This window comes from Amycolatopsis heterodermiae (assembly GCF_034929455.1).
GTDB classification, from domain to species: domain Bacteria; phylum Actinomycetota; class Actinomycetes; order Mycobacteriales; family Pseudonocardiaceae; genus Amycolatopsis; species Amycolatopsis heterodermiae.
Map to the genome: position 1 here is coordinate 170034 of NZ_JAYFSI010000011.1, position 57261 is coordinate 227294.

The 57261-nt window shown below is 72.1% G+C and carries 52 protein-coding genes and 1 riboswitch (2 of these 53 running past the window's edge); of the genes, 26 read left to right on the top strand and 26 right to left on the bottom strand.

Translation table 11 applies throughout. The features are described from left to right. The 3 genes in view from VA596_RS36615 to VA596_RS36625 are tightly spaced (at most 56 nt apart) and all read right to left on the bottom strand, a layout consistent with a single transcriptional unit that may run on beyond the window. Window positions 1-215, bottom strand: the start of a protein-coding gene (locus VA596_RS36615; RefSeq protein ID WP_323333370.1) for a (2Fe-2S)-binding protein. Its footprint begins 256 nt before the window's first position; the window shows 215 of its 471 coding nt (coding positions 1-215); it begins with the start codon at window positions 213-215; its stop codon lies off the left edge, out of view. Next, window positions 212-2539: a xanthine dehydrogenase family protein molybdopterin-binding subunit gene (locus tag VA596_RS36620; RefSeq protein ID WP_323333372.1), complete on the bottom strand. Its 2328-nt coding sequence runs from the start codon at window positions 2537-2539 to the stop codon at window positions 212-214. Before VA596_RS36620 ends, VA596_RS36615 begins: the two co-directional genes overlap by 4 nt. A gap of 56 nt (window positions 2540-2595) precedes the next feature. Next, window positions 2596-3360 (bottom strand): sulfite exporter TauE/SafE family protein, encoded by a 765-nt coding sequence (locus VA596_RS36625; RefSeq protein WP_323333373.1) that lies wholly within the window; start codon window positions 3358-3360, stop codon window positions 2596-2598. A gap of 264 nt (window positions 3361-3624) precedes the next feature. Between VA596_RS36625 and VA596_RS36630 the strand changes: the two genes are divergently transcribed. Next, a complete protein-coding gene (locus VA596_RS36630; RefSeq protein WP_323333375.1) occupies window positions 3625-6732 on the top strand; it encodes a discoidin domain-containing protein in 3108 nt (1035 codons plus the stop codon). A 74-nt stretch (window positions 6733-6806) separates the two neighbouring features. Then, entirely contained in the window at window positions 6807-7805 is a 999-nt protein-coding gene (locus VA596_RS36635; protein WP_323333377.1) for a LacI family DNA-binding transcriptional regulator, read from the top strand. A 3-nt stretch (window positions 7806-7808) separates the two neighbouring features. Here VA596_RS36635 and VA596_RS36640 read toward each other — a convergent pair whose 3' ends face one another. Both VA596_RS36640 and VA596_RS36645 read right to left on the bottom strand, forming a co-directional pair. Beyond that, window positions 7809-10739 (bottom strand): glycoside hydrolase family 3 C-terminal domain-containing protein, encoded by a 2931-nt coding sequence (locus VA596_RS36640; protein ID WP_323333378.1) that lies wholly within the window; start codon window positions 10737-10739, stop codon window positions 7809-7811. Then, entirely contained in the window at window positions 10736-12445 is a 1710-nt protein-coding gene (locus VA596_RS36645; protein ID WP_323333380.1) for a discoidin domain-containing protein, read from the bottom strand. The genes VA596_RS36640 and VA596_RS36645 overlap by 4 nt, the downstream gene beginning before the upstream one ends. A 495-nt stretch (window positions 12446-12940) precedes the next feature. Here VA596_RS36645 and VA596_RS36650 point away from each other — a divergent pair, with 495 nt between their 5' ends. Continuing rightward, window positions 12941-15154 carry a discoidin domain-containing protein gene (locus tag VA596_RS36650; protein ID WP_323333382.1) on the top strand — a complete coding sequence of 738 codons (2214 nt, stop codon included), beginning with the start codon at window positions 12941-12943 and terminating at the stop codon, window positions 15152-15154. Between the two features lie 48 nt (window positions 15155-15202). Here the strand turns inward: VA596_RS36650 and VA596_RS36655 are convergent, their stop codons facing one another. Together VA596_RS36655 and VA596_RS36660 are read right to left on the bottom strand one after the other, a co-directional pair. Continuing rightward, window positions 15203-16693, bottom strand: coding sequence for an FAD-dependent monooxygenase (locus VA596_RS36655; protein WP_323333385.1), 1491 nt, complete (start codon window positions 16691-16693; stop codon window positions 15203-15205). A gap of 2 nt (window positions 16694-16695) precedes the next feature. Next, window positions 16696-17658, bottom strand: coding sequence for an MBL fold metallo-hydrolase (locus tag VA596_RS36660; protein ID WP_323333387.1), 963 nt, complete (start codon window positions 17656-17658; stop codon window positions 16696-16698). Window positions 17659-17755: 97 nt separating this feature from the next. On the opposite strand from VA596_RS36660, the gene VA596_RS36665 reads away from it, so the two are divergent. Then, complete coding sequence (locus tag VA596_RS36665; protein WP_323333389.1) at window positions 17756-18286, top strand: MarR family winged helix-turn-helix transcriptional regulator; 531 nt, start codon at window positions 17756-17758, stop codon at window positions 18284-18286. On the opposite strand, the gene VA596_RS36670 is transcribed toward VA596_RS36665, so the two are convergent. Further along, window positions 18283-18894: a GTP cyclohydrolase II gene (locus tag VA596_RS36670; protein WP_323333390.1), complete on the bottom strand. Its 612-nt coding sequence runs from the start codon at window positions 18892-18894 to the stop codon at window positions 18283-18285. The two genes, VA596_RS36665 and VA596_RS36670, sit on opposite strands and share 4 nt — an antisense overlap. Before the next feature lie 77 nt (window positions 18895-18971). Here VA596_RS36670 and VA596_RS36675 point away from each other — a divergent pair, with 77 nt between their 5' ends. Further along, complete coding sequence (locus VA596_RS36675; protein ID WP_323333391.1) at window positions 18972-19448, top strand: MarR family winged helix-turn-helix transcriptional regulator; 477 nt, start codon at window positions 18972-18974, stop codon at window positions 19446-19448. Window positions 19449-19481: 33 nt separating this feature from the next. Continuing rightward, window positions 19482-20114: a LysE family translocator gene (locus tag VA596_RS36680; protein WP_323333393.1), complete on the top strand. Its 633-nt coding sequence runs from the start codon at window positions 19482-19484 to the stop codon at window positions 20112-20114. Between the two features lie 39 nt (window positions 20115-20153). On the opposite strand, the gene VA596_RS36685 is transcribed toward VA596_RS36680, so the two are convergent. Next, a complete protein-coding gene (locus VA596_RS36685) occupies window positions 20154-21215 on the bottom strand; it encodes a cobalamin-independent methionine synthase II family protein (RefSeq protein WP_323333395.1) in 1062 nt (353 codons plus the stop codon). Between the two features lie 288 nt (window positions 21216-21503). On the opposite strand from VA596_RS36685, the gene VA596_RS36690 reads away from it, so the two are divergent. Both VA596_RS36690 and VA596_RS36695 read left to right on the top strand, forming a co-directional pair. Continuing rightward, window positions 21504-21767: a DUF3040 domain-containing protein gene (locus tag VA596_RS36690; protein ID WP_323333397.1), complete on the top strand. Its 264-nt coding sequence runs from the start codon at window positions 21504-21506 to the stop codon at window positions 21765-21767. A 14-nt stretch (window positions 21768-21781) separates the two neighbouring features. Further along, a complete protein-coding gene (locus VA596_RS36695) occupies window positions 21782-22807 on the top strand; it encodes a DNA polymerase IV (protein ID WP_323333399.1) in 1026 nt (341 codons plus the stop codon). Here VA596_RS36695 and VA596_RS36700 read toward each other — a convergent pair. Continuing rightward, window positions 22804-23466, bottom strand: coding sequence for a TetR/AcrR family transcriptional regulator (locus tag VA596_RS36700; protein ID WP_323333401.1), 663 nt, complete (start codon window positions 23464-23466; stop codon window positions 22804-22806). The two genes, VA596_RS36695 and VA596_RS36700, sit on opposite strands and share 4 nt — an antisense overlap. Window positions 23467-23553: 87 nt before the next feature. Here VA596_RS36700 and VA596_RS36705 point away from each other — a divergent pair, with 87 nt between their 5' ends. The 5 genes from VA596_RS36705 (at window position 23554) to VA596_RS36725 (ending at window position 27923) form a co-directional block, all read left to right on the top strand. Further along, on the top strand, window positions 23554-24444 hold the full coding sequence (locus VA596_RS36705) for an AurF N-oxygenase family protein (protein ID WP_323333403.1): 891 nt from the start codon (window positions 23554-23556) through the stop codon (window positions 24442-24444). A gap of 57 nt (window positions 24445-24501) precedes the next feature. Then, window positions 24502-25404 carry a hypothetical protein gene (locus VA596_RS36710; RefSeq protein ID WP_323333405.1) on the top strand — a complete coding sequence of 301 codons (903 nt, stop codon included), beginning with the start codon at window positions 24502-24504 and terminating at the stop codon, window positions 25402-25404. Beyond that, window positions 25401-25883 (top strand): GNAT family N-acetyltransferase, encoded by a 483-nt coding sequence (locus tag VA596_RS36715; protein ID WP_323333407.1) that lies wholly within the window; start codon window positions 25401-25403, stop codon window positions 25881-25883. Before VA596_RS36710 ends, VA596_RS36715 begins: the two co-directional genes overlap by 4 nt. Window positions 25884-25949: 66 nt before the next feature. Beyond that, window positions 25950-26028, top strand: a riboswitch (S-adenosyl-L-homocysteine riboswitch). Window positions 26029-26180: 152 nt separating this feature from the next. After that, the gene (ahcY, locus tag VA596_RS36720) at window positions 26181-27641 is read left to right on the top strand and encodes an adenosylhomocysteinase (protein WP_323333409.1); all 1461 of its coding nucleotides are present in this window, start codon (window positions 26181-26183) and stop codon (window positions 27639-27641) included. A 126-nt stretch (window positions 27642-27767) separates the two neighbouring features. Beyond that, window positions 27768-27923: a hypothetical protein gene (locus tag VA596_RS36725; RefSeq protein WP_247052228.1), complete on the top strand. Its 156-nt coding sequence runs from the start codon at window positions 27768-27770 to the stop codon at window positions 27921-27923. Window positions 27924-27955: 32 nt separating this feature from the next. Here VA596_RS36725 and VA596_RS36730 read toward each other — a convergent pair whose 3' ends face one another. From VA596_RS36730 to VA596_RS36770, 9 genes are all read right to left on the bottom strand, one after another. Next, window positions 27956-28591, bottom strand: coding sequence for a cation transporter (locus VA596_RS36730; RefSeq protein WP_323333411.1), 636 nt, complete (start codon window positions 28589-28591; stop codon window positions 27956-27958). Window positions 28592-28611: 20 nt separating this feature from the next. Continuing rightward, on the bottom strand, window positions 28612-28950 hold the full coding sequence (gene cmtR / locus VA596_RS36735) for a Cd(II)/Pb(II)-sensing metalloregulatory transcriptional regulator CmtR (protein ID WP_323333413.1): 339 nt from the start codon (window positions 28948-28950) through the stop codon (window positions 28612-28614). 247 nt (window positions 28951-29197) lie between these two features. After that, window positions 29198-29407 carry a hypothetical protein gene (locus VA596_RS36740; RefSeq protein WP_323333415.1) on the bottom strand — a complete coding sequence of 70 codons (210 nt, stop codon included), beginning with the start codon at window positions 29405-29407 and terminating at the stop codon, window positions 29198-29200. A 121-nt stretch (window positions 29408-29528) separates the two neighbouring features. Continuing rightward, entirely contained in the window at window positions 29529-30422 is an 894-nt protein-coding gene (ku, locus tag VA596_RS36745; protein ID WP_323333417.1) for a non-homologous end joining protein Ku, read from the bottom strand. A gap of 83 nt (window positions 30423-30505) precedes the next feature. After that, window positions 30506-31732: a styrene monooxygenase/indole monooxygenase family protein gene (locus tag VA596_RS36750; protein ID WP_323333419.1), complete on the bottom strand. Its 1227-nt coding sequence runs from the start codon at window positions 31730-31732 to the stop codon at window positions 30506-30508. A gap of 27 nt (window positions 31733-31759) precedes the next feature. Further along, complete coding sequence (locus VA596_RS36755) at window positions 31760-32380, bottom strand: GTP-binding protein (protein WP_323333421.1); 621 nt, start codon at window positions 32378-32380, stop codon at window positions 31760-31762. Beyond that, a complete protein-coding gene (locus VA596_RS36760; protein ID WP_323333423.1) occupies window positions 32355-32741 on the bottom strand; it encodes a DUF742 domain-containing protein in 387 nt (128 codons plus the stop codon). Before VA596_RS36760 ends, VA596_RS36755 begins: the two co-directional genes overlap by 26 nt. A gap of 23 nt (window positions 32742-32764) precedes the next feature. Next, window positions 32765-33202, bottom strand: a complete 438-nt coding sequence (locus VA596_RS36765; RefSeq protein WP_323333425.1) for a roadblock/LC7 domain-containing protein — start codon at window positions 33200-33202, stop codon at window positions 32765-32767. Further along, window positions 33199-34470 (bottom strand): sensor histidine kinase, encoded by a 1272-nt coding sequence (locus tag VA596_RS36770; RefSeq protein WP_323333427.1) that lies wholly within the window; start codon window positions 34468-34470, stop codon window positions 33199-33201. The genes VA596_RS36765 and VA596_RS36770 overlap by 4 nt, the downstream gene beginning before the upstream one ends. Window positions 34471-34959: 489 nt before the next feature. Between VA596_RS36770 and VA596_RS36775 the strand changes: the two genes are divergently transcribed. The 4 genes from VA596_RS36775 (at window position 34960) to VA596_RS36790 (ending at window position 40543) form a co-directional block, all read left to right on the top strand. Then, on the top strand, window positions 34960-35622 hold the full coding sequence (locus VA596_RS36775) for a TetR/AcrR family transcriptional regulator (RefSeq protein ID WP_323333429.1): 663 nt from the start codon (window positions 34960-34962) through the stop codon (window positions 35620-35622). Continuing rightward, window positions 35616-37349 (top strand): ABC transporter ATP-binding protein, encoded by a 1734-nt coding sequence (locus tag VA596_RS36780; protein WP_323333431.1) that lies wholly within the window; start codon window positions 35616-35618, stop codon window positions 37347-37349. Before VA596_RS36775 ends, VA596_RS36780 begins: the two co-directional genes overlap by 7 nt. Next, window positions 37346-39349 (top strand): ABC transporter ATP-binding protein, encoded by a 2004-nt coding sequence (locus VA596_RS36785; protein ID WP_323333433.1) that lies wholly within the window; start codon window positions 37346-37348, stop codon window positions 39347-39349. The genes VA596_RS36780 and VA596_RS36785 overlap by 4 nt, the downstream gene beginning before the upstream one ends. Before the next feature lie 117 nt (window positions 39350-39466). Next, window positions 39467-40543: a DNA polymerase ligase N-terminal domain-containing protein gene (locus VA596_RS36790; protein WP_323333435.1), complete on the top strand. Its 1077-nt coding sequence runs from the start codon at window positions 39467-39469 to the stop codon at window positions 40541-40543. A gap of 10 nt (window positions 40544-40553) precedes the next feature. Here VA596_RS36790 and ligD read toward each other — a convergent pair whose 3' ends face one another. The 5 genes from ligD to VA596_RS36815 form a co-directional block, all read right to left on the bottom strand. Further along, window positions 40554-41438 (bottom strand): non-homologous end-joining DNA ligase, encoded by an 885-nt coding sequence (gene ligD / locus VA596_RS36795; RefSeq protein WP_323333437.1) that lies wholly within the window; start codon window positions 41436-41438, stop codon window positions 40554-40556. Between the two features lie 127 nt (window positions 41439-41565). Next, entirely contained in the window at window positions 41566-41925 is a 360-nt protein-coding gene (locus VA596_RS36800) for an SPW repeat domain-containing protein (protein WP_323333438.1), read from the bottom strand. Between the two features lie 100 nt (window positions 41926-42025). After that, on the bottom strand, window positions 42026-42532 hold the full coding sequence (locus VA596_RS36805) for a hypothetical protein (protein ID WP_323333439.1): 507 nt from the start codon (window positions 42530-42532) through the stop codon (window positions 42026-42028). Window positions 42533-42630: 98 nt separating this feature from the next. Further along, window positions 42631-45576, bottom strand: coding sequence for an AfsR/SARP family transcriptional regulator (locus tag VA596_RS36810; protein ID WP_323333440.1), 2946 nt, complete (start codon window positions 45574-45576; stop codon window positions 42631-42633). Window positions 45577-45680: 104 nt separating this feature from the next. Then, window positions 45681-46385 carry a DJ-1/PfpI family protein gene (locus VA596_RS36815; RefSeq protein ID WP_323333442.1) on the bottom strand — a complete coding sequence of 235 codons (705 nt, stop codon included), beginning with the start codon at window positions 46383-46385 and terminating at the stop codon, window positions 45681-45683. Window positions 46386-46483: 98 nt separating this feature from the next. Here VA596_RS36815 and VA596_RS36820 point away from each other — a divergent pair, with 98 nt between their 5' ends. The 3 genes from VA596_RS36820 to VA596_RS36830 all read left to right on the top strand — a co-directional run bounded on the left by VA596_RS36820 (window position 46484) and on the right by VA596_RS36830 (window position 49911). Further along, on the top strand, window positions 46484-47461 hold the full coding sequence (locus tag VA596_RS36820; protein ID WP_323333444.1) for a GlxA family transcriptional regulator: 978 nt from the start codon (window positions 46484-46486) through the stop codon (window positions 47459-47461). 523 nt (window positions 47462-47984) lie between these two features. Then, window positions 47985-49592, top strand: coding sequence for a YibE/F family protein (locus VA596_RS36825; RefSeq protein ID WP_410171959.1), 1608 nt, complete (start codon window positions 47985-47987; stop codon window positions 49590-49592). Between the two features lie 73 nt (window positions 49593-49665). After that, window positions 49666-49911 carry a hypothetical protein gene (locus tag VA596_RS36830; RefSeq protein ID WP_323333446.1) on the top strand — a complete coding sequence of 82 codons (246 nt, stop codon included), beginning with the start codon at window positions 49666-49668 and terminating at the stop codon, window positions 49909-49911. Here the strand turns inward: VA596_RS36830 and VA596_RS36835 are convergent. Together VA596_RS36835 and VA596_RS36840 are read right to left on the bottom strand one after the other, a co-directional pair. Next, a complete protein-coding gene (locus tag VA596_RS36835; RefSeq protein ID WP_323333704.1) occupies window positions 49883-50524 on the bottom strand; it encodes a hypothetical protein in 642 nt (213 codons plus the stop codon). The two genes, VA596_RS36830 and VA596_RS36835, sit on opposite strands and share 29 nt — an antisense overlap. Before the next feature lie 2 nt (window positions 50525-50526). Beyond that, window positions 50527-51090 carry an MBL fold metallo-hydrolase gene (locus VA596_RS36840; protein WP_323333705.1) on the bottom strand — a complete coding sequence of 188 codons (564 nt, stop codon included), beginning with the start codon at window positions 51088-51090 and terminating at the stop codon, window positions 50527-50529. Between the two features lie 148 nt (window positions 51091-51238). Between VA596_RS36840 and VA596_RS36845 the strand changes: the two genes are divergently transcribed. From VA596_RS36845 to VA596_RS36870, 6 genes are all read left to right on the top strand, one after another. After that, window positions 51239-52114 carry a peptidylprolyl isomerase gene (locus tag VA596_RS36845; RefSeq protein WP_323333448.1) on the top strand — a complete coding sequence of 292 codons (876 nt, stop codon included), beginning with the start codon at window positions 51239-51241 and terminating at the stop codon, window positions 52112-52114. Beyond that, entirely contained in the window at window positions 52114-52893 is a 780-nt protein-coding gene (locus tag VA596_RS36850) for an aminotransferase class IV family protein (RefSeq protein ID WP_323333450.1), read from the top strand. The genes VA596_RS36845 and VA596_RS36850 overlap by 1 nt, the downstream gene beginning before the upstream one ends. Window positions 52894-52967: 74 nt before the next feature. Further along, window positions 52968-53837: a LysM peptidoglycan-binding domain-containing protein gene (locus VA596_RS36855; protein WP_323333452.1), complete on the top strand. Its 870-nt coding sequence runs from the start codon at window positions 52968-52970 to the stop codon at window positions 53835-53837. Window positions 53838-53932: 95 nt separating this feature from the next. Next, entirely contained in the window at window positions 53933-54496 is a 564-nt protein-coding gene (locus VA596_RS36860; protein ID WP_323333454.1) for a hypothetical protein, read from the top strand. A 153-nt stretch (window positions 54497-54649) separates the two neighbouring features. After that, entirely contained in the window at window positions 54650-55753 is a 1104-nt protein-coding gene (locus VA596_RS36865; protein WP_323333458.1) for a glycoside hydrolase family 88/105 protein, read from the top strand. After that, a protein-coding gene (locus VA596_RS36870) for a glycoside hydrolase family 97 catalytic domain-containing protein (RefSeq protein WP_323333460.1) crosses the window boundary here: on the top strand, window positions 55750-57261 show its 5' portion. 1107 nt of this gene lie beyond the right edge of the window; only the first 1512 of its 2619 coding nucleotides appear in the window; the start codon lies at window positions 55750-55752; the stop codon falls past the right edge of the window. Before VA596_RS36865 ends, VA596_RS36870 begins: the two co-directional genes overlap by 4 nt.

The window sequence follows — 57261 nt, forward strand, 5'->3', positions numbered from 1 at the left end:
GTGACGGCGTGGCCGTCGGCCTGCGCGGCCAGCACCGTGCACGACTTGACCGACTCGCCGTCCAGCAGCACCGTGCAGGCGCCGCACGACGTCGTGTCGCAGCCGACGTTCGTGCCGGTGAACCCGGCCGTGTCACGCAGGAAGTGCACGAGCAGCGTGCGGTCCGGCACCTCCTCGGCCACCGGCCGCCCGTTGACCTCGATCGAGACCTTCACCGCTGGTTCTCCTTGTTCGCTGTGACAACCGTGGCTTCGCCCCGGGCCGGGGGCTCCGCCACCCGGAACCCCCGAAACGCCGCTTCTTCGAGTGCCGCCCAGACCCGGATCGGGGTGGTGGGCATGTCCAGGTGCACCACACCGCGGGCGGCCAGCGCGTCGACCACGGCGTTGTGCACCGCCGGGGTCGAGCCGATGGTCGCCGCCTCGCCGATCCCCTTGACCCCCAGCAGGTTCCGGTCGGTCGGGGTGGCCATGTCGACCAGCTCGAAGTCCGGCAGCTCGACGGCCGTGATGAACGAGTAGTCCGCCAGCGTCGCGGTGGTCGGGTTGGCGTCGTCGTCGTAGGTGACGACCTCCATCAGCGCCTGCGCGGCGCCCTGGCCGAGGCCGCCGTGCCGCTGGCCGCGGAAGGTCAGCGGGTTGACGATCGGGCCGGCGTCGTCGACGGCGATGATCCGCCGCAGCACCACCTTGCCGGTCTCGGTGTCGACCTCGACGACCGCGAGGTGCGCGCCGAACGGGAACGTCGGCTTGCCGCCGCCGAACCAGACGTCCGCGGTGAGCTTGCCGTCACCGGCGGTTTCGGCGACCTGGGCCCAGCTGAGCGTGGTGCTCGACGGCGCGCCGCGGACCTGCCAGACGCCGCTCTCCAGGTCCAGCTCGAGGTCGTCCGGCGACGCCTCCAGCAGCTCGGCCGCCAGCTCACGCGCCTGCGCGATCACCTCCTCGGCCGCCTGGCGGATCGCCGAGCCGCCCAGCTGCAGCGACCGCGAGCCGAACGTTCCGACGGCCTTCGGGACCTCGTCGGTGTCGCCGTGGCGGACGGTGATCTTCTCCAGCGGCACCCCGAGCTGGTCCGAAAGCAGCATCGCCAGGGACGTCCCGAGGCCCTGCCCGTGGGGCGAGCTGCCGGTCCAGGCGACGACCGTGCCGTCCGGGTGGATGTCGACGCGGCCGCTCTCGCCGCCGGCGTCACCGCCGGTGATCTCGACGTACGCGGCGAGCCCGAGGCCCAGCTCGATCGGATCGCCGGCCTCGCGCCGCCGTCGCTGTTCGGCGCGCAGTTCGGCGTAACCACCGGTTTCGAGGACCTTGTCCAGCGCCGCGGCGTACTCCCCCGTGTCGTAGGACGCGCCGGTCGGCGTCTGGTACGGGAACTCCTCGGGCCGGATGAAGTTGACCCGGCGGACCTCGGCCGGGTCGGCCCCGATTTCCGTGGCGAACACGTCCATGGCCCGCTCGAGCGCGGCCGTCGCCTCCGGGCGGCCCGCGCCGCGGTAGGCCGCGATCGGCGTGGTGTTGGTGACGACGGCGCGGCTGCGCGTCTCGACCACCGGGAACCGGTAGACGCCGACGGCCATCAGCTCGGTGAGCGTCGGCAGGAACAGCGTCCGCGGGTAGGCACCGGCGTCCTGGACGACGTCGAGGCGGTACGCGAGGACCGTGCCGTCCCGCTTCCCGCCGATGGTCACGGTGTTCTGCTGCGCGCGCCCGTGCGTCATCGACGTCAGGTTCTCGCTGCGCGTCTCGATCCAGCGCACCGCCCGGCCCAGCCGCTTGGCCGCCCAGCCGAGCACGGTCGCTTCCGGGTCCGCGCCGATCTTCGCGCCGAAACCGCCGCCGACGTCCGGGGCGATGACGCGCACCGACTCCTCGCCGACGCCGAGGGTGGCGGCCAGTTGCGTCCGGGCGATCTGGGCGTTCTGCGTGGACAGCCACGCGGTGAGCCTGCCGTCCTCGCCCCACGCGCACGACGCGCCGCGGACCTCCAGCGGCGCGGGCGCGACCCGCTGGTTGACGATCGTCTGCGAGACGACCACGTCGCAGCCCTCGAAGATCGAGTCGTCGAACTCCTCGGCCCCGTGGACCTGCATGACGTTGCTGCCCGTTTCCGGGTACAGCAGCGTTTCGCCGGCCAGCGCGGTGTCGATGCTCGCGACCGCGTCCAGCGGGTCGTAGTCGATGTCGACCAGCTCGGCGGCGTCGGCCAGCTGGTAACGCTCCTCGGTGAGGACGAGCGCGACGGGTTCGCCGACGTACCGGACGATTCCGTCGGCCAGCCACGGTTCCTTCACCGGCCCGGCCGCGCGCGCGTCGAGCCCGAGGTCCGCGGCGGTGTACACGCCGAGCACCCCCGGGGCTTCGAGCGCGCCGCTGACGTCGATGCCCTCGATCCGCGCGTGCGCGATGGGACTGCGCACGAACACCGCGTGTGCGGCTCCGGAAAGCGCTTCCTCCCGCAGATCGTCGACGTAGGTCCCGCCCGCGGTGATCAGGTTCTGATCCTCCTGGCGGACCACCCTGGTCCCGACAATGCTCATCTGGTCTCCCGCTCAGCCGATACCCGCCCGATCATGCCCTCTCCGGCGGCCCGGCGTCACGCCGAGAAGGCCTGCCAACCCAGGACGACCGCCAGCACGAGCCCCGCGACGCCGATGCCGATCCGCAGCGGCGTCGCGGGCAGGTGCCGCACGAGGGTCGCGCCGAGCCACGCCCCGGCCAGGGAGCCGAGGCAGACGGCCAGCGCCGCCGTCCAGACGACCTTGCCGGTCACCGAGAACACGATCGCCGCCAGGAGGTTCGACGAGCCGGTGACCAGGTTCTTCGCCGCGTTCGTCCGGGCGAGGGGCTGGCTCCACACCGAGACCAGCAGCGCGAGCATGAGCACGCCCGCCGCGGCGCCGAAGTACCCGCCGTAGACGCCGACGAGGAAGGCGAGCACGCCGGTGACCGGGCTCAGGCCGTGGTGCTCGGCGCCTTCGGCCAGCCGGCGCAGCCGCGGGCCCGCCATCAGCACCACCGACGCCCCGCCGATCAGCCACGGCACGATGACGGTGAACGCTCCCGCCGGCGTCACCAGCAGCACCACCCCGCCGACCGCGCCACCGACGGTGGTGATGACGCAGAGCGGGACGATCCGGGCGCGCTGCCCGGCGAGCTCCGGCCGGGCCCCGGCGGCGCCGCCGGCGGTGGTGCCGAGCATCGCGACGGTGTTGGTCACGTTCGCGACGACGGGCGGCAGCCCGGCGGCGAGCAGCGCGGGGTAGGACACGAGCGACGCAAGCCCGGCCGTCGCCCCGGTCAGCCCGGCACCGACCCCGGCGAGCACGAGCAGGAGCAGCACACCGGGGTCCGTGATCACGTTGTCATCCCAGCACGGCCGGGCCCGCCCCCGGCGGTGAGCTTGCTCCCACCGGTCAAGTCCGTGAAGGCCACATTCCGGGACTCTGAGTCCCTCGAGGTGGCCTTCACGGACTTTCCAGGTCGGCGGCGGGTATAGGTTGTTATACGAATTAGCCGGGTGTTGTCCGAAACCGGACGAGTTCGGCCGCCGGGGTTGCCGACGCCGCCGCAGTCGTCCCAGAATCGCCGCGATGACAAGGTTGTCAGCGAGTGGAGGCCGGACATGGGCGAGCTGAACCGGCGACGGGCACTGGGCCTGCTGGGTGCGGGCGGTGCGGCGGCGATGCTGGCGTCCGGGCTGCTGCCGGGCGTCGCCGCGGCGGCCGGGGCGCCGAAGAGCGGGCCGCCGGACGCCGTCGCCGCGACCTACCTGCGGGTCCTGCTCCGGCACACCCGCTGGGCCGAGTCGCAGTTCGACAAGACGGCCGGGATCTACCCGGCCAAGGACTTCACCTTCGCCGTCGTCCTCGGCAACGCCCTGCTGCTGACCCGCGACGGTTACGACGCCACCGTCGCCGGGGTCGACCAGGCCACCCTGAAGACCCACACACTGGCCACGATCAAGCACTTCGCGGCGTCGAACCTGCTCACCGGCGGCACCGAGTGGGGCCGGAAGCTGTTCTTCGACACCACCTTCCAGTCGTACTTCCTGCTCGCCGCCCGTCTGCTGTGGACGGACCTGGACGCGGCCACGCAGGCGAACGTCGAGCGCATCGCCACCGAACAGGCCGCCTACACCACGGCGCTGGGCACGAAGGACGACCCGGCGTCCGGCGACTGGACGCCCAACGGCCTGCTCGGCGGCCACGTCGGCGACACGAAGCTCGAAGAGATGGGTGTCTACGCCCAGTCGCTCGCCCCCGCCCTCGCCTGGGCGCCCGGCGATCCCCGCGCCGCCGCGTGGCGGGACGCCTTCGGGACGTGGAGCCGCAACGAGGGCGGGCTGCCCGCCGCCGACCTCGCGAACCCGCGGCTCGTCGACGGCCGGCCGATCAGCGCCAACACCGCGACCAACCTGTACGACACGTTCCTCGTCGAGAACCACGGCTCCTTCGGCCCGCACTACCAGGAAGAACTCTGGCGCACGTCCGGCCGCAACTCGATGCACTTCCTGCTCGCCGGGAAGCCGCTGCCCGAGGTGCTCACCGCGCAGCCGAACGGTGAGCTGCTCTGGCGCACCATGCTGCTGATGACCAGTGACGCCGGCGAGCCGCTGATGCCGATGGTCGCCGACCGCGAGCACCTCTACGGCCGCGACGTCATCCCGCTGGCCTTCCGCGCGCAGGTCCTCGGCGACCGCTACGCCGCCCGCGCCGAGGCCGACCTGGCCGCCCGGCTCGAGCCGTACCAGGCCTACGCGCCCGCCGACCGGATCACGAAGTTCTCCGGCGAGCCCAAGTACGAGCCGGAGGCGCGGGCCGAGGTCGCCATCAGCTACCTGCTGCACGAGTGGCGGGCCGCGCACGGCGGCGCGGTCGTCCCGGTGAGCGGCCAGGAGTTCGACGCGCACGCCGCCGGGGTCGCCGACTTCGGCGCCGGGCCGGGGCTGCTCGCCCACCGCTCCCCCGCCGCCTGGGCCGCGACGGTCAGCAAGGCCGGCTTCGTGAAGTTCGCCTGGCAGCCCCACCACGACGACTGGCTGTTCGCGCTCGGCGGCGCGACCCCGATGCTGCTGCCCGCGTCGAACCTCGCCGTCCGCGAACGCCACGCCCAGGTCTACACCCGCGTCCGCGACGGCTTCGACGGCACGTTCGGCGTGCTGCGGTTCGACACCGGGTACGCCGCCCTCGCCACCCTGCCCACCGGTACCGCGGTGTACGCGAGCACCGGCGTGGCCGCCGGCGAAGGCGCGTTCACCGTCTACAACCTCGTCATGCCCGGTGTTCCCGGGCTCGACGGCGACCGCACCTACACGGCCGCCGAGGGCAAGGTGACGGTCTCCGCGCAGGACGCGCCGACCGGCGCCCGCACCGACGACCTGACCTTCACCCCGGTCACCACCCGCTTCGTCCGCATGCTCGGCGTCCGCCCGGATCCGGCGTACGGCTATTCGCTGTTCGCGTTCGAGGTCCACAACGGCACCGGTCCGGACCTTGCCCTCACCGGGACGGCGTCGGCGTCTTCGGCCACCGCGGGCAAGGAGGCGAAGTACGCCAACGACGGCAACGCGACCACGCGCTGGGCGGTGTCCACATCGGACCGGCCGCGCGTGGACAGCTGGCTCGCGGTCGACCTCGGCGCGGCGAAGACGTTCGACCGCGTCCACCTGAGCTGGGAGGCGGCCGCCGGGCGCGCGTACCGGATCGAGACGTCTCCCGACGGCGCCGCCTGGACACCGGTGGCGAGCTACCCCATGCCCGCGCTGAGCAGCACTCACGGCTGGCTCGACGTCGACGGCCGGGCCGGGCTGGTCGTGTCCGGGACGAACCCGATCACCGTCGTCGGCAACAGCGTCACGCTTTCCGACGGCCCGGCCGCACCGCTGCTGGCCGAGCTGTACGCCGGCACCGAGGGCCTGGCGAAGCTGGCCGGACGCGCTCGTGCGACCACCACCGCGACCGCGGTGCGCGCGAGCGTCACCGACGGATTCCTCGTGCTGGCCAACCTTTCCGCGGCCGCGGCGTCCGGGACGGCGAACCTCCCGCAGGACCGGTCCGCGCTCGAGCTGTACCGCGGCGAGCAGGCCGTCACCGCGACGGGCAGCGCTTACCGGTTCACCCTCGCCGCCGCCGAGGGCCGGATCGAACCGCCGCGGTTCACCCTGCGCGGCACGTTCGGCCGGGCGGTTCCGACGGGACTGAAGGCGGTCGTGCGCGACGCCGGGCGCGTCGACCTCACCGCGGCGCCCGGCCTCCCGGTCATGATCACGGTCGAACCGGACGGCGGCCACGCCCGGCCCGTGCTGCTGATCCCGGGCCTGACCGTGCCCGTCCTCGTCCCGGAGGTCCGGCCCTACCCGCTGGCAGACCTCGCGCTCGGCGCCGTCACGTTCCCGGCGGAACCCCTGCCGCCGGGCATGTCCAGCCCGGCGGCCGCGGTCGACGACGACCCGGCGACGGCGTGGCGGCCGGGGCCGGGCGGGCGCCTGGTCGTCGATCTCGGTGCGGTACGGCCGGTTTCCGCGGCCGAACTCGGCTGGACGTCCGGCCGGGTCCCGGCCTGCGCCGTCGAAACCAGCACCGACGGCGTCACCTACACGACCGCCGCCAGGCCGGCCCGGAACCGCACGGCGAGCGTCGCCGTCACCGGTCAGGTTCGGTACCTCGCGGTACGCACTCTCGACTGGCGAAGCGGCGACGCGAGCCTCACGCGGCTGTCCGTCCGGACTTGATCGATTTCGCGTGGCCCACAAGGCCGCCGGGGCGAGTACCTTGGCACCACACGAGGCACCCGCCGGGAGGTCGCATGCGCGTCACGATCGCCGAGGTCGCCCGCCGCGCGCGGGTGAGCAAGACGACCGTGTCGAGAGTGCTCAACAACAAGGCCGATGTGGACGCCGCGACCGCGATCCGGGTGCGCGAGGTGATCGCGGCGACCGGCTACATCCCCAGCGCCGGCGCGGTCGGGCTGGCGCGCGGGGTGACCCGCACGGTCGGGATGCTGGTGCCGGGGCTGACCTGGCCGTGGATGGGCGAGGTGCTGCAGGGCGTCGCCGACGTCGTGGAGTCGAAGGGGTACGGCCTGCTGCTGTCCACGGCGAACCGCGGCGCCGACTCGCTCGAGGAGTTCTCGCGGCAGGTGTCGGCGAAGGCGTTCGACGGGCTGCTGCTCGTCGAACCGCCGGACGCCGTGCGCCACCTGCGGGTGCTGCACGACTCCGGGCTGCCGGTCGTGGTGATCGACGACCGCGGCCGCCGTCCCTCGTTCCCGTCGGTGGGCACCAGCAACCGGCAGGGCGGCGCGGACGCGGCCCGCCACCTCCTCGAAACCGGCCGCACCCGGTTCGCCACGGTGACCGGGCCCCGCGACTTCGGCTGCACGAGCGACCGGCTCAACGGCTTCCGCGACGCCATCCTCGAAGCCGGTTCCACCCTCGACCCGCGGCTGATCATCGAAGGCGACTTCACGAGCGAAAGCGGCGAGGCCGCGATCCTGCAGCTGCTCGAGACCGGGCCGGAGTTCGACGCGGTGTTCGCGCACAACGACCTCACGGCCGCCGGCGTGCTGTCCGGGCTGCGCAAGGCCGGGAAGACGGTCCCGGCCGACGTCGCGGTGATCGGGTTCGACGACATCCCGCTCGCCGCGCACACCCAGCCCCCGCTGACGACGGTCCGCCAGCCGTTGCGGCAGATGGGCGAGACGGCGGCCCGGCAGCTGCTCGCGCAGCTCGCCGGGGCGCCGTCTCCGAGTGCCCCGCTGGTGGTGCCGACGACCCTGGTGATCCGGGAGTCGACGGCCCGGTAGTCCCTACGACACGTTCACCACCCCGGACAGCGGGACGTTGCGCGAGGAGTCCCCGACGGACACGCGGTACTGGCCCGCGTTGGTCGTCCAGGAGCCGGTCCAGTGCGCGAGGTCCCGCGGGGTGAGCGGGAACGACACGGTCTGGCTCTGCCCGGCGTTGAGCTGCACCTTCTTGAATCCCTTCAGTTGCTTGGGCGGTTCGCCGTTGCCGGACGGCTGCCCGACGTAGAGCTGGACGACGTCGGCGCCCGCGCGGGTGCCGGTGTTGGTGACCGTGGCCGTCACGGTCGCCGTGCCGTTCGTGCCCTGCGGCGTGACGACCAGGTTCGAGAACCCGAACGTCGTGTACGACAGGCCGAAACCGAACGGGAACAGTGGTTCGATGTTCCGGCTGTCGTACCAGCGGTACCCGACGTTGAGGCCTTCCGAATACTCGATCCGGTCGTTGGCGCCGGGGAACTGCTGGACGTTCGCCGTCGGCAGGTCGGCGATCTGCTTCGGGAAGCTGACCGGCAGCTTGCCCGACGGGTTGACGTCGCCGTAGAGCAGCGACGCGATCGCGTTGCCGTTCTCCTGCCCCGGGTACCAGCCCTCGATGACCGCGGCGGCCTTCGACAGCCACGGCATCGTCACCGCCGACCCCGTGTTCAGCACGACGATCGTGCGCGGGTTCGCCGAGGCGACCGCGTCGATCAGGTCGTTCTGCTGGTTCTGCAGGTCGATCGTGTCGAGGTCCTGCGTCTCGGACTCGCCGTAGCTGGCGAACACGACGGCGACGTCCGCGGCCTTCGCGGCCGTGACCGCGCCCGGGATGTTCGGCGTCTGCACGTGCTCACCCGCGCCGTCCACATAGGACACGGTGACGCCGGAGCCGGCCCGTGCCTTGATCCCGTTGATCGGGTTCACCGACGCCGGGGACGGGTTGACCTTGGCGCTGCCGCCGCCGATGTTCTGCGGGTCGATCCCGTCGCCGCCGGACAGCGCGATCGACTTCGTCGAAGCGGTCAACGGCAGGACGCCGTTGTTCTTCAGCAGCACCGACCCGGCCGCCGCGACGTCCCGGGCGGTCGTCACGTTCGCCGCGTTCGTCACGACCGACTGCGGCGTGCCGCGCCGGGCCCGGTCGAACAGGCCGAACTTGAACATCTGGGTCAGCACCCGCCGGACCATGTCGTCGACCCGGGCCTGCGTGACCTCGCCGCGCGAGACGGCGTCGATCAGGCCCTGGCCGAAGAACGCCCCGCCGGGCATCTCCATGTCCATCCCGCCGTTGGCCAGCTGCCGTGCGCCGCCGGTCGCCGAACCCCAGTCGGAGCCGACGAACCCGCCCCAGTTCGCGTCCTGCTTGAACGCGGTCGTGAGCACCCCGCTGCTCTGGCACGCCGGGACGCCGTTGATCTGGTTGTAGGCGCACATCATCGACGCGACCTGGCCCTGGCTCGCCACCTGCTGGAACGCCGGCAGGTACAGCTCGTGCAGGGTCCGGTCGTCGATGATCACGTTGTCCGACGGCGTCCCGCGCGACGCCCCGGCCTCGACGTTGTAGGCCGCCGCGTGCTTGGCCTGCGCCATCACGCCCTGGCTCTGGATGCCCTGGATCGTCGCGGTCCCGGCCGCCCCGGCGAGGTACGGGTCCTCGGCGTAGGTCTCGAAGTTGCGGCCCCAGCGGGGGTCGCGGACCAGGTTGATCGTCGGGCCGAGCGCGATGTCGACGCCCTTCCCGGCGAACTCGGCACCCATCGCGGAGCCGTATCGGTTCATCAGGCCGGTGTCCCAGGTCGCGGCGGCCGTCACCGGCGCCGGGAACTGGGTGACGCCGTCGAGGCCGTCGCCGACCCCGGCCGGGCCGTCCTGCAGCCCGAGTGCCGGGATGCACAGCTCGGGCACGGCGTCGGTGTTGCCGATGTACGGCCCGGTCGCGCCGTTGCCGTGCAGCACCTTGACCTTCTGCTGTGCCGTCATGGCCGCCATGAGCTGGGTGACGCGGTCGGCGACCGGCGCCGTCGAGCCCACCCACGGGCAGCCACCGGGGTTGGTCGGCGTGGTCGTCGGCGGTGCGCTGTCGCTGGTGTGCACCGCGAACTCCCACAGCGAGACCCCCCACTGGGTGGCTCGCGCGGTCGCGTTCATCCGGACATAACGAGCCGTGCCGTTCACCGCCGGGTGCTCGGTGCCGCCGGCGCCGGTCACGGTCGCCGCCGTCGTCCACGACGTCCCGTTCGTGGACAGCTGGATCGTGTACGCGCTCGCGTACGCGGCCTCCCACGTCAGGTCGACGCCGCAGACCGGGCGCGAGCTGCCGAGGTCGACCTGGATCCACTGCGGGTCCGCGGCCAGGCTCGACCAGCGCGTCCCGGCGTCGCCGTCGAAAGCCGCGCTGACCGGGAAGGCGTCGGACTGCACGCTGGACGCCGTCGCCGGTTGCCGCAGCGCCGCGTTCGCGCTGCCGCACGCCTGGGCCGAGCCGTCGCCGAACACCTGGAACTCCCACAGCGACACGCCCCACTGGGTCGCGCGCTGGGTGGTGGTCAGCCGGACGTACCGGCCGCTGCCCGACACCGGCAGCGTCTGGGTGCCGCCGGTGCCCGTCGTCGTCGAATAGAGCGTGGCCCACTGGCTGCCGTCGGCGGACGCCTGGATGGTGAACGCCTTGGCGTAGGCCGCCTCCCACTGGACGACGACCTGGTTGAGCGTGTGCGAGCCGCCGAGGTCGACCTGCAGGGTCTGCGGGTCGGCGGCCAGGCTGGACCAGCGGGTGCCGGGGTCGCCGTCGACCGCCGCACTCGCGGGGAAGGCGGCGTTCTCGGTGGAGGACGCGGTCACCGCGTGCCCCTGCGAGAGCAGGGTCGGTGCCGCCTGAGCGGTGAACAGGGGCGCGGTCAGCAGGCCCGCCGCGACCACCGCGCCCGTGACGAGCGCGAGCCGTCGCCTCATTGGTAGACCCGCACGTAGTCGATGACCATGTCCTGCGGGAGCACGGTCCCGGCTCCCGGCGGGCCGGGGAAGTCCCCGCCGATGGCGTTGTTGAGGATCAGGAAGAACGGGTGGTCGTAGACCCACGGCCCGCGCGTGCTCTCGACGGTGTCGCGGTTGATCGTCTCGAACGCGTTGCCGTCGACGTAGAAGGTCATGTGGTTCGCGTCCCAGTCGAGGCCGAACTTGTGGAACCCGGCGGAGACGTCCTGGCCGACGTCGAAGGGCGCGCCGATGCCGCCGCCGCCGTTGTAGGCCGGGGCGTGGATGGTCGAGTAGGCCAGGTTCGGCGACTTCCCGACGTGCTCCATGATGTCGATCTCACCGCAGTTGGGCCACGGCGTGCCGCTGAAGAAGTTCGCGCCCAGCAACCAGAACGCGGGCCACAGGCCCTGCGTGCCGGAGACCTTGATGTTCGCCTCGACGTGGCCGTAGGTGAAGCTGAACTTGCCCGCGGTGTTGATCCGGCCCGAGGTGTACTGGCAGGTGCCGCTGCCGCTGATCGGGTCGACCGGGCAAGCGCTTCCCGGGGTGGCTTCGCGGCGGAGCTGGATGACGAGGTCGCCGCGGCCGTCCTGCTTGGCGTTGTTGTTGTTCGTGTAGTACTCGAGCTCGTTGTTGACGCCCGGGCCGGTCTCGGCGGTCCACTTGCTCGCGTCAGGGGCGGCACCCGCGGCGCCGTTGAACTCGTCGCTCCAGACCAGCGTGCCCGGGAAGTGCGGGGCCGGCGGCGCGGGCGGCGGGGTGGTCGGGTTGCCGCCGGTGCCGAAGACGTCGAAGCCCCACAGCGAGTAGCCGTAGCCGTTGGACCGCGCGGTGCCGTACATCCGGACGTACCGGCCGCTGCCGTTGACGGTCAGGGTCTCCTTGAAGCCCTTGCCGGTGGTCGTCGAATAGAGCGACGTCCAGTTCGCGTTGTCGTTCGACACCTGGATCTGGTACGCGACGGCGTAGGCCGGGTCCCACTGCAGGACCACCTGGTGCACGTTCGCGGTCGCGCCGAGGTCGACGGTGATCCAGCCCGGGTCGACCCAGCCGGTGGTCGCGCTGGTCGCCCAGCGGGTGGCCGGGTCGTGGTCGAAGGCCTTCGCCGGGAGGCAGCCCGGGCAGGCGCCGTCGTCCTGGTAGGACGAGGCCGAGCCGGACTTCCCGTACGACAGCAGGACGTCGCCGTTGGGCGGGGTGGTGCCGCCCCCGCCGAAGACCTGGAACTCCCACAGCGAGTAGCCGTACTGCGTGGCGCGCTGGGTGCCGGTGAGCCGGACGTACCGGCCGCTGCCGGTGACGTTCAGCGTCTGGTTCCCGCCGGTGGCCGTGGTCGTCGAATACAGCGAAGTCCAGGTGGCGCCGTCGGCGGACGCCTGGATCGTGAACGCCTTGGCGTAAGCGGTTTCCCAGTTCAGCACCACCTGCGACAGCTGCTGGGTGGAGCCGAGGTCGACCTGCAGCCACTGCGGGTCGCTGAAGGCGCTCGACCAGCGGGTGCCGCCGTCGCCGTCGACCGCGGCCGAAGCCGGGGTGCCGACGTTCTCGGTGGACGACGCCGTCACGGGACGGCCTTGGGAGAGCAGGACGGGCGCAGCCTGGGCGGCGGGCGCGGTGAGCAGCGCGGCCACGGCCAGGGTGAGAACGGCGAGCACGCTCAGGCGGGCTCGGGGTCGCTTCATGCGGCGGTGCATGGGAACCTCCACGGGGACCGGCGCCGGGACGTCCTTGCCCCGGCGCGGATCGGCTCACGTGGCCTCGGCTCGGGTGTGGGGCCCGCGCTTCGGAACGCTCTTAGTTCAAGATATAAATAAAGAGCGTGAAAATGTCAACGACGCTGCGCCGGGCGGTCCCCGGACGGCCCGGACACTGGGCCGGGAGAAGGAATCCCGGCCGGGACCTTGACGCTCGCCCGGCGCGCGATGTTAACTGCTCCTCGCTTCGACGGAACCGGTTCCGTGGCCGCCACCTGGATCGATTCCACCCCTTCGGGCTGACTGGTTCGCCGTCGCGCCGCCCGCTTCGCCCTGCTCCCCGGCTCACGGGGCCCGGCGGACGCCCCGGCCGCGGACCCGTCGCACCACCCGGACGCCGGCGCGGGCAGTGGGGCCCGCCCGGCACGCCGCCGTGCCCCGCGCGCGGCCCGCCGGAGTTTCTCCGACCGATCAGGCAGGCAGATGAGATCAACGACGTTCTCCCGGGGACGGCGGTTCCTCGCCGTCTCCACCACCCTCCTCACCGCGTTCGCCACGGCGACCGTCCTCGGTTCCCCACCGGCGCAGGCCGCCGCGTGCGGGACCACGAACCTCGCCCAGGGCCGCACCGCGACCGCGTCGTCCACCGAAAACGGCGGCACCCCGGCGTCGAACGCCGTCGACGGGAACACCGGCACCCGCTGGTCGAGCGCGTTCAGCGACCCGCAGTGGCTCCAGGTCGACCTGGGTTCGGCCCAGCAGCTCTGTGACGTCGTGCTGACGTGGGAAGCCGCGTACGCCAAGGCGTTCACCGTGCAGCTCTCGAGCAACGGCACGAGCTGGACCGACGCGTACTCGACCACCACCGGCACCGGCGGCACGCAGACCGTGCCCGTCACCGGCACGGCCCGGTACCTGCGGATCAACGGCACCCAGCGGGCCACCGGCTACGGCTACTCCCTGTGGGAGGTCGCGGCGCACGGCACCGGCGGCGGCACCACGATCCCGCCGACCGACCCGCGCAACCCGGACCTCGGGCCGAACGTGTCGGTGTTCGACCCGTCGACCCCGGCGGGCACGATCCAGGACCGGCTGACGCAGATCGCGAACCAGCAGCACACCAACCAGTTCGGCGACCAGCGTTACGCCGTGCTGTTCAAGCCGGGCAACTACAACGCCGACGTCAACCTCGGGTTCTACGAGCAGGTCGCGGGCCTGGGCCTGTCGCCCGACGACGTCAACCTCAACGGCCACGTCCGCGTCGAGGCGGACTGGCTGCAGCAGGGTGACAACCCGGCCAACAAGGGCAACGCGACGCAGAACTTCTGGCGCTCCGCGGAGAACCTGTCGGTGACGCTGCCGGCCGGGCAGGTCGAGCGGTGGGCGGTCGCGCAGGCCGCGCCGTACCGCCGGATGCACCTGAAGGGCAGCCAGATCCAGCTGTGGAACGGCGGTGACGGCTGGGCCAGTGGCGGCCTGATCGCCGACAGCAAGATCGACGGGCAGGCCGTTTCCGGTTCACAGCAGCAGTTCCTGACCCGCAACAGCGAGCTCGGCAGCTGGGCGGGCGGCGTGTGGAACATGGTGTTCGTGGGCTCGACCGGCACGCCGGCGGCGTCGTTCCCGAACCCGCCGGAGACCGTCGTCGGCCAGACGCCGGTGATCCGCGAGAAGCCGTTCCTCTACGTCGACGGCTCGGGCAGCTACAACGTGTTCGTGCCCGCGCTGCGGCAGAACTCCGCCGGCACCAGCTGGGGCCACGGCGCTCCCGCCGGGCAGTCGATCTCGCTCAGCGAGTTCTACGTGGCCAAGCCGTCCGACTCGGCCGCGACGATCAACGCGGCGCTGGCGGCGGGCAAGAACCTGCTGGTCACGCCGGGCGTGTACCACCTCGACCAGGCGCTGAACGTCACGCGCCCGGACACCGTGGTGCTCGGCCTCGGCCTGGCGACGCTGCAGCCGACCAACGGCACCGCGGCCATCACGACGTCCGATGTGGACGGTGTGAAGATCGCCGGGTTGCTGATCGACGCCGGGGCGGTCAACTCGCCGGTGCTGATGCAGATCGGGCAGCCGGGCTCGGCCGCGAACCACGCGGCCGACCCGACGTCGCTGCACGACGTGTTCTTCCGGATCGGCGGCGCCGCCGTCGGCCGGGCGACGCAGACGCTGGTGGTCAACTCGAACAACGTGATCGGCGACCACATGTGGCTGTGGCGCGGCGACCACTCGAACGGCGTCGGCTGGAACGTCAACACCGCGGCGAACGGCCTGGTGGTCAACGGCGCGAACGTGACGATGTACGGCCTGTTCGTCGAGCACTACCAGCAGTACGAGGTGCTCTGGAACGGCAACGGCGGGCGCACGTACTTCTTCCAGAACGAGATGCCGTACGACCCGCCGGACCAGGCGTCCTGGTCCAGCGGCGGCGGACGGCAGGGCTGGGCGGCGTACAAGGTGGCCGACTCGGTGACCAGCCACGAGGCGTGGGGGCTGGGCAGCTACTGCTTCTTCCAGACCAACCCGTCCATCGTGGCCAGTCACTCGTTCGAAGTGCCGAACAACAGCGGGGTCCGGTTCCACAACCTGGTCTCGGTGTCGCTCGGCGGCGTGGGCACGATCGCGCACGTCATCAACGACACGGGTGACCCGGCGAACACGGCCCACCAGGTGAGCCCGCTGAACAACTACCCGTGACCCGGTCCGGCACTTTCACGTGAAAGTGCCGCCCCCAGGTGGTCGCTTTCACGTGAAAGTGCCACCTGAGCCGCGCCGGAGGGCAATGGCGACCTCCGGCGCGGTCGGGTCGGGTAGTACCGCGGCGACGTACGCGTCCGGGCGGACCAGCCAGGCCTCGCCCGGGCGCGCGCCCAGCGCGCCGCCCACCGGGATCTCCGCCGACCGCATCCCCGCGGCGTCCACGCCGGGGGTCGTCAGCAGCAGGAACCCTTGCCGCGCCAGGTCTCTGATGCGGCCGGCCGGGACCGTGATGTCCGGCAGGAGAACCCCCGGCCCGGGTGGCGGCAGCGTGCCGCGTGGCGGACGTCCGGCGAACGGGCGTCGCGGATCCGGCGTGGTCAGCGGGGATTCGGTGTACCAGAACGGCTCGGCGAGCCGTCCCGAGTCGACCTCGGCGTGGACGCCCCCGGCCAGCGCCTTGGCGCGGTGTTCGCGCCGGGCTTCGTCCTGGGGCACCAGGAAGTCCATGGTCGCCGTCGTCACCTCGGCGTTCTCCACCGCGGCCGCGTGCCGCTCGGTGTGGTAGCTCTCCAGCAGCTCCTCCCCCGCGTGCCCGCGCAGGACCCAGGCCAGCTTCCACGCGGCGTTCTCCGCGTCGGCGACCCCGGAGTTGAGCCCGCGGGCGCCGAACGGCGCGACCAGGTGCGCGCAGTCCCCCGCCAGCAGGACGCGCCCGACGCGCATCCGCTCGACCAGGCGCGTGTGGAACCGGTACACCGAGCGCCAGACGACCTCGTACGGCCGGTCGCCGAGGATCGCCCGGATCCGCTCGTCCAGTGCCCCGCCGGTTTCCTCGGCGGCGAGGTCGTAGTCCTCCGGGACCTGCCAGTCGATGCGGAACCGCGAGCCGGGGCACGGGTGGATCAGCACCTGGCGGCCGGGGTTCCACGGCGGGTCGAAGTAGAACCGCCGCTCGGCCGCCCAGCCCGGCAGGTCGGCCCGGATGTCGCAGATCAGGAACAGGTCCCGGAAGGACACTCCTTCGAGGCGCTGCCCGAGGGCCCGCCGTACTGCGTCCCCGCGGGCGCCGGTGCACGCGATCGCGTAGTCGGCCTCGATCCGGCGCGGCCCGTCCGCCGTCTCGCACTGGATCTCGACGGAAATTCCCTGTTCCAGGCCGGTGACGCGGTAGCCGCGGCGGACGTCGATCAGCGGCTGCCGCGCGATCAGCTCGTCCAGAACCTCTTCGACGCGGGCCTGCGAGAGGTTGACGAAGGGCGGCAGCGCGGAGCCGCCGTCCGGCAGCTTCAAGGAGAACAGCTCGGCGTCGCGGTGGAACGTCCGGGCGGTCGTCCAGGTCAGGCCCTCCTCGGCCAGGCAGCCGGCGCCGAGGGACGCCCAGACGTCCAAAGTGTCCCGTTGCTGGCAGATCGCCTTGGAGCCGGCGGGATCGCGCACCGGGTGCTCGTCGACGAGCACCACCGGCACACCCCAGCGCGCGAGCAGCAGCGCGGCCGTCTGCCCGACCGGGCCGCTGCCGAGGACGGCGACGGTCATCGTCAGTCCTGCAGCTGGTCCCAGACTTCGCGGTCGCGTTCGGCGGTCCACACCACCGGCCGCTCGATCCCGCCCAGCTCGTCCCACAGCCGGGAGACGTCGAAGGGCAGGCAGTGCTCGAAGATCGGCCAGTGGCCGTACTGGTCCACCAGCGCCGCGTGAGTGCGTTCGAAGGCCTGCTTGAGCGTGCCGCCGGCGTCGCGGACCGCGCCGACCTCGCGCAGCATCGTCGTCAGGAAGTGCCGGGTCTGCGCGATCGCGGCGTCGACGGCTTCGGCGCCGCGGCTCACCCCGCCGCGGCCCCCGATCAGCGTCTCGGCACCGAAGGCGGCGACCCGGTCCAAAGTGGACGACGACCACTCGCGGTGGAAGGCGTCACCGGTGTAGAGCGCGGCTTCGGCCTCGACCAGGTCACCGGCGTAGAGGATCTTCTGCCGCGGCAGCCAGGCCACGAGGTCGCCTTCGGTGTGCCCGCGTCCGCAGTACTGCAGCACGAGGTCACCGCGGTCGCCGCCGAGGTCGATGGTCAGGCGGTCGGAGAAGGTGAGCGTCGGCCAGGTCAGGCCCGGGACGGACTCCGCGCTCTTCGCCAGCCGCGGCATCCGGCCGAACTCGCTCTCCCAGTCCTCTTTGCCGCGTTCGGCGACCAGCGCGCGGGTGTTCTCGTGCGCGACGATCACCTCGGCGTCGAACGCCGACGCGCCCAGCACGCGCACCGCGTGGTAGTGGCTCAAGACCAGGTACCGCACGGGTTTGTCGGTGTGCTCACGCAGTTTCGCGAGCCATTCGCGCGCCGCGACGGGCGTCGCCAGCGCCTCGAAGCAGACGAGGAAGTCCTCCCCTTCGACGGCGCCGATGTTCGGGTCGCCCTCGGCGGTCAGCGCGTAGACGCCGTCCGCGAGGACCTCCAGGGTCTGGGCTTTCTCCGTCAGGTCCGCCGAGGAGGCGAAGGCCTTCTTCGTCACGACGACCACTCCTTTGATCAAAGGTTTGACTATCGTTCCGGTCAGGCTAGCCCGGCGGGGCGCCCGAGGGAACCCCTCGTCGCCTAACCTGGGCCGCATGAGCGACCAGCCGGCCGACCTCGACTACCTCTCGTTCGTCGACTACGCGATCGGGAAGACGCAGGCCGAGCTGCCCTCGACCGACCCGGTCGCGATGCGCCTCGGCCTGACCCTGCACCGCCTCACCGGCGCGCTGGTCTACGACTGGGAGTCGACGGTCCACCGCCCGCGCGGGCTGAGCTGGGCCGGCTTCCGCGTGCTGTTCGTGCTCTGGCTGGCGGGCCCGCTCGAGTCACGCCACGTCGCCCGGCTCGCCGGGATGAGCCGCGCGGCGGTGTCGGCACTGGTCAAGACCCTGGAGGGCAACGGCCTGGTGACGCGCACCCAGGTCCCCCGCGACCGCCGCGCGGTCAGCCTGGCCATCACGCCGACGGGGCACGCCGCCGTCACCGACGCCTACCAGGCACACAATCAACGCGAGCAGGCCTGGGCTTCCTCCCTGACCCCCGAGGAACGCACCGTCCTCATCGGACTGCTGGAGAAGCTGACCACGGGCCCCGCCGCGGCCGCCGCCCAGCGCCTGACCTAGCTGGCGATGCCGGGCAGGCTGAGCGTGTGGCCGGTCTGCTCGGCCTTGGCCCGCAGGTACCGGACGTTGTTCTCCGTCGCGTACACACCCGTCGCGACCTGGTCGCGGACCGCGATGCCGGCGGCGCGCAGCTGGGCCGCCTTGTCCGGGTTGTTCGACAGCAGGTCCACCCGGTCTGCACCCAGCGCGCCGAGCATCTGGGCGGCGACGGTGTAGTCGCGGGCGTCCTCGGGCAGGCCCAGCGCGGCGTTCGCGGCGTAGGTGTCGAGGCCGCCGTCCTGCAGGGCGTACGCGTCGAGCTTGTTGTAGAGGCCGATCCCCCGGCCCTCCTGGCGCAGGTACAGCAGGTACCCGCCGGCCTCGGAGATCCGCGCGACGGCCTCGGCCAGCTGCGGCCCGCAGTCGCAGCGCGCCGAGCCGAAGACGTCGCCGGTCAGGCACTCCGAATGCGGCCGCACCAGCGGGACCTCGCCCGGCGTGCCCAGGACGAACGCGAGGTGCTCGCCGTCGTCGGCCAGGCCGCGGAAGGTGACGGCCTCGGCGTCGACCGCGAGCCCGCCGTCGAGCCGCAGCGGGATCCGGACCCGCGTCCGCACCTCAGCCGTCATGCTGTCTCCCCTGGAGTCGCCCACAAGATCGACCCTACACGAAGTTCAAATTCGAACAATCTTGATACCATGGACGCATGGGCGATCCCCGGTGGCTGACCGAGCGCGAGCTGAAGACGTGGCAGGGGTTCCTGATGGCGGGCACGCTGCTGACCCGCAAGGTCGAGCAGCAGCTGCGCGACGACGCCGGGCTGTCCCACCCCCAGTACGAGGTCCTCGCCCGCCTGTCGGCCGCGGACGGCGAGCTGCGGATGACGGAGCTGGCCGGCGCCGCGCTGACGTCGAAGAGCGGCCTGAGCTACCAGGTGGCCCAGCTGGAGAAGGCGGGCCTGGTGGGCCGCCGCTCGTGCCCCTCGGACGACCGCGGCGTCATCGCCTACCTCACCGACGAGGGCCAGGCCCGCCTGCGCGCAGCCGCGGCCGGCCACGCGGAACTGGTCCGGACCTTGTTCGTCGACGGCCTGAACCCGGAACAGTTCACGGCACTCGCCGACGGCGTCGACGCCCTCTGCGGCCACCTCTGCACCGGCGAACCCTGCGTCGAAGCCGGCTGAAAACCGCTGGCGCCCGACCCTATCCTCGGGTTCATGATCCCCGGTGCCACCGCCGCTTCGTTCCTGCTCGTCGTGATCCTCGGCGCGATGTCGCCCGGGCCCGACTTCGTCGTCGTGACGCGCTCGGCGCTCACCGGCGGGCGGCGGGCCGGGATCGCCGCAGGGGCGGGCATCGCGCTCGGGGTGTTCGCCTGGGTGGTCGCCATCGCGTTCGGGGTCGCGGCCGTGCTCACCGCCTCCGCCGTGGCCTTCACCGTCGTCAAGCTCGTCGGTGCCGGTTATCTGGTCGTGCTCGGCGTCCGGGCGTGGCTGGCCGTCCGGCGCGGGGAGTACCGCGACCTCGGCGAGACGCAAGCCCCGAAGCCGAAGGGCGCCGGGGCCGCGTTCCGGCAGGGGCTGCTCACCAACCTGCTCAACCCGAAGGTCGCGGTGTACTTCCTGGCGCTGCTCCCCCAGTTCCTGCCCGCCGACGGCTCCACCCCGCAGACCCTCGAGCTGGCCGCCATCGCCACCGCCGGCACCGTGCTGTGGTTCGTCACCCTGGCCGTCGTGGTCGGCGCGCTGCGGCGGTTCTTCGCCTCCGGGCGGGTGCGCCGCGGGCTGGACGCCGTGATGGGCACCCTGCTCGTCACCCTCGGCGTCCGGGTGGCCGTCGAAGCCGCGTGACGCCGGGGGCCGCCACGGCGACAGCCCCCGGCCCCGCGGTCAGCCCAGCTTCTCGGCGGCCAGCTTCGTGCCTTCGACGCGCGCGGTGATCTTCGCGAACGCGATGTCGCGCGAGGTCGACGTGTCGTCGGCGAACGGCGAGAACCCGCAGTCGTCGCAGGTGCCGAGCCGGTCGGCCGGGATGTACTTCGCGGCGGCGAGCACCCGGTCGCGGACCTCCTCCGGCGTCTCGACGCGCGGGTCGATCGGGTCGATGACGCCGACGAAGACCCGCTGGTCCCCCTTGAGGTTCGCCTTGATGACCTCGAGCGCGCGCGCCGGTTCGGCCTCGCTGGCGAGCTGGACGAAGAAGCGCCCCGCCTTGAGGTCGAACAGCGCCGGCAGCAGGCCCGCGTAGTCGACGTCGAGGCTGTGCACCGAATCCTGGTCGCCACCCGGGCAGGTGTGGACGCCGATCTTCGCGCGCTCCTCGGCGGTGAACCGGTCGAGCACGGCGTTGTTCAGGTCGACGAACTGCCGCAGCAGCCCGCCGGACGGGTCGAGCTTCAGCGACAGCCGTCCCTCGGTGAAGTCGATCTGCACGCTGTCCGCGCCCGCGTCGAGGCTGCGGCGGATGTCCGCCTCGGCCTCGTTGACCAGGTCGGCGACGAACTGCTCCTGCGAGTAGCCCTCGATGCCGTCGCCGGGGTAGACGAGCGAGATCGCGGACGCGGCGATCACCGCCTGCTTGACCGGCTTGTCCGTCAGCGCCTTCGCCCGCGTCAGGTACTCGTCCGCGTGGGTCGCGTAGCGGAACGGGCCCGCGGTCAGCCGCGGCAGCTGGCGGGTGTGCCCGTCGGCGAAGGGGATGACGACGCCGTCCGGCGCCAGGTCGGTGAGCCCGGCCAGCGGGTAGGTCGCGAAGCTCGGCTTGCCCTGCTCGCCGTCGGTCAGCACGGGCGAGCCGGTCTCTTCGAACCGGCTGATCGTGTCGGCCAGCGCGCGGCTCTCCAGCTCGCCGAGCGCGGCGGCGTCGATGCGTCCGGCGGCGAGGTCGCCGAGCCCCGCGATCAGGTAGTCCGGGCGCGGGATGCTGCCGATCGGTTCGGTGGGCAGGGTCATCAAGGTCCTCCGGCTGGTTGACGGCCAGACCGGCGACGCCCGCCACGAAGTGGAACCGGCCGGACCGGGCCCCCACGGCCACCCGCGAGCGGGTGTCCCCTCCGTGATCGGGCCTCGACCGGCCACGTTCGAAGCGAACTTAACGTGATCAGCGGCCGTCACGGATCGGCAATCACCCGGTCGGCGCAACGAAAAGCACAAAAGAAGACGGCGTTCGGCGGTTCGGTGAGAGGACGATTGGGTATCTGCTCTGCGGAACGGCGGGTTCGGCGCCGAAGGAGTACCCCGATGCTCAGTCACCACGATCGAACCGAGCTCGAGAAGATCGAGCGCCATCTCGAAATCAGCGACCCCGACCTGGCCACCGCGCTGCGCGAAGGCCGGCGCCGGAAACCGCGCGCGCTCAAGACCGCGCTGCTCATCGCGATGGACGTCGCCGCCGTGACCCTGCTGGTCGTCGGGCTGGTCCTGCCCGACCCCGGCGTCACGCTCTGCGGGATCCTCGCCCTGACCGGCACCGTCTGGACCCACGTGGCGCGCCACCGCATCTGAGGCAGACTGGGCCCGTGAAGTGGGTCCTGCACGTCGATCTCGACCAGTTCATCGCCGCGGTCGAGATCGCCCGGCGCCCGGAGCTGCGCGGGAAGCCGGTGGTCGTCGGCGGCAACGGCGACCCGGCCGAACGCGCCGTCGTGGCGACCGCGTCCTACGAGGCCCGCGAGTTCGGGGTCCACTCCGGGATGCCGCTGCGGATCGCCGCGAAACGCTGTCCCGAAGCGGTCTTCCTGCCCTCGGATCCCGCGGCCTACCTCGAGGTGTCCGAGCGCGTGATGGCCACGCTGCGGGAGTTCCCGGTGGTCGTGGAGGTGCAGGGCTGGGACGAGGCGTTCGTCGGCGCGACGGCCGACGACCCGGAGGCGCTGGCCGCGGACCTGCGCGCGGCCGTCGCCCGCGACACCGGGTTGTCGTGCGCGGTCGGGATCGGCGACAACAAGCTGCGCGCGAAGCTCGCCACCGGCTTCGGCAAGCCGGGCGGGATCTTCCGGCTGACGCAGGAGAACTGGTGGGAGGTCATGGCTTCCCGGCCGACCGACGCGCTCTGGGGCATCGGCGGCAAGACCACCAAGAAGCTCGCCGAGCTGGGCATCAGCACGGTCCTGGACCTGGCCGGCGCGGACGTCGCGGTCCTGGCCGCGCGGTTCGGCCCCAAGGCGGGCCCGTGGCTGCGCCTGCTGGGCGGCGGCATCAGCGACGCGGAGGTGAGCGCGACGCCGTACGTGGCCCGCTCCCGCAGCCGCGAGACGACGTTCCAGCAGGACCTCACCGACCCGGCGGCGATGGCGGCGGAGGTGTCGACGCTGGCGAAGCGCGTGGCCCAGGACGTCCTGGACGAGGGCCGCCCGGCGGCACGGGTCGCGGTGAAGGTCCGGTTCGTGCCGTTCATGACGCACACGCACAGCGTGACGCTGCCGGAACCGACGTCCGACGCGGCGGAGCTGGACCGGGCGGCGCAGGAGGTGCTGGGGATGTTCGACCTGACCCGGGCCGTCCGGCTGCTCGGGGTCCGCGCGGAGTTCCCGCGCGAGGACTAGATCCCGTCCGGCAGGGGCAGCGGGCGGTCCGGGTCCAGTTCCACCCCGCCCGCCCGGAGCGTGTGGTCCAGCATCGCCCAGATCGTGCCCGTCAGCTGGGCCGTCAGCTGCTCCAGGCTCAGGGAACCCGGGTGGTCGAGCCAGCGGGTCGTCGCCGATTCGACGTAGCCGACCAGGCCGAACGCGATCGTGTCCGCCGGGGCCGGGTCCAGGCCGAACGCCGTCAGGTAGCCGGTGAACAGCCGGCTGAGGTGGCGGGCGATCGCGCCGCGGACGTCGGTGCGGTCCGCCTCCGGCAGGCTCGGCAGGGTGCGGACCAGGTAGCGGTGCAGCTGGGCGTGCTCGGTCAGCCAGCGCAGGTGGGTCGAGATCGCCGCGGCGATCATCTCGCGCGGGGAACCCGACGGGTGCCACAACGGCTGCAGGTCCGCCGTCACCAGCTCGGCCGCGCGGGAGGCGATCGCGCGCTGGAGGTCGGGCGCGCCGTCGAAGTGCCGGTACAGCCGGGTGCGCGCGACGCCGGCACGCTCGGCGATCTGCTCGGTCGAGACGTCCGGGCCGTGCTCGGCGATGGCGGCCAGTGCGGCGTCGACGAACTCCGCGCGCCGCCGTTCCTGCTGGCCCGCCCAGCGTGCCGCCCGCCCGTCGACCTTGGTCACGGCGAAAGCCTACTCACCACCCGCCCGCCGGTGTACGCTGCCGAAGTACCTAGTACATCGCGTACCCCCTACTTTCCGGAGGCCGCCATGGGCGTCGAGGCCCAGGACCGGGACGTCACCGCGGCTCGCCTGCTCAAGAGCTCCGCGAAGAACTCCTACGACCCGTACGTGGACATCGACTGGGCCGCGCCGCTCGCCGAGGGCAAGGCGTACATGCCGCTCGAGCGCCTGTCGCTCTACGGCACCGACCTGTGGGCGAAGCTGACGCCGGAGCAGCGGATCGAGCTGTCCAAGCACGAGATGGCCAGCATCATGAGCGTCGGCCTGTGGTTCGAGATCGTGCTGATGCAGCTGCTCGCCCGGTACGTCTTCGACCTGGACGCGCGCACCGAGCACGCCCAGTACGCGATGACCGAGATCGGCGACGAGACCCGCCATTCGGTGATGTTCGCCCGCACCGCCGAGCGGCTCGGCGTGCCGCGCTACGGCGTCCCGAAGTTGGTGCACCGGGCGGCGAAGATCTTCGGCGCGACCGCGTCCGGGCCGTCGATGTTCGCCAGCGTGCTGGTCGCCGAGGAGACCACCGACCGGCTGCAGCGGTCCATGATGGACGACGACGGCATCCAGCCGCTGATCCGCTCGGTCAACCGGATCCACGTCGTCGAGGAGGCCCGGCACGTCCGGTTCGCGAAGGAGGAAGTCCTTCGGGAGACACCGAAATTGTCGAAGGCGGCCCTGCAACGGCACCGGACGCGGACCGCGCTGGTGGCCTTCGGCGTCATCGACAGCATGGTCGACCCGCGGATCTACCGGAGCGTCGGGATCGCCCCGCGCGAAGGCCGGGCCGCGGCCCTGGCGAACCCGCACTTCCACGAGACCCGGCGGTGGATGGCCGAGAAGATCGTGCCGTTCCTGCGCGAAGCGGGGCTGATCGGCGGCCGGTCCGAGGGCATTTGGCGGCGCGCACATCTCATCTGAGGTGCTGTCCGCACATTGCCCTTCACGGCGGATGCCGGTTCCGCCAGGATTCCCCGGGTGAGCACAGAGTTCCCGCCCGGACCCGAGCCGCAGCCGACACTGCCGGCACAACAGGATCCGACGCCGCAACCGATGCAGCCCGCGCAGCAGTCACAGCAGTCACAGCCGCCCGCGCAACACCAGCCGCTGCCCGCGCAGCACGAACCGCAGCAACCCGCGCAGCAACAGTCACTGCCGCCCGCGCAGCACCAGCAGCCGCCGCTCGGGCAGCAGGAGCCGCGGCAACCCCAGCAACCGCAGTCACAGCCGCCGGCCGCTCGGCAGCGAGAACGACGCCGGCCGCTGTTCGCGCGGCCGATCGCCGTCGGGCTGATCGGTGTTTTGGTGGGTGCGTTCCTGGTCGGCGTGCCGTGGCTGGTGATCGGCCTGCTCGGCGGCCCGAGCCCCCAGCCGCTGAAGCTGCCGGACACCCTCGGCGGGTTCGAGACCACGCAGGCCGCGGTCACGAAGATCGCCAAGGGCGGCACGACCGGGAAGTCGCAGATCGAGCGCGCCGACAAGGCCGAGACCGAGAACGCCTCGCGGATCTCGGCGGCCTACGGTGGCGCGGCCGCCGTGTTCCGGTCCTACAGCGATCCGGGCCTCTCGAGCGGGTTCCAGGTGGCCGCGGTCCGCGCGGACTCGCCCGAGCTGCTCGCGCAGTACGAGGACACCGCCGCCCTCGGACAGGCGCTGCCCTCGACCGAGCTGAAGCGGATCGGGCCCGTCCAGTGCCTGATCCACAACGAGATCACCCCGGCGGGACAGACCGTCGACCCCGAGAACTCCTTCGTCATGAGCTGCCAGCGCACCGGCGGCGGGCTGACCGTCCAGCTGCGCAACACCACCACCGAGGACGCGCACGACCCGGCGCGGTTCGCCGCCGTCGTCGAAGAGGCGTGGACGGCGCTGGGCGGGTGATCGAAACCCGCACCGCCACCATCGCCGACGACGGCGCGCTGGCGCGGCTCGACGAGCGCACCTGGGGCCCGGACACGTCCCCGGCCCCGGCTCCGGCGCCCGGCACGCCGTTCTTCGGCGAGGGCACGCAGCCGGAGGACGTCCTCGTCGCCGAGCACGACGGCGTGGTGGCCGGCTACGTCCGGCTGGACGAGGGGTTCGGCATCCCCGCCCACCGGCACGTGCTGGTCGTCGGCGGGCTCGCGGTCGACCCGGACCGGCGCCGGCTCGGGATCGGGCGGCACCTGGTCGACGCGGCCATCGCCGAGGCCCGCCGCCGCGGGGCGCGCAAGCTGACCCTGCGCGTGCTCGGTCACAACGCCGGCGCCCGCCGGCTCTACGCGAGCTGTGGCTTCGCCGTGGAAGGCGTGCTCCAGGACGAATTCCTGCTCGGCGGCGAGTACGTCGACGACCTTCTCCTGGCCTGCGTCCTCGCTTGACAGGTTCCCGGCGGCTTTGCCATCCTGGACGACGGAAACCGCGTGCGCCGGCCTTCGGCGCGTTTCCGGTCCGAGAGGCGCTGCGACGGAATCCCTTCCGCCACGCTCGGGCCGGGGATCACGGACCCAAGGGCGCCTCCCACCACGGGAGGTGCTCTTTTTTGTATACCCGGCAAGCAAACCCGGCCCCGCGCGGCCGCACCTAGCCCCGGCACCCCACCTCTTCCGGCACTCGCCGTGCCGTTATTCGTGCTGCCCTTTTCCGTCCGAACAACGAATTCCGGAGTGAACGAAAGAATGAGCGAGAAACTGCAGAGCCGCAACGGACTCGACTTCGCCGTCGCCGACCTCACCCTCGCCGAGGCCGGCCGGACCCAGCTGCGGCTGGCCGAGCACGAGATGCCCGGCCTGATGGCGATCCGCCGCCAGTACGCCGCCGCGCAGCCGCTGAAGGGCGCCCGCGTCGCCGGCTCCCTGCACATGACCGTGCAGACCGCCGTGCTGATCGAGACCCTGGTCGCGCTCGGCGCCGAGGTGCGCTGGGTGTCCTGCAACATCTTCTCCACCCAGGACGAGGCCGCCGCGGCCGTCGTCGTCGGCCCGGAGGGCACGGTCGACGCGCCGACCGGCACGCCGGTGTTCGCGTGGAAGGGCGAGACGCTCGAGGAGTACTGGTGGTGCACCGACCAGCTCTTCGCCTTCGCCGGCGGCCAGGCGCCGAACATGATCCTCGACGACGGCGGTGACGCCACCCTGCTCGTCCACAAGGGAGTCGAGTTCGAGGCGGCGGGCGCCGTCCCGCAACCGTCCGAAGAGGACGCCGACGAGTACCGGATCGTCCTGGAGACGCTGCGCGCCAGCGTGGCCAGGGACGGCGACCGGTTCACCCGGATGGCCAAGGAGATCCGCGGCGTCACCGAGGAGACCACCAACGGCGTCAAGCGGCTCTACAAGCTCGCCAAGGACGGCGAGCTGCTCTTCCCCGCGATGAACGTCAACGACTCGGTGACGAAGTCCAAGTTCGACAACAAGTACGGCATCCGGCACTCGCTGGTCGACGGGATCAACCGCGCCACCGACGTGATGATCGGCGGCAAGCGCGTCCTCGTCTGCGGCTACGGCGACGTCGGCAAGGGCGCGGTCGAGGCGCTGCGCGGCCAGGGCGCCCGCGTCTCCGTCACCGAGATCGACCCGATCTGCGCGCTGCAGGCCGCGATGGACGGGCTCGACGTGGTCGAGCTGGACGACGTCGTCGAGACCGCGGACATCTTCATCACGACCACCGGCAACTTCGGCATCATCTCCGCCGCCCAGATGACGCGGATGAAGCACAACGCGATCGTCGCCAACGTCGGGCACTTCGACAACGAGATCGACATGGCGGGCCTGGCGAAGCTGCCCGGCGTCGTCAAGCACGAGATCAAGCCGCAGGTGCACGAGTGGACGTTCGCCGACGGCCACGCGATCATCGTGCTCTCCGAGGGCCGCCTGATGAACCTCGGCAACGCGACCGGGCACCCCTCGTTCGTGATGTCGAACTCGTTCACCAACCAGGCGATCGCCCAGATCGAGCTGTTCGCCAAGCCCGGCGAGTACGCCACCGACGTCCACCGGCTGCCCAAGCACCTGGACGAAAAGGTCGCCCGCCTGCACCTGGACGCCCTCGGGGTGCGGCTGACGAAGCTGACCAAGGCGCAGGCCGAGTACATCGGCGTGGACGTCGAGGGTCCGTACAAGCTCGATCACTACCGGTACTGATCCGGAAGTTGCTCCATTTGCCGCAGTTTGGGGCACCGCGAAAGTGGCCATCCTCCCCTCGAGAAGAAACGCATCCGCCCGGACGGCACGGAGCCGGGCCGGGTCTCGTGCGAAGGAGTGTGTCAAGTGATCGTTCTCGGTGTCATTCTGCTGGTCATCGGCTTCATTGTCGGTATTCCGGTGCTGTACACCATCGGCATCGTGCTGGCCGTGGCCGGCGTGGCGCTGGCCATCCTCGGCGGCACCGGCCGCAAGATCGGTGGCCGCGCGCACTGGTACTGATCCCGTGACCCCCGCCAGCGGCCTGGCGCGCGTCAGCAGCAATGCTGACCGCGCCAGGCCGTTCGGCCTTCTTTCGTTGCGACGAAAGCGATCGCCAGCGCGACGGCCGGATCGGCCCACCACCAGCCGAACAGCGTGTTGAGCAGCAACCCGGCCAGCAGCACGGCCGAAAGGTACGTGCAGAGCAACGTCTGCCGCGAGTCCGCGACCGCGCTGGCCGAGCCCAGTTCCCGCCCCGTACGGCGCTGAGCCGCCGAGAGCGCGGGCATCACCGCGAGCGAAACCGCCGCGAGCACAGCCCCGGTGACCGAACTTTCCGGCGCCGCCGCCGCGAAAAACGTCCGCCCGGCTTCAAACGTGACGTAGATCGCCAATGCGAAAAACGACAGGGCGATCATTTTCAGCGCCCGCCGTTCGCGCACGTCGTGATCTTTTCCCGAAAACTGCCAGGCGACCGCCACCGCCGAGGCCACTTCGATCACCGAATCCAGCCCGAAGCCGATCAGCGCGCCCGACGAGGCCGCGGCGCCGGCGGTGAGGGCGATCACGGCTTCGACGACGTTGTAGGTGATCGTCGCCGCCACCAGCAGCCGGACCCGGCGCACCAGCACGCCGCGGCGATCCGGCGCCGCCCCTTCCGCCGCGCAGCAGCCGTCGGCACAGGTCACGGGCTCCCCCGCCGCGGCCGTCACCGCGCCGCCACCGGCACATCTTCGTCGGCACAGTCGTCCCCCGGCTCGACGGCCAGCACGACCTGGACCAGTTCGCGCAGCGCGCGGGCCAGGTGGGCGTCGGCGAGGTCGTAGCGCACCTGACGGCCCTCGTAGCTCGCCACCACCAGCCCGCAGCCCCGCAGGCACGAGAGGTGGTTCGAAACGTTGGACCGGCTCAGGCCGAGCTCCCCCGCGAGCCGCCCGGGGTAACAGGGGCCGTCCAGCAGGGCGGTCAGGATCCGGCAGCGGGTCGGGTCGGCGAGCGCCCGCCCGATCCGGGAGAGCGCCGACTCCCGCGTCTCACACGTCACCATGCGCTGAACTGTACAGCCGGGGCTGACGTATCCACAACGGACCGGGCCCGGACATGAAAGGGTCCTCCGGCTCCGAGGGGGAGGGAGAGCCGAAGGACCTCGTTAGTGTTAGCACATCGCCCAGCCCCTGTACACAGATGCATACACGATCGGGTTACGTTCTTGACGTCCCCTTCATAGCCGTGAAGGCCTCCCCGGTGGACGGTGACGTCCGGCGGGAAGGCCTTCACGGATCCTGGCGGGAGGCTCAGGAAACCTGGCGCAGCAAGGGTTTTCCCGGCGCGGTGGCGCAGGCGCAGCCGCCGCCGAGGGTCTGGCAGTCGACGATCAGCCCGTGCCGGAGCCGGTCACCGTCCACACAGCCCGGATCGGTGCACTCGGCGAAGCCGCCCTCCGGGTGCACCACCAGCGTGCCGTGGCAGTGATCGATCGCCGCATCGCAGGACGCGCACTCCATGACCCCGTCCACCCTTCCGCGATCGTGCCGGACGCGAAGCGACCGCACCCCTTGGTACCACCGGGATGCGGCCGGGCGTGGCAGCGGGACGGCGTGTCGGGACGACCACCCGTCCGTGCGGTCAGGCCGACTTCTTCGGGGCGCGTTTGCGCGCGGCCGGCTTCTTGGCCGGCTTCTCGTCCGCGGTGTCCGAATCGGACCCTTCCGAAGTGGACACAGCCGCCTTGGCCGGCTCGCGCGACTTCTTCGCCGCGTCCACACTGGCCTGAAGGGCCGCCATCAGGTCGACGACGTCGGCCTTGGCGGTGACCGCCGCGGGCTTGGTCGTCTCCTCCCCCGCGACCTTCGCCTCGATCATCTCCTCGAGCGCCTCGCGGTAGTGGTCGCGGTACTTTTCGGACTCGTACACCGGCTCGGCCAGCGAGTCGATCAGGGAGCCGGCCATGGACAGCTCCTGCGGCCGGATCTGCGGCGGGTCGTCGCGCAGGAACGGGAAGTCCGGCTCGCGGACCTCGTCGGGCCACAGCATGGTCGTCATCACCAGGACGTCGGCGTGCACGCGCAGCACCGCCATGCTCTCGCGCTGCCGCACGGCGACCTTCGCGACGGCGACCTGGCCGGCCTTGTGCAGGGCGTCGCGCAGCACGATGTACGGCTTCACCGCGTTCTTCTGCGGCTCCAGGTAGTACGTCCGGTCGTACTGGATCGGGTCGATCGACTCCAGCGGGACGAACTCCAGCACGTCGATCGTGCGCTGCGAGGACAGCGGCAGCTCGGCCATCTCGGCGTCGGTGATCACGACCATCTCGCCGTCGGGCAACTCGTAGCCCTTGGCGATCTCGGCGTAGGGCACCTCGGCGCCGTCGATCGTGCAGAACCGCTTGTACTGGATGCGGCCGCCGTCGGCCTCGTGCACCTGCCGGAGGGAGACATTCTTGTTCTCCGTAGCCGCGTACAGCTGGATCGGGATGGACACCAGCCCGAACGAGACCGAGCCCTTCCACATCGCCCGCATGCCACGCACCTCCGGATCGCACTCACGCTACGTAACAACCGTAGCCCGAAATGCCCGGCGGCGACAGCCCGGCGCGACGCGATCTAGACCTCTGCCAGGTACTTCTCCCAGAGTGCGGGGTCCATGAACCAGTTCCGGAAGTCCGTCGGATCGGTGAACCCGTTGGCGAACCGCCGCGCCACGGCCGGGTTCTGGCCCGCGACGCCGAGGATCTGGAGCACGTGCGGGGGCGGCGGCTGGAGCAGCGCGTTGGTCCATTCGGTGACGTGCCGGGCGTACTCCCAGTAGCGCTCGAACGTGGCGTCCATCCAGGCCGCGTCGAACGGCCGGTCGCCGTGCTCCACGATCGCGTCCAGGTAGGTCGCGGCGCAGTGGCTCGCGTTGTTCGAGCCCTGGCCGGTGATCGGGTCGTTCGCCACGACGACGTCGGCCATGCCCAGCACGGTCGCGCCACCCGGCAGGGTGCCGACCGGGTTGCGCACCACCGGCGTGTAGCCGCCGGCCAGCGTCGCCTTCGCGTCGGTCAGCTCGGCGTCCCGGCAGCGCTCGTACTCCCACGGGACGAACCGCTTCATCAGGTCGAGGATGCGCGAGAAGTGGTCGGCCGCGTCCGGGCGGTCGTCGAAGCAGTCCAGCGGGCCGCCGGGGACACCCTCGAAGAAGAGGATGTCGCAGTTCCCGCTGAGCGTGTACGCCGGGATCATGAACAGCTCGCCGACGTCGGGGACGATGTTGAACCGCACCGCCGCCTTCTCCGGGTGCTCCGGGCGCCGGTGCACGCCGTGGGCGTAGGCCAGCGAGAGCGCGCGCTGCGGCTGCGTGTACGGCGAGCGCTCGGGCACCCGGTCGAACAGCTGCACCAGCTCGCCCTTGCCGGCCGAGACGATCACCAGGTCGTAGAGCCGCGAGAGCGCGTCCAATTCGGACGTCATGACGCCGTGGATCACGAGCTTGCCGCCGCGCTCCTCGAACAGCTCGAGCCAGCCGGCCATCTTCACCCGCTGGTCGACCGACTGGGCGACGTCGTCCAGCCCGGCGAACCAGTCGAGCGCGCGGTCGCCGTCCGGCGCGGCCACCGAGACGCCGAGGCCCTCGACGTTCACCGTCTCGGCTTCCCAGAGGTTCGCGCCCAGCTCACGCTCGTGCTGCAGCGCGTCGTGGAACATGCACTGGGTCGACATCACGCGCCCGGACCGGATCTCGTCCGGGGTCCGCGCCGACATCACCGTGACGTCGTAGTCCTTCCCCAGCAGGCCCAGCGCCAGCTGCAAGCCGGACTGCCCCGCGCCCACGATCAGGACCTTGCGCATGCGGCTCTTCTCCTCCGGTTCGTCACTTCAGGCGTGCGGGGTGCTGACGGCCAGCTCGCGCGGTCCCGACAGGACGGCCAGCGAGAGGGTGTGACCGACCAGCTCGGTCAGGGCGGCGATGGTCGAAGCCCGGTCGCGGGCGTCGCAGGTGATCAGCGGGACGGCCGGGTCGAGGGCCAGCGCGTCGCGCACCTCGTCGAGGTCGTGCACCGGCTTGCCCTCGAACTGGTTGACCGCGACGACGAACGGCAGCTCCGAGTCGTTCTCGAAGTAGTCGATCGCCGCGAACGACTCGTCGATCCGGCTGGTGTCGACCAGCACGACCGCGCCGAGCGCGCCGCGGCTGAGGTCGTCCCAGAGGAACCAGAACCGCGCCTGCCCCGGCGTGCCGAACAGGTACAGCAGCAGGTCCGGGCGCAGCGTGATGCGGCCGAAGTCCATCGCGACGGTGGTGGTCGACTTGCCGGCGGGCGGGACGTCGTCGATGCCCTCGCCGGCTTCGGTCATCCACGCCTCGTTGCTCATCGGCGGGGTTTCCGAGACCGCGCCGACGAAGGTCGTCTTGCCGACACCGAAGCCCCCGGCGACGACGATCTTCGCGGAGATCGCCAGCAGATCGCCCTCAGGCGGGGAGCCGCTTGAGCCCATCAAGGATCCTCTCGAGCACGTTCGTGTCGTGGTGGTAGGCGTGCGCCGTGGGGTGGACGAAGACCGCGCCCTGGGACGCGAGGTCGCCGATCAGCACGCGCACCACGCCCAGCGGCAGGCCCAGCCCGACCGACAGCTCGGCGATGGAGCACCGCACCCGGGCGCGTTCGTAGAGCGCGCGCGACTCCGGCATGAGCGTGTCGCCGAGCGACGGGTCGTACTGCGGCACCGAAACCAGCGTCTCGACCAGCAGCTGGTGCCGGGTGCTGGTGCGGCCGCCGGTGAGCGCGTAAGCGCGGATCCGGCGGCTCCGCCGGGGTAGCGGTGAACCGGCATGGGTGTCCACTCGGGACACGGGCATCACTTCCTCGTGGGGCACGACCATCACACCCGGGGCCGGCGCGCGGTCAGTACCTGGCGCAGCTCGGCGCGTACCTCGGGGGTGAGCGCGTGGCCGGCGTTGGTGATGAACTGGGTCATCTCGTAGGCGACGACCTTCATGTCCGCCTCGGCCGCGGTCAGCACGGCCAGCCCGGCACCGGAACCGATGCCCATGAACAGGAAGTAGCCGTGGGTGAGCCGGATGATGATCTGCTCGCAGGCGCCCTTGCCGAACAGCGCCGCGCTGTTGCCGGCCAGCGAGAGCAGGCCGCTGGCGATGGCCGCCAGCTGCTCGGCCTCGGCTTCGCCGACCGAGTCGGACGCGGTGAGGGGAAAGCCGTCCACGCTCATGATCAGCGCGTGGCTGACGCCGTGGACCTTGCGCACGAAGTCGTCGAGCAGCCAGGCGAAGTCCGCCGGGGCCGGGTGCGGTGCGCTCACGAGGCGGATCCTCCGGGCGTCTCGTCGGGCGAGGTGCGGTTGCGTTCGCTCAGCGCGGCCCGCTCGCCGTCGGCGAAGGCGCCGAGGTCCGCGAGCAGCTTGTCGTGGCCGGACGCGGCGTCCGCGCCCGTGGCGGGCGGGGGCGGCGGCGGTTCCGGGGCGGCGCCGCGGATGCTGCCGGGCACGCGGCGCGGCAGGCCGTTCGCCGTGGTGCCGCCTGACGGCTGCTCGACCGGCCGGGGCCGGGGCGCGGGCTTGCGCAGCGTGGGCTCGGCGGGCTCCTCGCGCGGGAAGGCGCCCGGGCGGCGGCGCGGCAGCCCGCCCGTGGTGACCGGTTCGCTTTCGGCCACCACCGCCGGTTCCGCGGTGACGGTCCGGGTGCCCGACCACGCGCGCTCGGCCAGCTCGGTGACGATGCCGGTCGGCAGCAGCACGGTGGCGACCGTGCCGTGCGGGCTGCGCCGGTCGAGGCGGACCGTGACGTCGTGGCGGGCCGCGAGCCGGGCGACCACGGCGAGGCCCATGTGCCGCGCGGCGCCGTCGTCGAGGTCACCGCCCGCGGCCAGGCGCGTGTTGAGGCCGGAGATGCGCTCGGCGGGGATGCCGATGCCCTCGTCCTCGACCCGGACGAGCACGCTGCCCTGCTCGGTGAGGTGCGCGCTGACGTGCACCGGCGAGCTCGGGGACGACTGGTTGGCGGCGTTGTCGAACAGCTCGGCCAGCACCCGGCCGAGGTCCTCGGCGGCGAAGCCGACGACACCGAGGTTGACGACCCGGCCGATGGTGATCCGGGCGTAGTGGTCGATCGAGGACATCGCCTCGCGCATGAGGTCGAGCATCGACGTGGCGCGCGCGGCGGCGTCGGCGGACTCCTGCCCGGACAGCACGCGCAGGTTCTCGGCGTTGCGGCGCAGCCGGGTGGCGAGGTGGTCGAGCTGGTAGAGCTCGGCGAGGCGGTGGTGGTCCTCCTCCCCCGCCTCCAGTTCCTCCAGGCGGGCGAGCAGCTGGTCGAGCAGGTTGAGGTCGCGCAGCGCGACGCTGGCGCAGATCTCGGCCAGCACGGGCTCCCCGGCCGGCGACGACGGCTCGGGTCGCGACAGCTCGGCGATCGCCGGGCCGGCCGCGGGGGTGTACTCGGCGGGGGCGTACCCGGGCGTGCCGTGCTGCGGGTGCTTGGGCGGCGCCGTGAGGTACTGCGCGGCGGCGACCCGCGAGCGGTCCAGCAGCACGCGTGATCGATCCAGGAGTTCCCGGGCCCGGCTCGGCATGTGTGGTCCCAACTCTTCCCCGCTCAGGTTTGCTGTCGGCGTGCCGACCCCCGGCGGCGACGACGGACATGCAAGCAGACCGGCTTGTTATGTGTCCACAGCCGGTTTCCGCGCGTGCGCGCCCAGTGAGCGGGTATCCGCCGCGTCGCTCCTGGTGAGAGCAGCCGGCTAGGCCATTCGGCTCTATTTTGCAATTTGCGTCACGCAACAGAGCGCACACGGCCGCCTCGGGAACTACTCGAACCTCGACACGAACACCGGCCACGCCCAGCACACGGTGGACGTGTCGCGCCACCTCGGGCAGACCTCGACCCTGAGGGTCGCCAGCACCGAGGAGGCCGTCTCCCTGCAGGTCCAGGCCACCGACCCGCAGAACGACGCGCCGGCCTGGACCGCGGCCGGCAGGCCCGGGAGGTGTCCGGTTCGTCCCAATCTTGCGTGGCCCGCACTTTTTTGCGTGCCCCGCAAGTTTTTCGCTACACTCCGCCCATGACGTCGCTCGACCCACCGAACCTGAGCCTGCGGGAGCGCAAGAAGCGCGAAGCCCGCCGGGCGCTGGCGCAGGCCGCCCTGCGGCTCGCGCTCGACCGCGGGCTGGAGAACGTCCGGGTGGAGGACATCGCGACCGAGGTCGGGGTCTCCCCGCGGACGTTCAACAACTACTTCTCGAGCAAGGAGCAAGCGGTCTGCTCGATGGTCGTCGACCGCCACGAGGGGATGCGCGAGGCGCTGCTCGCCCGGCCCGAGGGCGAGCCGCTGTGGGAGTCCGTCAAGCAGGCGGTGGTCGAGCAATATTCACGTGAAGGCGAACCGGATCGCGCGTATGTTACGCGCCTGCGGGAGCTGATGGGGCAGCTGATGCTGCGCGGGGAGTTCCTCAACGCCCACGCGGCGGTCGAGCGGGTCCTCGCCGAAACGATCGCCAAGCGGGCGGGCGGGGCGGACCACCTGCTCTGCCGCCTGATGGCCTCGTCGGTGGAAAGCGCCGTCCGGGTCGCCTTCGTCAACTGGTTCATGAGCGAGGGCGAACCGTTCCTGCCGACCCTGGAACGGCTGCTGGACGAGCTGGCCACCGGCATGCCGACCCTGACCGGCGGCACCACACCGAAAACCGAACCGGACACCACCACACTGGGGGAACCGTTGTGCTAGTCAAGCTCCTGCGCACTCACCTGCGCCCGTACAAAACCACGCTGTGGGTGATCGTCGTGCTGCAGCTGGTGCAGACGATCGCGATGCTCTACCTGCCGACGCTCAACGCCGACATCGTCGACAACGGGCTGATCAAGGGCGACATGGGCTACATCGTCCGCATCGGCGGGGTGATGCTGGCCGTGACGCTGGCCCAGATCGCCGGCTCGATCGGCGCGGTCTACTTCGGCGCCCGCACCGCGATGGCGGTCGGGCGCGACATCCGCGCCGGGATCTTCCACCAGGTGCAGGACTTCTCGGCCCGCGAGGTCGGCCAGTTCGGCACGCCGTCGCTGATCACCCGCACCACCAACGACGTCCAGCAGGTCCAGATGCTGGTGCTGATGACGCTGACGCTGATGGTGTCCGCGCCGATCATGTGCGTCGGCGGCATCGTCCTGGCGCTGAACCTCGACGTGCCGCTCTCCTCGCTGCTGCTGGTCATCGTGCCCGTGCTGGCGCTGGCGGTCGGGATCATCATCTCCCGGATGCGCCCGGCGTTCCGGCTGATGCAGGTGCGGCTCGACCGGATCAACCAGGTGCTGCGCGAGCAGATCATGGGCATCCGCGTCATCCGCGCGTTCGTCCGAGACAAGCACGAGCGCGCGCGCTTCGACGTCGCCAACGACGAGCTGCTCACCGTCTCGCTGCGGGTCGGGCGCCTGATGGCGCTGATGTTCCCGATCGTCATGCTGGTGATGAACGCCTCCAGCGTCGCGGTGCTGTGGTTCGGCGGGCAGCGCATCGACTCCGGCAGCATGCAGATCGGCGCCCTAACGGCGTTCCTGTCCTACCTGCTGCAGATCCTGATGGCGGTCATGATGGCCACCTTCATGTTCATGATGGTGCCGCGCGCGGAGGTCAGCGCCGAGCGGATCAGTGAGGTGCTCGACACCGAGTCCAGCGTCCGCCCGCCGGTCACGCCGATCCGGCCCGGCAAGGTGCACGGGCACCTGGAGCTGTCCGGGGTCGAGTTCCGCTACCCCGGCGCGGAACAGCCGGTGCTGTGCGACATCTCGCTGATCGGGCGCCCGGGTGAGACGACCGCGGTGATCGGCTCGACCGGTACCGGCAAGACCACGCTGCTCAACCTGATCCCGCGGCTGATGGACGCCACCCAGGGCACCGTGAAGGTCGACGGCGTCGACGTGCGCGACCTGGACCCGGCGGTGCTCGCCCGCGCGGTCGGGCTGGTGCCCCAGAAGCCGTACCTGTTCGCCGGCACGATCGCGACCAACCTCCGGTACGGCAACCCGGACGCCACCGACGAGGAACTGTGGCACGCGCTGGAGGTGGCGCAGGGCAAGGACTTCGTCGAAGCGATGGCCGAGGGCCTGGACGCGCCGATCGCCCAGGGCGGCACGAACGTCTCGGGCGGGCAGCGGCAGCGGCTCGCGATCGCCCGGATGCTGGTGCACAAGCCGGAGATCTACCTGTTCGACGACTCGTTCTCCGCGCTCGACTACGCGACCGACGCGGCCCTGCGCCGCGCGCTGGTGCCGGAGACCGCCGACGCCACGGTGGTCATCGTCGCCCAGCGGGTCAGCACCATCCGCGGCGCCGACCGGATCATCGTCCTCGACGAGGGCCGCGTCGTCGGCACCGGCACCCACCACGAACTCATGGACGGCAACGAAACCTACCGGGAGATCGTGCTGTCCCAGCTGACCGAACAGGAGGCGGCATGAGCACCACGGAAGAATCCGCCGTCACCGAGGCCGGGGAACGGCCCACGGCCGAGCGGCAGAAGAACACCGGCGCGGCGACCGCGGGGCCGGGCCGCTGGATGGCCGGCGGCGCGCCGCCGGAGAAGGCCCTCGACTTCAAGGGTTCGCTCAAGCGGCTGCTGCGCCTGCTGGCGCCGCAGCGGGCCGCCCTGATCGGCGTGCTCGTGCTCGGCGCGGCGAGCGTCACGCTCACCGTGATCGGGCCGAAGATCCTCGGCCAGGCCACCGACGCGATCCTGGCCGGCGTGCTCGGCAAGGCGGTGCCCCCGGGCGTCACCAAGGAGCAGGTCGTCGCGGGGCTGCGCGCCCAGGGCAACGGCACGCTCGCCGACATCTACGGCCGCGTCGACCTCGTGCCCGGCGTCGGCATCGACTTCGACAAGGTCGGCCAGATCCTGCTGACCGTGCTGGCGCTGTTCGTCATCGCGTCGTTCTTCGGGCTGATCCAGGCCCGGCTGACCACGACGCTGGTGCAGCAGGCCGTCTACCGCCTGCGCCAGCAGGTCGAGGAGAAGTTCGCGCGGCTGCCGCTGAAGTACTTCGACCGCCAGCCGCGCGGTGAGGTCCTCTCCCGCGTCACCAACGACATCGACAACCTGGCGCAGTCGCTGCAGCAGACGCTGTCCCAGATCGTCGCGTCGCTGCTGACCGTGATCGGCGTGCTGATCATGATGTTCCTGATCTCGCCGCTGCTGGCGCTCATCGCGCTGATCACCGTGCCGCTCTCGGCGGTGGTGGCGGGCAAGGTCGGGAAGCGGGCCCAGCCGAACTTCATCAAGCAGTGGGCCACGACCGGCAAGCTCAACGCGCACGTCGAGGAGATGTACACCGGCCACTCGCTGGTCAAGGTGTTCGGCCGTCGCGAGGAGTCCGCGGCGATCTTCGACCAGCAGAACGAGACGCTGTACCAGGCGAGCTTCCGGGCGCAGTTCATCTCCGGGATGATCCAGCCGGCGATGATGTTCATCGGCAACCTGAGCTACGTCCTGGTGGCCGTGATCGGCGCGCTGCGCGTCGCGTCGGGCAGTCTCACACTCGGCGAGGTGCAGGCGTTCATCCAGTACTCGCGCCAGTTCAGCCAGCCGGTGACGCAGATCGCCAGCATGGCGAACCTGCTGCAGTCCGGGGTCGCCTCGGCCGAGCGGGTGTTCGCGCTGCTCGACGCCGAGGAGCAGGGACCGGAGCCCGCCGACCCGGAGCGCCCGGCCGTGGTGCGCGGGCGCGTCGAGTTCCAGGACGTCTCGTTCCGCTACCTGCCGGAGAAGCCGCTCATCGACGACCTGTCGCTGACGGTCGAGCCCGGTCAGACGGTGGCGATCGTCGGCCCGACCGGGGCCGGCAAGACGACGCTGGTCAACCTGCTCATGCGGTTCTACGAGCTCGACGGCGGGCGGATCACGCTCGACGGCGTCGACATCGCGAAGATGAACCGCGAGGAGCTGCGCGACCAGACCGGCATGGTGCTGCAGGACGCGTGGCTGTTCGGCGGCACGATCGCGGAGAACATCGCCTACGGCGCCGACGACCCGACCCGCGACGAGATCATCGAAGCGGCGAAGGCGACGTACGTCGACCGGTTCGTGCGCACCCTGCCGGACGGGTACGAGACGGTCCTCGACGACGAGGGCGGCACGGTCAGCGCGGGTGAGAAGCAGCTGATCACGGTCGCGCGGGCGTTCCTGGCCCGGCCGGTCATCCTCATCCTCGACGAGGCGACCAGCTCGGTCGACACCCGCACCGAGGTGCTCATCCAGCGGGCGATGAACGAGCTGCGCTCGGGCCGCACCAGCTTCGTCATCGCGCACCGGCTCTCCACGATCCGGGACGCCGATGTGATCCTGGTGATGGAGCACGGGCAGATCGTCGAGCACGGCAACCACGAAACGCTGCTGCACAGCGACGGCGCGTACGCGCGGTTGTACGCGGCGCAGTTCGCCGAGGCCATGGCCGAGACGGACTGACGCGCGCGTGCCCTCCCGGAGCCACGCGCTCCGGGAGGGCACGGCCGGAGGCGGGACCCGGTGCGACGAGCGGTAATCTGGCTTCCTCCAAAGCGAAGTGGGGGTGCCGGTCCCGCGATGGCCGACCGACTCGACGAGTACCGGCGCAAGCGCGACCGTGCCAAAACGCCCGAGCCGTGGCCGGACGGCGCACCGGAGCCGGGCCAGGACGACCTGTTCGTCATCCAGGAGCACCACGCCTCCCGCCTGCACTGGGACTTCCGCCTCGAGCGCGACGGCGTGCTCGTCTCGTGGGCGGTGCCGAAGGGCCTGCCCCGCTCCCCCGGCGTCAACCGGCTCGCGGTGCACACCGAGGACCACCCCATGGAGTACCTCGCGTTCGAGGGCGAGATCCCGGCGGGCGAGTACGGCGGCGGCTGGATGGCGATCTGGGACACCGGCCGCTACGAAACGCTGCACTGGAACGACCACAAGGTCGAAGTCGTCTTCCACGGCGCGAAGGCCAGCGGCAAGTACCTGTTCCAGAACCGGCACAACCCGGAGGACGAGGGCGACTGGACGCTGCGCCGCCTCGACCCGGCCGAGGACGGCCACGAGGACGCCCCCGAGTTCCTCGAGCCGATGACGGCGGTGCCGGGCGAGCTGCCGCCGGCGGCCGAAGACGCCGACTGGGCCTACGAATTCGCCTGGGGCGGGGCGCGGACCATGCTGTGCGTGTCCGGCGGCCGGCTCACCGCGCACGACGGCTCCGGCGCCGACGTCACCGGCCGGTACCCGGAGCTGCACAAGCTCGGGGAGAGCCTCGGCTCGACGGAAGTGCTGCTGGACGGCGAGATCGTCGTGATCCGTGACGGCCGCCCGGATCCCGAGGGCCTCCAGGAGCGCAGCCGGTTCGAGGGTTACGACGCGAAGCGGATCATGAAGCACAAGCCGGCCTTCTTCTTCGCCTACGACGTGCTGCACCACGAAGGCCGTCCGACGCTGGAGCTGCCCTACCTCGAGCGGCGGGCGCTGCTGGCGGACCTCGACCTGGCCGGCGGGACCTGGCAGGTGCCCCAGTTCTTCGAGGGCAACGGCGAGGCCGTCCTGGGCGCGGCCCGCCAGCACGGGCTCGGCGGCATCTACGCCAAGCGCGCCGACAGCGCCTACATCCCGGGCGAAGCGGACGGGACCTGGCTGCACATCGAGACGTGACCCCCGGACGTCAGAGCTTCTTCAGCAGCTCCAACGCCTTCACCGGGGACGCGGCGTGCTCGGCCATCCCGGCCCACGGGTCTTCCTTGCGCGCCAGGCGTTCCTTGATGCGCTTCGGCGTCCAGCCGTCCGGCTCCGCCTTGCCCAGCTCGGGCCAGCCGATCGGCGTGGCGACCCCGGCCGAGGGCCGGGCCCGCAGGGAGTAGGGCGCCACGAACGTCGAGGTGTAGCCGTTGCGCAGGACGTCGAGGTACACGCGGTCGCCGCGCTGGGCCTTCCGCACCGCCGTGGTGAGGCGGTCGGGGTCGAGCCGGGCCAGCACCTCCGCGGCCGCCTTCGCCAGGTCACGCACCTCGTCGTAGGTCTGGCTGGGTTCGATCGGCGCGACGACGTGGAACCCGCGCCCGCCGGTGGCCTGCAGGTACGCGGTGAGCCCGGCGGCCTCGTAGACCTTCTTCACCAGCCGCGCGATGTCGCGCAGGTCGGCGACGGTGACGTGCTCGGGCGGGTCGATGTCGATGAGCACCAGGTCCGGGTGCTCCAGGTCGTCCACAGTGGACGACCAGATGTGGAACTCGATCGCGGCCTGGTTGGCCAGGTACACCAGCGTCGCGGGGTCGTCGCAGAGCACGTGCCGCACGTCGCTCGTCGTCCGCTGCGGGATCGGCTCGACGCGGATCCACGACGGCAGCTTCGGGCTCGCTTCCTTCTGGTACCAGGTCTGGCCGTCGATGCCGTTCGGGTAGCGGCGCAGGGTGAGCGGCCGCCCGCGCAGGTGCGGCACCATCACCTCGGCCACGGTCCGGTAGTGCCCGACGACGTCCCCCTTGGTCAGGCCGGCGTCGGGGAAGTAGATCTTCCCCGGGTTCGACGTGGTGATCTCGTCGGGATCCACCCGGCCGAGCCTGCCCGCCCCGGCGGGGCGCGTCCACTCGGAGCTTGCTCAGCCCCGCGCCGGCCGCGACCACTCACGTCGCGCGCAGCACCAGCGGCGACAGCCCGGCCCACCCGCTGGAGCTTGCTCAGGCCCGCGTAAGCAGGACCGCGCCCGCCAGCACGACGACCGCCGCGGCGACCGCGTTGCCCACCAGTGCCCCGGCCGACGGCCACGTCACCCACGTCGGGCGCAGCGCCAGCAGCGAAAGGCCGGCCCACGCGCCGAGCACCGGGACGACCCAGGTCAGCGACCTGGCCCGCGGTGTCGCCGTCCGGGCGATCGCCAGCGCCACCAGGACCAGACCGGTGACGGTGTTGCTGAGCGCCAGGATCCCCGCTCCGCCGAAGTGGGTGAGCCACGGGGCCAGGACCAGGTAGATCCCGGCCAGCAGCACGGCTCCTGCGGCCGCCCCCAGTACCGGGGCGGCGATGCGCGGTGAAGTCATCACGGCACCTCCCTCCGGAGAGGTACCCGGCGGTCGCACCCGGTAATCAAGCCCGGCGGGCCTGCCCGTCGCCCTCAGGCGGGCAGGCCCCGCCGGGAGGTCAGCAGCCGCAGGTGTAGTACGTGATGTCCCAGTGGTTTCCTTCGTCGCAGTAGAGGTTGCCGGAGCCGGCCTTCCACTGCGGGTAGCCGTCGCCGCGCAGGCCGATGTAGCTGAAGCTGTTCTTGATGTAGCTGTCGATGCAGCTGTTGTGCGAGATGTCCACCTTGTAGCCGTTGTAGTGGCTGTAGGTGCCCGACGCGTGCCCGACCTCGGTGCCGCCGGTGATGTTGATCGCGCAGCCGCTCGCCCGCTTCAGCGTGATCACGCCGGTGACGGTGGTCTGGTTGATCTGCTCGTAGGACGTGCAGGTCGAGTTCGACCTGGTGGTGCAGCCGCCGCTGGACGAGTGGGTCACCCCGGCCGCGGACAGCTGTGACGCGGCCGCCGACTGGCTGAGCTTGGTGACCTCGACCTCCGCCGAAGCGGTTCCGATGGTGGCGAACACCACCGCGGCCGAAGCGGTCAGCCCCACCGCCGCCCGCACGAGCATCCGTTGTCCCGACATGACTTGCCTCCTCGGTACCTCGATCCGATGGCGGCAGCCAAAAGGGCCCGACCATAACTTCGCCAAACGTGGGCGTCCGCGCGGCGGGTGCGGCGGGGTCAGGTCCTGATCTTCGTCAAGACTTCACGAGTTCGCTCCCGCTCCGGGGAAGCACTGGTCACGGCGTTGAGCTCGTGCAGCGCCCGCAGCTCCCACAGCGGGAACCCGAGGTCGCGGAACAGGTCGGCCGACATCCGCAGCACCTGCACCGCCTGCCGTTCGGCGGCGTCCCCCGCCTGGGTCCGGCCGAGGCTGAGCAGGGCGTACCCGGCCCCGCGGCGGTCGCGCAGCTCGCGGAACACGCCCATCGCCAGGCGCAGGTGCTGCCGCGCCCCCGCGGCGTCGCCGGCCCGGCGGCGGGCCTCGGCCAGGCTGCGGTGGGTGTACGCGGCGGCGTGCCGGTGCCCGATCTGCTCGAACAGGTCCAGGGAGCGGGTCAGGCAGCGCTCGCCGTCGGCCAGCTCCCCCGCCTCGGCGTGCAGGTCGCCCAGGCTGCGCAGGACGTGCGCCTCCCAGTGCCGTTCCCGGGTCCGGACGGCGCCGCCGAGGGCACCGGTGAGCAGGTCGGCCGCCTGGTCGCAGCCGCCGTGGCGGCGCAGGACGTCGGCGTAGCGCTTCGCGGCCTGGTCGTGCCAGCGCCCGTCCTCGCACTCGCGGGCCAGCAGCATGCTCACCTCGAAGCTCTCGACCGCGCCCCGGACGTCCCCGACGTCCTCGGCCAGCGAGCCCAGCTGAGCCGCCGCGGCCGCCTGCCCGCGCCGGTCGCCGCAGTCGCGCAGCAGGCCGAGGGCCTCCCGCAGCTCGGCCTCCGCGGCCCGCGCCTCGCCGCTGTCGAGGTGGATGTCGGCGAGCGCGGCCAGCACCGCGGCGGTGCCGTTCGGGTCGTCGAGCACCCGGAACCGGTTCTCGGCCATGACGAAGTAGGTGCGCGCCTGCCGCCACCGCCCCTGCTGCCAGTGCACCGAACCCAGGGTGAAGAGCTTCTCGGCCTCCGCGTGCGGGTCGTTGCGCCGCCGCGCCGCGGCCAGCCCGAGCACCGACACGGCGCGGGCGGAGTGGTCGAGCCACGGTGTGCCGGCCAGCTCGGTGCAGGCGTCGGCGAGCCGTCCGGTGAGCTCGTGCCAGCCGTGCGCACCGGCCAGCCGGACGGCGGCGGCGATGCCGGCGGTCTCCCCCGCCGCCCAGCCCGCCGGGTCGGCCGCGACACGGCGCAGCGTCGCCGGGTCCGGCCTCGGCCCGCCGGGCGACGGGCGGCCGCGGGCCTGCTCGGCGAGTGCCAGCGTCACCTCGCACGCGCGGCGCAGCGCGACCCCGTCGGTCGCCGGGGCCGTTTCCTCGGCCAGCACCAGGCGGACGAACGGCGCCACCGTCCAGCGGGCGCCGTCGGGGACGAGCACGTGCCCGCCGGCCAAGGCGTCGAGCCGGTCGCGGGCCTCGTCGAGCGGCTTGCCGAGCAGGGCGGCGGCGCACCAGTCGGCGACGGGCGCGTCGAACGCGGTGAGCAGCCGCAGCAGGTACCGGTCGGCCGCGGGGCGTTCGCGCAAAGCCGCCGTGACGGCCGCCCGGACGCTCAGGTCGCCCGCGGTCAGCTCGTCGAGCCGGCGGCGCTCGTCGGCCAGCCGCACGGCGAGCTCCGCGACCCGCTGTCGCGGCCGCCCGGCGAGCTTGGCCCCGGCGATCCGGACGGCGAGCGCCAAACCCGCGCAATGGCCGAGAAGCCGTTTCGTGGCTTCGGGTTCCGCGCGCAGCCGGGTCTCCCCCACGATCGCCGCGAGCAGGGCGTGAGCGTCCTCTGTGGACAGTCCGGCGACCGGGACCGGGTGCGCCCCGCACAGCCCGGGCAGCGCTCGGCGGGACGTCACGAGGGTGGCGCAGCCGGGCCCGCTCGGCAGCAGGGCCCGGACCTGGGCCTCGGACGCGGCGTCCTCGAGCACCACCAGGAGCCGCCGATCGGCGGTGTAGCACCGCCAGAGGCCGGGCAGGCCGGCCCGGTCGGCCAGCTCCGCCGGGGTCGCGCCGAGCGCCCGGAGGAACCCGGTCAGCACGGACGCCGGGTCGGCCGGGCCGGACAGCGTCGCGACCAGCTGGCCGTCCGGGAAGCGGCGGCGGGCCCGCCAGGCGGCCTGCACGGCCAGCGCGGACTTCCCGGCGCCGGCCGCGCCGTGCAGCACCACCGGGGCCGGGCCGCGCAGGGCCCGGGTGACCTCGGCCAGCTCGGCCGCCCGGCCGGTGAAGTCGGGCACCGCGGGCGGCAGTTGCGCGGGCGGCCCCGGCGTCGTCCAGTCGGTGCCGGCGATCCGGCGGTAGACGTCGACGAGGTCCGCGCTCGGCCAGACGCCGGCCTCTTCCCAGAGCGCGCGGCGTGTCCGCCGGAGCACCTCGAGAGCCGATTCGCGGCGTCCGACGGCACCGAGCGCGGCCGCGAGGCGCCCGGCGAAGCGTTCGTCGGCGGGCCGGGCCGCGACCACCGGGTCCAGCCGTTCGACGACGGACCCGCCGTCGCCGTCGGCCAGCTCCAGCTCGACCAGCTGCAGCAGCGCCGCCGAGCGCCGGTCCTCCAGCCACAGCTTGTGTGCCTCCAGCAGCGGCCCGCCGGCGACGTCGGCGAAGGCGTCACCGCGCCAGCACGCCAGCGCCCGTTCGAGCGCGCGCCGGCGCTGGGCGCGGTCGTCGGCGCCGGCGGACAGCAGCGTCAGGAAGTCCTCGGCGTCCAGCTCGCCGGGCTCGACGGCCAGCGCGTACCCCCGCGGGCCCGACCGCAGGCGCTGCCCGGCCGCGGCGGCGCCGAGACCGGGCGAGAGCGTCTTGCGCAGCTTCGAGACGGTGACCTGCACGATCGCCGCGGCGCTCGACGGCGCGCCGTCCGGCCACAGCTCGTCGACCAGCGTGTCGCGCCCGACGTACTGGCCGGCCCGCGCGAGCAGCACGGCGAGCAGCCGCCGCGGCTGGGCCGCCGAGGGCAGCGGGACGGAGGCCGTCAGAGGGCCGAGGACCTGGAACCGCACGGCTTAACACCCCACCCGCGAGATCACCTGATCGAGCGAGCTGACCCTAGCCGTCCGGGGCCGTCCGGGAAGGTCACTCACCCGGATGGCCGACGCCGTTCGCCTCAGGCGTGGGCGAGCAGCTTCGCCAGCAGCTCCGGGTGGTCGGCGAGCCCTTCCCGCAGCGTGTACTCGCGAAGCGGCTTCAAGTCGCCGTAAGGCGGGTTGTCCCAGTCGAGGGCGCCCTGCGGCGGCTCCGGGTCGTACTCGATGACGAACTGGACGGTGGTCGCGACTTCGCGCCCGGCCAGCCGTTCGACCAGGTGCAAGGCGAGGTCGATGCCGGCCGACACGCCCGCCGCGGTGATCACCTTGCCGTCCGCCACCCAGCGCTTCGCGACCGGCGTCGCGCCCAGGCCGGTGAGGACGTCGCGGAACATCCAGTGCGTCGTCGCCCGCTTCCCCTCCAGCAGCCCGGCCGCGCCGAGGACGAGCGAGCCGGTGCAGACCGACGTCACCAGCTCCGCGGTGGCGGCCGCGGACCTCAGCCAGGCAAGCAGCGTCTCGTCGGCCATCGCGCGCAGCGTCGGCACCGTGCCGCCGGGCACCAGCACCGCGAACGGCGCTGGCACCTCGTCGAACGTGTGGCTCGGCGCGACCCGCAGCGGGGTGTCCGTGGCGAGCTCGTCCCTGTTCGCGCCGACGACGACGGTCCGGTAGCCGGGATCGATCTGGGCCAGGGCGCTCAGCACCTGCAGCGGGCCCACCAGGTCGAGCGGCGTCAGCCCCGGGTAGAGGACGAAGGCGATGGTCTTCTGCGCATCGGTCATGGTCCCCACCCTGGCGGGAACGCCGTGGTGCCGAAGCCGTGATGTCCGTAATCCTGCGAACCGCGTCCGAGCGCCGGTCGGGCTGCTAGCGTCCGCTCATGCCAGGCTCACCCAGACGGGTCGTGATCGTCGGATTCCCCGACGCCGAGCTGCTGGACATCGCCTGTCCCGCCGACGTGTTCGACGCCGCCAACCGGCACGGCGCGCGGCCGCCGTACGAAATCCGCCTCGCCAACCTCGACGGCCAGGCGATCCACACCGCCTCCGGCCTGATCCTGCAGCCGCACCTGCGGCTCGACCAGATCCCCGCGGACCTGGACACCCTGGTCGTCGCGGGCGGCTGGGGCAGCACGACCGCCGCGGGCGACGAGCGCGTGCTCGCCCACGTCCGGCGCCTGGCCCGGACGAGCCGCCGCGTCGCATCGGTGTGCACCGGCGCCGAGGTGCTCGCCGCGGCCGGCCTGCTCAACGGCCGGCGCGCGACCACGCACTGGCGGTACGCCGCGAAGCTCGCCGCGGACTACCCGTCGGTGACGGTCGACCCGGTGCCGCTCTACATCCGCCACGGCAACGTCTACACCGCGGCCGGCGTCACCAGCGGCCTCGACCTGACGCTCTCGCTGGTCGAGGCCGACCACGGCCCGTCGCTGGCCCGCGAAGCCGCCCGCTCGCTGGTCACCTACCTGCAGCGGCCGGGCAACCAGGCGCAGGTCAGCCTGTTCCTGTCCGGCCCGCCGCCGGAGCACCGCGAGGTCCGCGACCTCACCGCGTACATCGCCGAGCACCTCGACGAGGACCTCGGCACCCCCGCCCTGGCCACCCGCGCCGGGATCAGCACCCGCCAGCTGACCCGCCTGTTCGACGCCCACCTGGGCACCACCCCCGGCCGCTACGTCCGCACGATCCGCACCGAGCAGGCGGCCCGCCTGCTGTCGGGCACCGACCTCCCGCTGGCCACGATCGCCCGCCGCTGCGGCTTCGGCTCCACCGAGACGCTCCGCCAGGCCTTCCTCGACCACTTCGACACCCCGCCGTCGGCGTACCGGCGGGTCCACGTCCGCCACACCCACGGCTGACCCCGTGTCGTCCATCGAGGTACGCGTGTCGTCCGCCTGAGTACGCGTGTCGTCCACCCGTGTCCGGTACCCGGATGGACGACACGCGTACCTGGACGGACGACACGGGAGGAACCGGGCGGCACGACGGCCCGTTGCGCGGGGCGAGGGATCGCGCTGTCAGGATGTGCGGGTGGACCGCCCCGACCTCGACGACGAAACCGGCCCGATCCGCCGGGTCACCGACGAGGCTTCCCCACCCCGCGGGACGTCCGGAGCGCCGGGCACGCCCCGGAAACCGGCCCGCCGGACCCCGCCGGACGGCACAACCCGGCGCCGCGCGGACACCGGACCACAGCAGGTACCCGGCAGGTCGGCCGACACCGGCGCACATCGGGTCCCCGGCAAGCGCGGCGACACCGGACCACAACGCGCAGCCGGAAAGCTGATCGACACCGGGGCACAGCAGGTTCCCACCGACACCAGCGCCCAGCGAGTCCCCCGCAAACGTGGCGACACCGGACCCCAGCGCACAGCCGGAAAACTGACCGACACCGGCGCCCAGCGGATTCCCGCGGACACCGGAACCCAGCAGGTCTCTCGCAAACGCGGGGACACCGGACCCCAGCGCACAGCCGGAAAGCTCACAGACACCGGGGCGCAACGAATTCCGGGCAAGTCCAGCGATACCGGAGCACAACGGATTCCCGGCGACACTGGCGCACAACGGGTCCCCGGCAAACGTGGCGACACCGGACCCCAGCGCGTGCCCGGAAAGCAGACCGACACCGGCGCCCAGCGGATTCCGGGCGACACGGGACCCCAGCGGGCCGCTCGACGCGGCGACACCGGACCCCAGCGGGCCGCCGACGGCCGCGCGAAAGCGAAACCCCAAGAACCCCCCGAAACCGGCCATGGTCACGGGCACGGCCATGGCCACGGCCCGGCCGCCCCGGCCTCCCGCCGCGTGCGGCTGCTGCTCATCTGGATGCTCGCTCCCCTGGCGCTGGCCACCGTGGTCGGGATGGTCGTGCTGTACCCGTGGGGCAAGGCGTCGCCGACGAGCGTCGTGCCGCAGGGCACGCCGGTGCACGCGTCGATCTCCGCCACCGCCACCGGGCCGTGCCTCGCGCAGGGGCAGGTCCAGGTCGGCGACCAGACGGACCCGAACGCCAAGCCGTGCCTGACCGTCGACCTGGCGATGACCGACGGCCCGGCCACCGGCAAGCCGCTGCGCCTCACCGTGCCGATCGAGCCCAGCACCCCGCGCTTCGCCGCGGGGGACGCCGTCGTTCTCGCCTACAACGGCGGCAACGCCGGCGACCCGCAGAGCTTCCAGCTGGTCGACTTCCAGCGCGGCACCCCGCTGTTCGTGCTGGCCGCCCTCTTCGCCCTCGCCGTGCTGGTCCTCGGCCGCTGGCAGGGCCTCGCCGCGCTGGTCGCGCTCGGCCTGTCCTTCGCGGTGATCGCCCTGTTCATCCTCCCGGCCATCCTGGCCGGCGAAAACCCGCTGGTCGTGGCCATCGCCGGGGCCGGCGCGATCATGTTCATCGCGCTGTACCTGACCCACGGCCTGACGGCGAGAACGTCCGCCGCCGTGCTCGGCACCCTCGTCAGCCTCGCGCTGATCGGCGTGCTCTCGGCGATCTTCTCGGCCGCCGCGTCGCTGACCGGGCTCGACGACAGCACGTCCACCCTGATCGGCTCGCTCGGCCACGGCATCGACGCGCGCGGGCTGCTGCTCGCCGGCGTCGTGATCGGCGCGCTCGGTGTGCTCGACGACGTCACGGTCACCCAGACCAGCGCCGTCTGGGAGCTGCGCCGGGCCAACCCGGACCTGAGCTGGCGGGAGCTGTACCGCTCGGGCCTGCGGATCGGCCGCGACCACGTCGGTTCGGCGGTGAACACCCTGGTCATGGCCTACGCCGGGGCCGCGCTGCCCGTCCTGCTGTACTCGTCGATCTCCGGTGTCGGGCTGGGCGCGCTGCTCGGCAGCGAGGAGATCGCCCAGGAGATCATCCGGACGCTCGCCGGCAGCGTCGGCATCGTGGCGGCCGTCCCGGTGACGACGGTCCTCGCCGCGCTCATCGCCTCCCGCGAGCCCGCCGGGTACCTCAGCAGCACCACGAAAGCCGTTCCGTCCCACCCGTAACACCGGCGAACCCCGGCCGTGCCCCGCGCCACCGCAGGCGGTAGGAAGGCGGCAGCCGATCCGGGGAGGCGCCATGTTCGTGCTCATCGGCCCGCGTCAGGTCGTGCGCGGCGCGCTGCGGCTGGTCACGGCCACCGTCCAGGCCGTCGAGTCGCTCCCGCGCATCGCCGCGGCCCTCGACGACGTCCGGGCGACGCTGCACCATGTCGAGCGCCTCACCGCCTACATCGCGCAGGAGGTCCCGGAGCTCGTCTACCAGCTCGAACAGCTGCGTGAGCCGGACGAGGAGCTCAGTCGAGAGTCGCCACGAACCGGCTGACGGCCTCCATCGTGAACCGCTGCACGTACTTGCCCGACGGCGCCACCGAAGCCAGCCGGTAGAGCGGGCGCTCGGCGACGCCGGTGCCGCGTGCCTCCGCCTTCAGCTCCGCCACCAGCAGCTCCCCGAAGACCAGGCCGTTCGCCTCGGTGTTGTTCATCAGCGCGTTGGCCAGCTTCCGCAGCTGCAGGATGCCCAGCTCGCGCCCGCCGGTGCCGGCGAACACCGCGAGGTCGACCTTCGCCACCTTCCGCCGGTTGCCCGCGTTGACGAGCAGGCTCACCGTGCGGCTGCCGCGGACGTCGCCGACCACGAGGTCCAGCCGGGTCGCGGTGACGAGGTCGACGTGGCGCAGGCCCCACGTGCGCACGATCAGCGTCGAGCCCTCGAGCCAGACGCGGCGCCGGATGCTGACCGCCATCACGTAGACCAGCGGCAGGGCGATCACCACGGCGACGACCAGCCCGGTCACCGTGCCGCCGATCAGGCCCGCCACCCCGCCGAACGCGGCGGCGACGATCAGCACGCCGATCAGCCCGGAGATGCCGCGGCGGCGGCGCCCGCGCGCGTCCTCGTCGAACAGCGGCAGCCGCTCCTTCGACTCCTGCTCCATGCTCACGCCCCCGTCCCGGCGAGGAACGGGTTGCCCGCGCGTTCCCGGCCGATCGTCGTCGCCGGGCCGTGGCCCGGCAGCACCACCGTGTCGTCCGGGAAGCCCGCCAGCAGGCCGCGCAGCGACGCCGTGACGTCGCCCCGGCCGACCGAGCCCGCGAACAGCGTGTCGCCGGTCAGCGCGATCCGCCCGCCTTCGGCCGACGTGATCGACAACACCACCGAACCCGGGGTGTGCCCCGGCGCGTGCCGGACGTCGACGTCGAGCCCGGCGAAGCGCTGGGTGCCCTCTTCCAGCTGGACGCTCTCGCCGTCGTACAGCGAGGCGTCCGCGGGGTGCAGGTGCAGCGGGCCGGCCGCCAGCGAAGCGGCCGAAGCCACGTGGTCGGGGTGGCCGTGGGTGGCGACGAGCGCCGCGGGGACCAGCCGGTGCTCGGCGAGCGCGGCGGCCAGCGGCGCGGCCACGTCCTGCCCCGGATCCACGACCAGGCACGGCCCGCCGGCGGCCTCCGCCAGCAGGTAGCAGTTGGCCTGCAGCGGGCCGCTGCCGAACCCGACGACGAGCACCGAACGCCTCCCGGACATCCGCGCCGGATGGCGCCGATCACGATCAGGTTGAGACTAGCGGGCCCTGTACATGGTCCTCACAGGCTGTGCCCATACACTGCCGCTACCTCAGACGTGTGACACGAGCGGAAACCTGGGAGGGTACGGGGTGGCGACCAACCAGCAGCGCCGCGAAGCTGCGAAGCGCAAGCTCGAGAGGCAACTCGAGCGCCGATTGGAGCAGCAGAAGCGGCGCAGGAGGATCGGCGCCGGAGTCGTCGGCGTGGCTGTGCTCGTCGTCGCGGGCGTGGTGGTGTGGATCGTGAGCGCCAACGGCGGTGACAGCAACACCGCCGACCCGGCCGCGTCGTCCTCGGCCGCCCCGCCGCCGACCGAAATCCAGATCCCGACGCAGCGCGCGGCGACGCCGAAGCGGACGAAGGCACTGCCGAACCCGACGACGTGCGACTTCAAGGCCGACACGACGGGCAAGACGCCGAAGAAGGTGAACCTGCCCGACGGCAAGAACGTCCCGTCGACCGGCACGGTGAACGTGACGCTGAAGAGCACCGCGGGCGACATCCCGCTGACGCTCGACCGGGCGCTCGCTCCCTGCGCGGTGCAGAGCTTCATCAGCCTCGCGAAGCAGAGCTTCTACGACGGCACCATGTGCCACCGGCTCGGCACCGAGGGCCTGCAGATGCTGCAGTGCGGTGACCCCTCGGCCACCGGCGACCCGACGGCCGACGGCCAGGGTGGCCCGGGCTACACGATGCCGGACGAGGCGTTCCCGGAGATCAAGTACGGCCGCGGCATCCTCGCGATGGCGAAGACGCAGGCCCCGAACTCCGGCGGCAGCCAGTTCTTCATGGTCTACGGCGACGCCGAGCTGTCCCCGGACTACTCGGTGTTCGGCAGCATCAGCGACGAGGGCCTGAAGGTCCTGGACGCGGTGGCCAGGGCCGGCATCGCGAACCCGAACCCGCAGGACGGCACGGGTGCGCCGACCAAGCAGGTGAAGTTCACGGGCGTCACCGTCCAGTAGTGCCGCACCGCATCGAGCTGAACGGGGACCCGCTCGGCCCGGGCGCCTTCCTCGCGGGAATGACCTCCTACGGTCACTTCACCGCGATGCAGGTCCGGGACGGGCGGGTCCGCGGTCTTTCCCAGCACTTGGAGCGGCTCACTGCGAGCACCCGGCTGCTGTTCGGCGCGGAGCTCGACACCGAGCTGGTGCGCGCCTACGTCCGGCAGGCGATCGCGGGCGAACCGGCGCTTTCCGTGCGGGTCATGGTGCTCACGCGGTCCTTCGCCGAGCCGATGACGCCGGAGATTCTGGTCCGGACCCTGCCGCCGCACCCGGTCGAGCCGGCGCCGCTGCGCCTGCGGGCGGTGCGGTACGAGCGGGACCTGCCGCAGGTGAAGCACCTGGGCACGTTCGGCCTGATCCACCACGCCCGCCAGGCCGAGCTCGCCGGTTACGACGACGCGGTGTTCGTCGACCACCAGGGCCGGATCAGCGAGGCGTCCGTGTGGAACGCCGGGTTCCTCGCCGGCGACACGGTCGTCTGGCCGGACGCGGCGGTGCTTCCCGGCATCACGATGCTGGTGCAGCGGGAAGCGCTGGCACGGCTCGGCGTCCCGCAGGAGACGCGCGAGGTCCGGCCCGCCGACCTGCCCGCGTTCGACGCGATGTTCCTCACCAATTCGGAAACCCCGGGCCGCCCGGTCGCCTCGGTCGACGACTTCGTGCTGCCGTCCGCGGACCGCGCCGTGAAGCTGCTCGCCGAGGCGTACGAAACCGTGCCCTGGGACGAAATCTGAACCACGCCTCCGCCCACCCCGTGTAGAGAGGAACACCGGGGCCCGTTGTGCCACCGGGGAGAGGGTGGGCGACGATGGTCGAAAAGCGGGTTCCCGCGGTGCGCCGCGTCCTCGGGCGCACCGGCCAGGCCGCCTGCGCCGGCGTCCTGTTCGCCGTGCTGGCCGGCGGGCCCGCGCTGGCCCAGTCCGCGTCGCCGCCCCCGCCGTCGGTGAAGTACTTCATCGTCCCCCACGCCGCGAACCCCGACGACATCACGTTGTTCAAGATCGCCGAGAAGGCACTCGGCGACGGGCAGCGGTTCCAGGAGATCTTCACGCTCAACAAGGGCAGGCCACGACCCGACGGAACGCCGTTCAACGATCCGGCCGCGATCGAACCGGGACAGGTTCTCCTGCTGCCGGACGACGCCCGCGACCCCGCGGTGAAGTTCGGGCCCCTGCCCACACCCGCTCCGGTCGCCCCGGCCGCGCAGGCGGCTGCCTCGCCCGCCGAGCCGGTGCTGGGTGCCGGGCTCGCGTCCGCGGTCAGCGGCACCGGCGGCTTGCTCACCGGCCTGATCGCCGGGCTCTGGTGGCGACGCCGGCCGCGGGTCGTGCCGCCACCGCCGTTCGCACCGGCCGAATCTCCCGAGCCTCCCGAATCGTTCGAACCGCGGTGGCCCGAGCCCGATTTCGACGACGACGACGGGTCCGGCTCGGTCAGCGGCACGCTGCCGATCCCGGTGGTCGTCCCGCTGCCGCGGCCGGACCAGTCGTCCGACAAGCTGCCGGTGGTGCTGCGGCAGGAGCCGATCACCGCCGAGCACTCGATCATCTTCTTCGACACCGCCGACACCCAGGTGATCGCCGCGATCCGGCCGGGCTCGCAGTTCCGGTTCCGGGTCGGTCCCGCCCGCGAGCCGGACGCGGCCACCGTGCTCGTCGTGGACGACGAAAGCGAGTGACACCGGCCCGTACCCGCCGGGTCACTCTGCGCTGAACGGATCAACCGGCGCCCGAACACTGGCCATCGGCCCTCCCGTCCCGCGATAGTCGTCTGATGACCTGGGATCCCTTCGGCACGCTGCAGAAGGCGCTGTGGATCGGCGGCGCCCCGTGGACCGGGAAGTCGACCGTCGCCCGGCTGCTGGCCGAGCGGTACGACCTGACGACCTACCACCACGACTACCGAGCCCGGCCCGGGAACGCGCTGCCGGACGACGTCCCGGCCGGCGACCAGCTGACCGAGATCATGGCCGAGTTCCGGCACCGGTTCCACTACGCGCTGGACGACCTGCGCGCGCTGACCTCACCGCGGCCGATCGTCGCCGAGGGCCGGGTGCTGCGCCCCGAGCTGGTCGCACCGCTGGTGGATTCGCCGGGCCGGATGGTGGTGCTCGTGCCGACCGAGCTGTTCCGCCAGCACCAGCTGCGGCACCGGCCGGAGGAGCCCGCGATCCCGGCCCAGCGGACCCGGCTGACGCGGGACCGGATGCTGGCCGCGCACGCCGTTCGGGCGGCGCGGGACCTCGGCATCCGCGTCATCGAGATCGACGGCAGCCTCGACCCCGACGGGGTCACCGACGTCGTCGGCGAGCACTTCCGGCCGTACCTCGACGCCTGAAGATATTATTAGTCCCGCGTTGTCCGGCCGTTTCCCCCCGAGGGCGGTTGACCGGATCCGGAACGAGCGCCGAAGATCGGTTCCCGACACCGTCGCCGCTTTTTCCGCGCAGCAAAGGGGCTGGGTTCGTTGGTTTTCCGGAAAGCACTTCGCGTGGTCCTCGCCACCGTTCTGGGCGTGACGCTGCTGGGCACGCCCGCGCGGGCCGCCGGCACCGACTGGTCGCGCGCCGTCGCGGATTCGACGATCGCCGCGCACCCCGCCGCGTCACTGGGACTCGGGTACACCGACGCCCTGTTCCTGCTCGGCCTGCACCGCGTCTACCAGCGCACGCATGAACCCCGGTACCTGGCCTACCTCGAAGCGTGGGGCGCGGCGAAGGTGAAACCGGACGGCAGCACCGGAAACCCGTACAACGACCTGGACAGCATGCTGGCGGGCAACGTCTTCCTCGTGCTGGCCACCGAAACGGGCGACGCGCGCTACTCCCTGGCCGCCCGGCGGATCCACGACCGGCTGGCGACCTACCCGCGGACCACCGACGGCGGATTCATTCACAACACGGCGTTCACCGGGCAACTGTGGGCCGACGGCGCATTCATGCTCGACCCATTCCTGGCCCGTTACGGAAAAGCGTTCGGCGACACCGCGAGCACCACCGAATCGGCTGACCAGCTCGTCACCTATTTCACTCATCTGCGCCATCCGAGCGGATTGCTGTACCACGCCTACGACGAGCGCCGGAAGCAGAACTGGGCCGATCCGGTGACCGGGTTGTCCCCGGACGTGTGGTGCCGCGCGGTCGGCTGGTTCGGTGCCGCCACGGTCGACGTCCTCGACGCGCTGCCCGCCGCCGCCCCGCAGCGCGGCGCGCTCGTCGGGATCGTCCAGTACCTGGCCCGCGGGTTCCGGAAGTGGCAGGACCCGGCGACCGGCCGGTGGTTCCAGCTGACCGTGAAGCCCACGGCCGCCGACAACTGGACCGAGACGTCGTGCTCCAGCCTGTACACCTACACGCTCTCCCGTGCGGTGCAACGCGGGTACGTCGGCCAGGAGTACCGGCCGGTGCTCGACCGCGGGTACGCCGGCGTGCTCGCGAAGGTTTCCCAGGCCGCCGACGGCACCACCGCGATCACGGACATCAGCGTCGGGACCAACGTCGGCAACGGCCGCTACTACCTCGACCGGCCGCGCGCCACCAACGACTTCCACGGCCTCGGCGCGTTCCTGTACCTCGACGAGCAGGTCCGCGGATGAGGCGCGGCGCACTGGCGCTCGTCGTGGCCTGCGCGGCTACCCTGGTGGGCACGATGCCCGCCGACGCCGCCGACCGCTGGACGGTCAGCCTGACCGGTGCGGTGACCGCCGCGGTCGCCCGCACCGGCGACGGCGGGCTGACCTTCGCCGCCACCCGGGGCGCCACCACCGTGCTGGCGCCCGCGCCGCTGGGCGTCCGGACGAAGACCGCCGACCTGACCCGCGACCTGCGGTTCCTGCGCCGCACCGACCGGATCGTCGACGAGCACTACGCGATGACCACCGGCAAGCAGCTGCGCCGGCACGCGCGGGCCGCGGAGACGACGCTGGCCTTCGAGGGTGCGGGCGGGACCCGGCTCGACGTCGTCGTCCGCGCGGCCGCCGACGGCGTCGCCTACCGGTACGTGCTGCCCGGCACCGGGCCGGTGACGATCACCGGCGAGGCGTCGTCGTTCACCCCGCCCGCGACCGCGCCCGCCTGGCTGCTGCCCTACTCCCCCAACTACGAAAACGTCCGCGTCGAAACCACCGCGAGCACGGCGAAGGCGGGTGACTACGGCTTCCCGTCGTTGTTCGACACCGGTGACGGGACCTACACGCTGCTCACGGAGTCCGATGTGGACGGCCGGTACTCCGGCGCCCGCCTGACGCACATAGCAGGCACCACCGACTACGCGATCAAGCTGGCCGACGCGTCGGTCACCGCCACCGGGCCGTTCGCGACGCCGTGGCGGGTCGCGATCACCGGCGACCTCTCGACGGTCACCGCGTCCACTTTGGTCGACGACCTCGCCCCGCCCTCGAAGCTCGCGGACACGTCGTGGATCCGGCCGGGCAAGGTCGCCTGGTCGTGGCTGTCCGAACACGACAGTCCGGGCGATCCCGTGCGGCAGAAGCAGTACGCGGACTTCGCGGCCCGCAACGGCTGGCCGTACCTGCTCATCGACGAGGGCTGGGACGCCTCGTGGGTCCCGGACGTCGTGCGGTACGCGCGGGCCCGCGGCGTCGAGGTGATCCTGTGGTTCCGCTGGACCACCCTCGACACGGCGGCCGAGCGCGCGAAGTGGCTCCCGCTGGTCAAGTCGTGGGGCGCGGCCGGGATCAAGGTCGACTTCATGGACTCCGACACCCAGGCCCGGTTCCGGTTCTACGACGACATCGCGGCGGCGACGGCGCAGCAGCGGCTGATGATCAACTTCCACGGCGCGACCATCCCCCGCGGCCTGCAGCGGACCTGGCCGCACGTGATGAGCTTCGAGGCCGTGCGCGGCGCCGAGCAGTTCAAGACGCGGGCCGCGACCAACACGATGTTCCCCTTCACCCGCAACGTGGTCGGCAGCATGGACTACACGCCGACCGCGTTCGTCGTGTCCGATCGGGACACCACGGACGCGCACGAGGTGGCGACGTTCTTCGTCTACGAGTCCGGCTGGCAGCACGGCGCGGACAAACCGGAGAACTACGAGGCCCGCCCCGAAGCCCTGCGCACGCTCGACCAGCTGCCGACC

Bases quoted from the DNA above. Each gene is read 5' to 3' on its own strand.
- VA596_RS36620 (WP_323333372.1), bottom strand. From the start codon at position 2,539: ATGAGCATTGTCGGGACCAGGGTGGTCCGCCAGGAGGATCAGAACCTG.
- VA596_RS36630 (WP_323333375.1), top strand. From the start codon at position 3,625: ATGGGCGAGCTGAACCGGCGACGGGCACTGGGCCTGCTGGGTGCGGGC.
- VA596_RS36635 (WP_323333377.1), top strand. From the start codon at position 6,807: ATGCGCGTCACGATCGCCGAGGTCGCCCGCCGCGCGCGGGTGAGCAAG.
- VA596_RS36640 (WP_323333378.1), bottom strand. From the start codon at position 10,739: ATGAGGCGACGGCTCGCGCTCGTCACGGGCGCGGTGGTCGCGGCGGGC.
- VA596_RS36645 (WP_323333380.1), bottom strand. From the start codon at position 12,445: ATGAAGCGACCCCGAGCCCGCCTGAGCGTGCTCGCCGTTCTCACCCTG.
- VA596_RS36650 (WP_323333382.1), top strand. From the start codon at position 12,941: ATGAGATCAACGACGTTCTCCCGGGGACGGCGGTTCCTCGCCGTCTCC.
- VA596_RS36655 (WP_323333385.1), bottom strand. From the start codon at position 16,693: ATGACCGTCGCCGTCCTCGGCAGCGGCCCGGTCGGGCAGACGGCCGCG.
- VA596_RS36665 (WP_323333389.1), top strand. From the start codon at position 17,756: ATGAGCGACCAGCCGGCCGACCTCGACTACCTCTCGTTCGTCGACTAC.
- VA596_RS36670 (WP_323333390.1), bottom strand. From the start codon at position 18,894: ATGACGGCTGAGGTGCGGACGCGGGTCCGGATCCCGCTGCGGCTCGAC.
- VA596_RS36675 (WP_323333391.1), top strand. From the start codon at position 18,972: ATGGGCGATCCCCGGTGGCTGACCGAGCGCGAGCTGAAGACGTGGCAG.
- VA596_RS36680 (WP_323333393.1), top strand. From the start codon at position 19,482: ATGATCCCCGGTGCCACCGCCGCTTCGTTCCTGCTCGTCGTGATCCTC.
- VA596_RS36685 (WP_323333395.1), bottom strand. From the start codon at position 21,215: ATGACCCTGCCCACCGAACCGATCGGCAGCATCCCGCGCCCGGACTAC.
- VA596_RS36690 (WP_323333397.1), top strand. From the start codon at position 21,504: ATGCTCAGTCACCACGATCGAACCGAGCTCGAGAAGATCGAGCGCCAT.
- VA596_RS36705 (WP_323333403.1), top strand. From the start codon at position 23,554: ATGGGCGTCGAGGCCCAGGACCGGGACGTCACCGCGGCTCGCCTGCTC.
- ahcY (WP_323333409.1), top strand. From the start codon at position 26,181: ATGAGCGAGAAACTGCAGAGCCGCAACGGACTCGACTTCGCCGTCGCC.
- cmtR (WP_323333413.1), bottom strand. From the start codon at position 28,950: ATGGTGACGTGTGAGACGCGGGAGTCGGCGCTCTCCCGGATCGGGCGG.
- VA596_RS36740 (WP_323333415.1), bottom strand. From the start codon at position 29,407: ATGGAGTGCGCGTCCTGCGATGCGGCGATCGATCACTGCCACGGCACG.
- ku (WP_323333417.1), bottom strand. From the start codon at position 30,422: ATGCGGGCGATGTGGAAGGGCTCGGTCTCGTTCGGGCTGGTGTCCATC.
- VA596_RS36750 (WP_323333419.1), bottom strand. From the start codon at position 31,732: ATGCGCAAGGTCCTGATCGTGGGCGCGGGGCAGTCCGGCTTGCAGCTG.
- VA596_RS36755 (WP_323333421.1), bottom strand. From the start codon at position 32,380: ATGGGCTCAAGCGGCTCCCCGCCTGAGGGCGATCTGCTGGCGATCTCC.
- VA596_RS36760 (WP_323333423.1), bottom strand. From the start codon at position 32,741: ATGCCCGTGTCCCGAGTGGACACCCATGCCGGTTCACCGCTACCCCGG.
- VA596_RS36770 (WP_323333427.1), bottom strand. From the start codon at position 34,470: ATGCCGAGCCGGGCCCGGGAACTCCTGGATCGATCACGCGTGCTGCTG.
- VA596_RS36775 (WP_323333429.1), top strand. From the start codon at position 34,960: ATGACGTCGCTCGACCCACCGAACCTGAGCCTGCGGGAGCGCAAGAAG.
- VA596_RS36785 (WP_323333433.1), top strand. From the start codon at position 37,346: ATGAGCACCACGGAAGAATCCGCCGTCACCGAGGCCGGGGAACGGCCC.
- VA596_RS36790 (WP_323333435.1), top strand. From the start codon at position 39,467: ATGGCCGACCGACTCGACGAGTACCGGCGCAAGCGCGACCGTGCCAAA.
- VA596_RS36800 (WP_323333438.1), bottom strand. From the start codon at position 41,925: ATGACTTCACCGCGCATCGCCGCCCCGGTACTGGGGGCGGCCGCAGGA.
- VA596_RS36805 (WP_323333439.1), bottom strand. From the start codon at position 42,532: ATGTCGGGACAACGGATGCTCGTGCGGGCGGCGGTGGGGCTGACCGCT.
- VA596_RS36815 (WP_323333442.1), bottom strand. From the start codon at position 46,385: ATGACCGATGCGCAGAAGACCATCGCCTTCGTCCTCTACCCGGGGCTG.
- VA596_RS36820 (WP_323333444.1), top strand. From the start codon at position 46,484: ATGCCAGGCTCACCCAGACGGGTCGTGATCGTCGGATTCCCCGACGCC.
- VA596_RS36830 (WP_323333446.1), top strand. From the start codon at position 49,666: ATGTTCGTGCTCATCGGCCCGCGTCAGGTCGTGCGCGGCGCGCTGCGG.
- VA596_RS36835 (WP_323333704.1), bottom strand. From the start codon at position 50,524: ATGGAGCAGGAGTCGAAGGAGCGGCTGCCGCTGTTCGACGAGGACGCG.
- VA596_RS36855 (WP_323333452.1), top strand. From the start codon at position 52,968: ATGGTCGAAAAGCGGGTTCCCGCGGTGCGCCGCGTCCTCGGGCGCACC.
- VA596_RS36860 (WP_323333454.1), top strand. From the start codon at position 53,933: ATGACCTGGGATCCCTTCGGCACGCTGCAGAAGGCGCTGTGGATCGGC.